The following is a 57,295-nucleotide window of genomic DNA, read 5'->3' as shown; positions in this document are numbered from 1 at the left end:
CGCCGACATTTGATAGTCCGGAATCGAACCGTCCGTATACCCCGCGATCAAAGCGTCGATTTCTTTCTTGCTTAGTTCGCCGCCGTCGCGTTTTTTCGTGATCAAATCGACCGTTCTCATGTCTCTCTATGCCTCCCCGCGTTTCGCTTGCCTCGAATACCGGATTCCATCAATACCCTTGGCCGACGCCGCCCGTCACGATCGCGATGGAAGAACTCGCGCCGAGGCGGGTCGCACCCGCCTGGATGAGCTTGCGAGCGATGTCCAGATCGCGTACGCCGCCGGAAGCTTTAATGCCCATGTCCGGACCGACGACGTGACGGATGAGCGCGATGTCGTCCACCGTCGCTCCGCCCGTCCCGAACCCGGTGGACGTCTTGACGAAGTCCGCTCCGGCTTCTTTGCAGAGCAGCGACGCTTGCCGCTTCTCGTCGTCGGACAAGTAACAAGTCTCTATGATGACTTTCACTTGGGCTTTGCCTTTACAGACGGCGACGACCGCTTCGATGTCCCGCTTGACGGCATCCGCCGACCCGGACCTCAAGGCGCCTACGTTCAGCACCATATCGATTTCCGTCGCGCCCGCTTCGATCGCGTCCGCCGCTTCCGCCGCTTTGATCTCCGTCCGGCTCGCCCCGAGCGGGAATCCGATGACGGTCGTCAAGCCGACGCCGCTGCCCGCGAGTTCGGCCGCCGCCAGCGGCACCCAATATGGATTCACGCATACGGTCGCGAAACCGTACTGCTTCGCTTCCATGCACACTCTCTTGATTTCGGATGCCGTGCTGACGGCCGCGAGCAGCGTGTGATCGATCATCGATGCGATTTGTTCCGGTGTATTCATGATCACTTCTCCTGTTGGTCTAGTTTTTTGACTGGTCTAATTTTTTGAGCAGGGCTTTGGCCGTGATTTGATCGGTGACGAGCGTATTGCCGTATTTTCCTTTCAGCGCGCCGAAGATGGCGTTCACCTTCGACGCGCCTCCCGCGACGAGCACGGAGTGCTCTTTCGTCCGGAGATCGGCGAGCTCGATGCCGACCGTCCGCTCGTCGAGGCTTGGTAGGCAGATGTCCCCGTTCGCGTCGTAATAACGGGAGCAGATGTCGCCGACTGCTTTGTTCTTGATGATCTCCAGTTCGTCTTCGCGGAAATAATTCGAATTGATGAGAACCGAGTCGGGCGTCGGCGATCCCGCGGTGAACACCGCGATGTTCGCCCCTTTGCCGATGTCCATCACGCGCCGGATATGCCGGTCCGTCATCATCGACTGCTTCACGAGAATGTGGTCGACAATGGCGGGCAAGTACATGAAATAAGGAGTCACGTTAAAAGCTTTGCCGAATAAATGAACGATTTCCGACGGGGAGATGCGAACGTCCGCGTCGCTTACGCCGCCGTTCAACTGAACGACGAACGAGTTGGCGAGCGTCTTCGGCTTCAGTTGCAGGGCGACCTGATACATCGTCGACCCCCAGGAAGCGCCGATCGTGTCGCCGTCCTTGGCGATATCCGTCACGTAAGCCGCCGCGGCCTGGCCGATGTATCTTTTGACGATATTCTCTTCGTATGTAGGAGTAAACGCGACGATCACGTTTTTCAGCTGGAACTTATCCTTCAGCAACTTTCTCAGCACTGCGACGTCTTCCGTCGGATCCTTGATCTCGATCGTGACGATGCCTTCGGCTTTCGCCTGCTGCAGCAGCCTCGAGACGGTCGGGCGGGATACGCCGAGCGCGTCGGCGATCTCGTTCTGGCTATAATCGAGCTGGTAATAAAGCTTCGCCGCTTCAATCACTTTTTTAATTTTGTCGTTATCCAACAAAAGTCACACCACTCACGCTCGGGATTTTTGAAATTCTGTTCATTCATGGTGAAATTTTGTTCTCTTATCCGCTATTATAATGGATTATAGCATTCCGCGCTACCGCAAAATGCATGCAAACAAACGTACGGCCGATGCTCCCCGAGAGATCGGCCGTACGTTTGTTCATGCCGGCAGAACCGGCCAAGCCGGTTAAGCCGATACTTTGGAAGATAGGCGAACGAACGTCGCCAAGACGCGCTCCGCCCGATCGGCCGTCGAAGGATCGACCGGCTTCCCGCTGTCGTCGAAGCGGCGTTGGTCTCCCCCGATCGATACCCATTCCGGACAGTTGATGCCATGAAGATTAATCACGATCGAGGACGTAAGCCGCGCCTTTATTGGCGCGCTTTTTCTCGACGAGAACGATTTCCCGCACTTTCGGCGGCACGACGAAATACTTGGACAAATGGGATTCCGCCTCGTTCATGACTTCCTCGTCGGAATCTCCCATGACGATCATGAACACCGTTTTGTCCTCGAGCGCGACTTCCAATTTATATAGGAACATTTGCGTTTTCTCCTTTATGGTGGGGTGGTGCGATATAGAAAAGGCCGACCGGGTTGAACCGCGAAGTTCCTCCCGATCGGCCTTGCTCGTATTCCCTCTTATTCGAAGAAAGCTTATTGAGATAAGCGCATGGCCAAGTTATAGAGATCCAAGTTAAACGACTTCTTGGAAGAGACGACTTTATCGATATCCGTCGCCACGAATTCGCCCTTCTCGATGCCGATCCCTTTGCCGGAATCGCCTTCCATGAGCCGTTGCACCGCGAAATCTGCCAATTGGCTCGCCAAGATCCGGTCGTTGTGCGTCGGGGAGCCGCCGCGCTGAATGTGCCCGAGCACCGTGACGCGCGGCTCGATGCCGCTGTATTCGGTAATTTGCTGGGCGACGACTTCGCCGCTGCATACGCCTTCCGCGACGATGACGATGCCGTGGCGCTTGCCCTTCTGGAAGTTCTCTTTCATACGCAACGATATTTCCTTGATGTCGTGAGGCACTTCGGGAACGAGAATCGCTTCGGCCCCGCTTGCGAGCCCGGCGTACAGCGCGATATCCCCGCAGTGGCGTCCCATGACCTCGACGACGGAAGAACGCTCGTGGGAAGTCATCGTGTCGCGAAGCTTATTGATCGCGTCGACGACGATGCTGACCGCCGTGTCGAAGCCGATCGTGAAGTCCGTGAACGGAATGTCGTTGTCGATCGTTCCCGGCAAGCCCATCGTCTTGATGCCGAGCTTGCTCAATTTGTTCGCTCCTTGGTAGGAGCCGTCCCCGCCGATGACGACAAGACCGTCGATGCCGTTGGCGCGAAGCACTTCCGCTCCGCGTTGCTGGCCTTCCGCGGTCATGAATTCCTTGCAACGCGCGGTCTGCAGAATGGTGCCGCCGCGTTGGATGATATCGCCCACGCTGCGCAAGTCCATCGGACGAATTTCTCCGTTCAGCAACCCTTGATAGCCGCGTTGCACGCCGTACACTTCCAATCCGCGGTACAGCCCGCTTCTTACGACGGCCCGCACGGCCGCGTTCATTCCTTGCGAATCTCCGCCGCTTGTCAGTACGGCTATCTTCTTTACTGCGCTCATATCCGATTCCTCCCGAAATGTCTCTTTAAGTGGTTGTTCAAAAAAACCGATTTTGATCACGAAGTCATTCGAGAAGCTTATTCGGCATCGAATCTTGAATTCAGCCGGTACTTCCGGTTCTCACGTAGGTTCGCCTACGCTCCGATCCTCATTCCCTAGCTTCTTTCAACCTTCTCGGTGCTAAAAACCGATCTTTTTGAACTTACTATTTAAGTGGTCGCCGTTATAGCGAAAATACAAGTACGATTACAATGCTTTTCTTATCCAATGGCTGTTCAACCAGAAGAAGACTCTCGTCCACGGGCTTCCCTTCATAAGAAGCTTCGCCGTTCGGCGCACGTCCTGCTGGCCTTTTACTTTGGGGTCGGACAAGTAAAGCGCCACTAACCCCTCCACGATCATCCGGTGAAAATGCCCGAAAGGCAGCAGGTCGGCAGATCGCCTCGCGGCGTTCACCATGAGCCCCATCCGTTCGTTCAGTTCCCGTTGTTCTCCATAATAGGCGCAGAAGTTCAAATCTCCCCCGACGCGGTCTTCTTCCTGGTCGATTAAATAATCGAGCAAGATGTGCAAGCCGCATATCGAAGGAAAATAGTGATCGCGGATCTCCTTCGCCTGCGCTTCGGTCAGCGAAACGTCGGAAGCCGCGAGGAACAGCATGAACATGCCCAGCGTCGACCCCGTCGCGGCGGCGAACTCGTTCCATCTCAGCTGCGGATAACGGGAAGCGTGCTTCTCCCACCATCGCAACAATTCCTCTTCCCGCTTGGCATGGGCGATATGCTTGTAGACTTGCAAATCGCCGTACAGCCGGACCAATTCGACGACGTGGCTTTGGACGAGCCCATAGGAAGGAAGCAACGCGATCGACTCCCGGCACTTCGCAGCGAGCGCGTTCAGATAGCCGCCGTCGTCCTGCTCTTCGCGCAGCGCGTAATAGTTCGCCGGTTCCGCTCCCGGCGTGACCGCGTCGATCATGCTTTGGTGGAGCAACCTGAAGTCGTCCGGATCGAGCGACGTGCTTCGGTCGCATAGATTGTCCAAATAGTCGCTGATCGTCTGAAGCGCCACGATCAACGGAATCAAGACGTGCCTTTGGCCGAGATTCGCAGCCGCGTACACGCCGCCGCCTTCGCAGTGGAATTGCTTGGCGTCCATGCTGTCGAGCGCTTGCTTCCGAAGCTCCGGATCCGGAATGCCGTTCGCCCGCGAACGCCACAAACCCAGTTCGGCGCGAACTTCCGGCAGTATATATCGGTATACCCTGCCCATGAGAGATACCGCCCCTTTAGGGGGGAGCCCCGGGAGGAGATTGCTGCTTTTCATTTCATCGTTCCTCCGTAATGCGCTATCCGGCATGCGGTTTGCCGCCGTCGTCCAGCTCTTGCTGAACGCGGAACCAGATGTTCAAATCGTTGATTCTGCTGGCCAAGTCGGAAATATCGTCGTTGATCCGGCAGCTTCGCGCGAAATCTTCTTCCTCGAACAGTTGCTGCTGCTTGATCCGAATGCCCGCCTCGAACGCGAATATGCGATCCGGGATCGAGCCCCGTATGATCTCCCAACGCTCCAGCACCGCGATCTGACGCTCGGGTCCGAGCGTCTCCCAGTCCGCAGTCAGCCGCGGGATCCGAATGCCGTGTCTCTCGCTATATTCAAACTGGCCGTCGAGCCAGGCTTCCGCGACTCGCATCGTCGTCACCTACCCAATTCCAATAGCCTATATAAATGCATTATTCTTTAATTTATCACTTCGAAGCGCTGAAATCCAGCACTATTCGTTTCAAATCAATCCCCGAATCGACGCTAATTTCTGCTATAATACAAGCTGTTCCGATCGTTCTCGCCAAGACAACACGATTCGTGATTCGGAGGGTCAGACATGCCGAACGATACAGAGCCGGTCTCCTTGAGTCGGCTTTTCCTGTTTTTTATTCCGATGGGCATATCCGTCCTGCTGATCAACTTATCCCACGTGATCATTAACGGAACGCTAGCGCGCTCGGACAACCCGGAAATGATTCTCGCTGGCTACGCGCTCGCCATGAGCTTGCTGGGCGTCACCGAGAAGCCCGCGGTGCTGTTCCGCCAGACGTGCTCCGCGCTCGTGCGCGACCGGACTTCGTTCCGGCCCGTGCGGTACGTCAGCTTCTACGTCTTCGGCGCGTCACTGGCGTTCGGCGCCCTCGTCGCTTACTCGCCGCTCGGCCACTGGATATTCGGCCTCGCGTACGGCGCCGATCCCGAAGTCGAGCGGGAAGCGATCCAAGCCTACTACTCGCTCATGTTTCTTTCCGTGTTTTCGGGTATCCGTTGCCTCTATCAAGGCGTCATCATCTATAAAATGAGAACCCGTTGGTTGACGATCGCGATGATCTTCCGGCTAGGCGGGATGTTCGCCCTCTCCCAGTATTTCTTGACCGTCGGCGTCGACAGCGCGATGCAGGGAACGACGACCTTCGTCTTCGGCATGATCATCGAAGCTTCCATCAGTTGGTGGGAAGCGTCCCGGTTGCTCAAGCAAATGCCGGAGAAAGACGAAAATTGCGACGTCACGGAGCCGAAGCAGGTCGCGGCCTTCTATAATCCGCTTCTGTACTCATCATTGATCGTGGTGTGGCTGATGCCTATCCTAAACGCGTTGCTCGGAACGACGACGAGAGGGACGTTGGCCGTCGCTTCGTTCGCCGTCGCGGGCAGCCTGATGAATCTCGTGCTCGGATTCTTCACGTATTTCCATCAGATCGCCCTGTTGTTCGTGAAGTCGAACCCGGCTATCGTGCGGAAGTTCGTACTCATGCTCGGTTTCGTTCCGCCGCTATTGATGGTGCTGCTAGCCTTTACGCCGATCGGTCCTTGGATGTTCGCGCACGTCCTCGGCGTGAAGGACGAATTGCTCCAAGCTTGCATCCACGCGTTGCGCGGCTTCCTGCCGTTCGTACTGATCTTCCCGTGGCTCGACACGCTGAACGGCATCGTCATGGCGCACGGGGAAACGAAGCTGATGTTCGGCTCTCAGCTCGCGAACGCCGTCATTACAGCGATCAGCATCGTGCTGCTCGTCTGGCTTCTGCCGGGCTGGAGCGGCGCGCTCGGTTCGCTCGCCCTATCGCTCGGCTTGCTGGCGGAGCTTATCTTCCTCGCCTGGCTGTTCCGCAGAAGGCATATGAACGGCCTTAAAGCCGTATAATTAACGTTTTCCCGCATATTCGCAAGAAAGGCAGGTGCAATCTCCTACATGGCTCAACCGAACGAGATGCGCGGCCAACTGTTCGTGCTGCGCACGATGCAATTCGCCAACTACGCGACGATGGTGTTGCTCGTCACGTTTTTCCCGCTCTATTTCGCCAGCCTTGGCTTCTCGAAGCTTCAGATCGGGGCGATCTATTCCGTCGGTCCGTTCCTCTCGATCGTCTCCAACGTCGCGGTCGGCCTGCTTAGCGACCGGACGAAGAGCTTAAGGCGCATTCTGACCGTACTCTATATCATGCAAATTCTGGCCTTGGCGTTGCTCATGCCGCAGAAGGAATTCGGCATCATGGCCGGCATCATGGCGATGTTCTACTTGTTCCAGACGCCGATGAACTCGATGCTCGACAGCGTGTCCTTGCTCGCCGCCGACCGGATGAACCGGAGTTTCCCGTCCATCCGCATGTTCGGCTCGCTCGGTTACGCGCTATGCGCGGTCGTCTTCGGCTACTTGCTGAAGGCGTACGGCTCCGACTTGACGATCGCGTTGACGCTCGGCACGCTCGGCGTCTCCCTCGTCTTCTCCTTGATCGTCGGGGACTTCCAAGGCTCGCTGCGCAAGTTCGAATTCGGCGGGCTGTGGCAATTGCTCCGCAAGAAGGAGACGGTCGCCTTCTTCGCGCTCATCATGCTCGTCTCCGTCTCCCACCGGATGAACGAAGGCTTCCTCGCGGTGGCGATGAGGGAAATCGGCGCCGACGATTCGGTCATCGGCTACGCTTCGCTCGCGTCCGCCGTCAGCGAAATCCCGATGTTTTTCGTGCTCGCCAAGTTCGGACACCGGTTCCGCGAACTGCCGCTGCTAGCCGTCGCCAGCTTCTTCTACGTCGTGCGCCTCGGCCTTCTCAGCATGGCCGACGAACCGTGGATGATGGTCGCCTTGCAGATGATGCATGCCGTCACGTTCGCCATCTTCTACATCACCGCGATTCGTTGCCTTCAAGCGATCCTTCCCGACGAGTACCGCGCCTCCGGCCAAGCGGTATTCGCCGTCGTCTGGTCCGGCCTCGCCGGATTGATCGCGGGCACGCTCGGCGGCTGGCTATACGACGCATTCGGCTTGTCCTACGTATTCGGAACGGGCTCGATGTTCGCCCTCGTCGGGGCGATCGGGTTCCTGACCGTCCATCTGCGAAGCAACGAAGCGTAACGAAAGAGGTTGGCTAATCGGTCCGCGGTCCGGTATGCCAACCTCTTTTTTCGTTATGCTTACCCCAGCGTCCGTCCGCTCGCGCGCTCCATCGCCTCCGCCGACGAAGTCGACCTTGATCGCGCAGAAAAAAACCGGGAGACCCTCTCGGCCTGCCCGGCGTTGCTCGTTATGATTGCGTTAACCCGTTTCCGCTTGAAGCTCCCACGCCGCGTCGTCCGTTCGCGTCACGGACACCCGGGAGATGCGAAGATGGTCGGTTTCCTCGATCGTGAACCGAAGACCTTCCCTCGAGACGACGAATTGGTTTTTCTTCGGCGGATTCTCGATCTGCGAATAAATCCAGCCGCCGATCGTATCGTAATCATCCGTCGAAATATCCAGTCTGAAGAAACTGTTTACCTCCTCGATCAGCATCATGCCGTTGATCGAATACGTGTTGTCGTCTTTGCGTTCGACGTCCGGACGCTCTTCGTCGAATTCGTCCTGGATTTCGCCTACGATTTCTTCCATGATGTCTTCCAGCGTGACGAGACCCGACGTTCCGCCGTACTCGTCGATTAGAATCGCGATTTGCGATTTTCTCTTCTGCATGAGCTTGAGAAGCGCGCTGATCGGCATGCTTTCCGGTACCGTCGTCATCGGCCTCATCAGCTCGCGGATATCGTGTATCGAATTGTCGGATACTTTAAGCAAGTCTTTAATATGAACGAATCCGATAATGTTGTCTTTGTCTTTCTCGCACACCGGGTAACGCGTGTGCATCTCGCGAAGCGCGATCGCCTTGTTCTCCTCGAACGACAGGTTGCCGTACAGGCAGCTCATTTCCGTCCGCGGAATCATGATCTCGCGCGCGTTCGTTTCCGCGAAATCGAAAATATTATCCACCAGCGTAAGCTCCGTCTTATCGATCAAACCGCTCTCGTGGCTCTCCTTCACCAAAATCCGGATTTCTTCCTCCGTGTGCGCGGAGTGCGAAGCTTCCTTCGTGTCGATGCCGAAAGGCCGGAGAAGCATGCTTGCCGTTCCGTTAAGCAGCCAGATAAACGGGCTCATCACTTTACGGAAGTAGATCAGAGGTCTGGCCGTCCATAAGGTTACCGTCTCGGATTTGCGGATGGCAACGGTTTTCGGCATTAGCTCGCCAAGAACGATGTGCAGCACCGTAATGAAAGTGAAGCCGATGACGAACGAGATCGGGTGTACCAGCGAGTCGCTAATGCCCATCGATTCGAATACCGGTTCCAACATTCTGGCGATCGCGGGCTCGCCGATCCAGCCGAGGCCGAGCGACGCGAGCGTAATCCCTAGCTGGCAGGCGGACAAGAAGGCATCGAGATTCTCCACCAGATGGGAAGCGATCTTCGCTTTCTTATGTCCTTCCTGCGCGAGCGTATCGATTCTCGAGCTGCGCACTTTGACCATGGCGAATTCCGCCGCGACGAAAAATCCGTTCAAAAACACCAAGACTGCAATCAAGACCAGGTCCACGCTTAGTGGAAAGGGGTCACCATCCAAATATATCCCTATTCTCGCCGTTGGAGAGAATAGGTACACCTCCTTTGATCGTACCAAAAATAACGTGCTTATTGCGAATTTGCCTAGCTTTATGACTTTACTGGCTGTTCTATATAGCTTAGACCGTTTACGCCTCCCCGTCAAACCGCGGTTGACGGCGCAATTCGCCGTAGTATCCATCTGTATTCGCTTGAGCCTGCCACCTATGCCGGTTTTTCGATCGATACGGCTGGATATCCCCGAATCGGACCGAATCGGGCCGATTCCTCGGCACCGCGATCATTTTCGCGGATTTCCCCGCCGTCTCGACTGGTTCTGGCGAATCTTGTCCTCCATCCCTTGCTCCGTCGCTTCGTAGAACGTCGGGGAAGAAAGCTTGTCCGGATAATAATTCTGCTCGACGTAGTGGCCGGGAAAATCGTGCGGATATTTATAGCCGACGTGGCCGAGCTTCGCCGCGCCGCTATAGTGTCCGTCCCGCAAGTGAAGCGGCACTTCCGCCGACTTCATCCGTTCGAACGCTGCCTGCATTTTGCCGATCGCGACCGCAATCGCGTTCGACTTGGGGCTTTCGACCGCGAAGAGAATCGCTTGCGCGACGATGTACTTGGATTCGGGCCATCCGATCCTGTGGTACGCCTCCATCGCGCTGACCGCTTGCACCATCGCCTGCGGGTTCGCGAGTCCGATGTCTTCGCTGCAGGCGACCGTCAGGCGGCGGAGGAACACCATCGGATCCATCCCGAGCTTCTCCACCGCGTAGAGAAACCAGAAGAGAGCGGCGTCGCTGGAGCCTCTGACGCTCTTATGGAACGCCGACAGCACGTCGTACTGCGTAGACTCGTCCGCTTGCACGGTCGGTTGGCGGATCGACTCCTCCGCTACTTCCACCGTGACGCGAACCGAGCCGTCCGGTTCGGACGGCGTCGTCACGGCAGCCAGTTCGAGGGCGGTCAGCGCCCTGCGAATGTCTCCGTTCGCCATCGAGGCGATATGTTCGAGCGCTTCATCGTCAACGCTTAGCTTCATGAAGCCTAGCCCTTTGCCCGCGTCGGCCAGCGACCTGCGCATCGCGAGCAGGGAATGAGCTTTCGTCAGCGGCTCCAGCCGGAACAGCGTCGACCGCGAGAGCAATGCCCCGTTTACCGAATGGAACGGATTTTCCGTCGTCGCCCCGATAAAGACGATGATGCCTCGTTCGACGGCGGGCAGCAGCGCGTCTTGACGGGCGCTGTTGAACCGGTGAACCTCGTCAAGGAACAGAATCGTCTTCCGTCCGTACATGTTCTTGTTCCGTTCCGCTTGCTCGATCACTTCCCGGACGTCCTTTACGGAAGCATCCACCGCATTGAGCCGGACGAAGTCCCCTTCCGTCTGCTTGGAAATAATATGCGCCAGCGTCGTCTTCCCGCACCCCGGAGGGCCGAACAGCAAGATCGAAGACACGACGTCCCCTTCGATCGCCCTTCTCAGCAGCTTGCCGGGTCCGACGATATGCTCCTGTCCGATGTATTCCTCGAGCGTCTCCGGCCGCATCCGGTCCGCGAGCAGCCTCGCTCGCGGCTCGGCTTGATCGCCGAAACTGAATAAATCCATGATCGATCCGCCTTTCTGCTCCTCCCATCATACCAGAAACGCCTTCCGACAGGAAGAGAACGGGAACTCACGTTCTCAAATCCAATACGAAGTTCAAAAAGTCCGGTTTTCAGCGCCGAGAAGGTTGAAAGAAGCTAGGGAATGAGGACAATGCCGCCTTCGATAGAGACAAGCGCAGAAGGACCGGCAAAAGCGGGCTCTTCCCTCCTTGCGATTCGCGGATTTTGCAAGATACTCGGACAACCAACCGTATCTCTCTTTCGCTAGGGCACATAAATATAGATTACAAACTTACTTCCCCCACAAGTGCATCAAAACGTTTACCTATGTTCTGCGGACATTCGCGCCAACCGCAGCGGTCCCGACAGCATGCAAGGGGTGCTGGTCGCGACTCCCGACAATTATCTGGTCGTGTTAAGCATGGGTACGATCGTCTATTTGCTTATCGTGAACCGCGAGCTCGTGCGCATTCCGATTTTCAACATCAAGAACGTCAGCCTTTCCGCTTCGTCCAGCGGCAACAAATCCAGCAGAGGCAAATCCGGCAACAACAAACGGAGCGCGCGGGGGCAGACGCGGAGGCAGAAGCTAACCCGACCCAAACCCAGGTTAAACAGTAGCCGCAAAGGAGGTGCTTCCGCTGATCCCATGAAAACGTACCTGAACCAACCCGTTTCACTAACCGTTTCAGGCACCCGACTTCCCGTTAAGGGCAGGCTCATCGATCTTGGACCGGACATACTCGTCCTGCACAACGGCATCCAATTCCTTTACGTCCCTCTCGTACACGTGCAGCAATTGACGCGATGTCCGCCCAACGAATCGAATTTCGGCGAACCGTCCGAACCGCCGCTCGACCCGGCGGTGGATTTGTCCTACCGCAAAGTGCTGCTGAACGCGAAAGGCATCTTTTCCGAGCTGTACATCACCGGCAGCCAGACGGTCCACGGTTACGTGACGAGCATCATGAACGATTTCTTCGTCTTCTATTCGCCGATGTTCAGATCGTTGTACGTCTCCATGCGACATTTGAAAATACTCGTCCCCTACGATCCGCACACGACGCCTTACGCCTTGGAGCAAGAGAAATTCCCGGTTCATCCCGCGACGGCGTCGCTCGCACGGACGTTCGACCAACAGCTCAGGAAGTTCGAGAACGAATTCGTCATCCTCGACTTGGGAGAACATCCCGAGAAAATCGGCCTGCTGAAGTCCGTTCAGAACAACCTGGTCGAAATGGTTACCGCGGACGGCGCCAGCACCTTCATCCATCTCGATCACGTCAAGACGATTCACCGGCCTTAACGCGACGAAGTCGCCGCAATCCGCCTTTGTCCTGCATGACCGGCCCGCTGGTCGTCCGAAACCCTCCCGATCGATATAGGAAAAGGCTACTCCGGGTTCGCGAACCCGGAATAGCCTTCTTTTTTGCCGATGCATGCCCTGCTTCGACTACGTTGCGTCCGTCAGCTTCATCGCCAACGCCTCATTCATAAGGCTTCTCGACTTTGGCGAGCAAGTTTTTGAACACGACGCTGACCATGATCAAGCCGGCCACCGGCGGGACGAACGCGTTGCTGGAAGGCGGCTGCTGCGCCTTGCGGATATCCTTCGGAGCGGTTTCCGGCACGATCTTCTCCGTGACGTCGACGCGCGGCTTGATCGGATCCTCTGTCGAGAAGACGACTTCGACGCCTTTCTTGATGCCCTGGTCTCTCAGCTTCTTGCGGATGACCCGGGCGATCGGATCGACGCTCGTCTTGGAAATGTCCGCGACCTTAAAGCGCGTCGGGTCCATTTTGTTCGCGGCGCCCATGCTGGAGATGATCGGAACGCGGCGTTCGAGGCATTGCTTGATCAAATGGATCTTGTACGAGATCGTATCGGAAGCGTCGACGACATAGTCGAGCGGGAATTTGAACAGCTCCTCGTACGTCTCCTCCGTGTAGAACATCCGCAGCGCGATGACGTCGCAATCCGGGTTGATCAGCTTGATACGCTCTTTCATGAGCTCGGCTTTCGGCTGGCCGACCGTCGTCGTGAGCGCGTGAATCTGCCGGTTGACGTTCGTGATGTCGACGACGTCCTTATCGATGAGGACGATGCGGCCGATTCCGGAGCGCGCGAGCGCCTCCGCCGCGATGCCGCCGACGCCGCCGATGCCGAGCACGGCGACGGTACTGTTCTTCAGCGTCTCCAGTCCTTCGGGACCGATCGCCAGTTCCGTGCGCGAGAATTGATGCAACATCGGATGTCCGCTCCCCTCGCTTAGCCTTGGCTAGGCGCGACGGCCGGTTCCGGCGTCGCGGCTCCGGCGCTCTTCGCTTGCGCCGCGACCGCTTTGGCCGACAGGCGGATGTGCAAGTCGTCTAGCTGGCGCTCCGTAACCTGAGAAGGCGCGTCGCTGAGCAAGTCGGTCGCGCTCGCGGTTTTCGGGAACGCGATCGTTTCGCGCAAGTTCGTGCGGCCCGTCAGCAGCATCACGAGACGGTCCAAGCCGAAGGCGATGCCGCCGTGCGGAGGCGTGCCGTAGTCGAACGCGTCCAAGAAGAATCCGAACTTCTCTTTCGCTTCTTCTTCGGAGAAGCCGAGCGCTTGGAACATTTTCTCTTGCACGTCGCGACGGTAGATCCGCATCGAGCCTCCGCCCACTTCGTATCCGTTCAGCACGATATCGTACGCTTGCGCCCGGATCGCGCCCGGATCGGAATCGAACAGCGGCAGGTCGGCGTCGCTCGGACGGGTGAACGGATGGTGCTCGGCGACGAACCGCTTGCCTTCTTCGTCCCAGCCGAGCAACGGGAAGTCGACGACCCACAGGAATTTGTAAGCTTTGTGGTCGATCAGGCCCAAGTCGCGACCGACTTTCTGGCGCAGGTTGCCCATGACGTCGGCGGCCGTCTTCAGCTTGTCGGCGGAGAACGTCAGCAAGTCGCCTTCCTCTACGTTCAAACGCTTGGTCAATGCCTCGATTTCTTCCGGCTTGAAGAACTTGACGATCGGTCCGTTCCATTTGCCTTCCTTCACCGTGATCCAAGCGATGCCTTTGCCGCCGTAACGCGCGGCGAACGGCTGCAGGTCGTCGAGCTCCTTGCGGCTCCAGCTCGCGCAGCCTTTGGCGTTCAGCGCTTTAACGACGCCGCCGGATGCCGCGACGGAGGCGAATACTTTCACGTCGCTTCCTTTGACGATATCGGTCACGTCTTCGATCTCGAGGCCGAAGCGGAGATCCGGCTTGTCGGAGCCGTATTTATGGATGGCGTCGTGATACGTCAATCGTTGGAACGGCGTCGGGATTTCGACGCCGATCGTCTCGCGGAACAGGCGCGCCATCAGTTCTTCCATCATCGACAGCAATTGTTCTTGCGACAGGAACGAAGTCTCGATGTCCACTTGCGTGAACTCCGGCTGGCGATCCGCGCGAAGGTCTTCGTCGCGGAAGCAGCGGGCGACTTGATAGTAACGTTCCAAGCCGCCGATCATCAGCAATTGCTTGAACAATTGCGGCGATTGCGGAAGGGCGAAGAATTCGCCGGGATGCACGCGGCTAGGCACGAGGTAATCGCGCGCGCCTTCCGGCGTGCTTAGCGTCAGAATCGGCGTCTCGACGTCGATGAAGCCGTTCTCGTCGAGGAAGTCGCGGAACACCTTCGTCGCCTTCGAGCGGAGAAGCAACGTCTTCTGCATCTCCGGACGGCGAAGATCAAGGTAACGGTATTTCAGGCGTAGCGACTCGTCGACTTCGACGCCGTCCTCGATCGGGAACGGAGGCGTCTTGGCGGCGTTGATCACTTCGACTTCCAGCGCCTGGATCTCGATTTCCCCGGTTTCGAGGTTCGCGTTATACGTGTCCGGATCGCGTTCGACGACGTTGCCTTTAACGGACAGCACGTATTCGTTGCGCGCGCGGCTGGCGATGTCGAGCGCCTGGCCGGAGAAAGCCGGGTTGAAGACGACTTGCACGATGCCCGTGCGGTCGCGAAGATCGATGAACAGAATGCCTCCGAAGTCGCGCCAACCTTGCACCCATCCGTTCAGGACGACCGATTGGCCGACGTTCGCTTTCGTGATCGTGCCGCAGTTCGTGTTTTTGAGCAACATGATTTGGTGTATCCCCTTTTCGATGATCGAGTTTGTTTAGCTGTTGGCAATGAATGTCCGAACGGCTTCCGCCAGATCGTCCAGCTTAACCGCTTGCTGCGAGCCGCCCGTTACCGGCCGAAGCGAGATTTCGCCCCGTTCCAGCTCGTCGTCGCCCAGCACGGCCACGCAACGTGCCCCGCTGCGCTCGGCCGCCTTGAACTGCGCTTTCGTCTTGCGGCCGAGGTAATCCCTCTCCGCGGATACGCCCGCGCTACGCAGCCGGTGCACGATACCCGGCGCCGCTTTCTCCGCGCGTTCTCCGAGCGGCACGACGTAGACGTCGGGGGCGTTGTTCAGCACGGGCTTGACATTCTGGCTGTCGAGCAGCAGAAGCGTCCGCTCGAGCCCGATGCCGAAGCCGACGCCCGGCTTGTCTTCTCCTCCGATCGCGGAGACGAGCCCGTTATAGCGGCCCCCTCCCCCGATCGTGTCGATCGCGCCGATGCCTTGCGCTTTGTACTCGAACGCGGTGTGCGTGTAGTAATCCAAACCGCGTACGAGTCGGGGATTGATATTATACGGAATGTCCATCTCGTCCAAGCATTCTCGAACGCGGGCGAAGTGCGTCTCGCACTCTTCGTCCAGGCTATCCAGAATGGAAGGCGCGCCGTCGAATTTAACTTGGTCGACTTTGCAGTCGAGCACGCGCAGCGGATTGCGGTCCATCCGGCTGCGGCAATCCTCGCACAGCGTATGCTTGATCGGCTGGAGGAAGCCAAGCAGCTTCTCGCGGAACGCCGCTCTTACCGCCGGCGTTCCGACCGAGTTCAAGTCGATCGTGATGCCGGTCAGACCGAGATCCCGGTAGAACGCGTAACCTAGCGCGATGACTTCGGCATCCAGCGCCGGATCCGCGGAGCCGATCGCTTCGACCCCGAACTGGTGGAATTGGCGATAACGCCCCGCTTGTGCCCTCTCGTAACGGAACATCGGCCCCATGTAATACAGCTTGGCGGTATCCGGCTCCCCGTAGAGCTTGTTCTCGACGTAAGCCCGAACGACGCCGGCCGTTCCTTCCGGCCGAAGCGTTAAGCTGTTAGGCGGCGTGTGCCGGTCGAAGAACGTGTACATTTCCTTCTCGACGATGTCCGTCGTCTCCCCGACGCCCCGCTTGAACAGCTCGGTGCCTTCGAAGATCGGCGTGCGGATTTCCTGATAGCGGTAAGTCCGGCACAATTCTCTCGCCTTGTTCTCGACGAATTGCCACATGGCCGTTTTCGCCGGCAACATATCCTGCGTGCCCGAAGGCTTCTGATAACCCATGGTCGCCTCTCTCCTTCGCGTCAAATAAAAAGCTCCCGTCCCGCGACGATCCTAGGATCGTCGGGGACGAGAGCGATATTCGTATGCTCCCGCGGTGCCACCCGTCGTTTCAAGCCGTCTTGCCGCGTGAACGCTCCCTTGGGGAACGCTTCGCTTCGGCTTGCTCTCGTCCGCGTAACGCCCGGCCGCGCCGCAATGCTACTGAACGCCGCGACATAACGTCCGCGACCCGTTCGCATCGGGTTCTCGAGGGTGTCTTTCGTCCGTTCGTCGCCGGAAAGCTTGCAGCCAAAGGCTTTCCTCTCTGGGGGGCGCGGGCGCGGATTACTTCTCCCTGTCGTCGAATCTTAAGGCAATGTAACAATTGTTATTTATTGTAGTCATTCGGCCGACCGCTGTCAAGGCGGCCGGAAAAAGAAAATAACCTGCCGAAATCGGCAGGCTCAATGATTATATTGAAAAAGGGGGTCGCTAATAGATTAGTCTATTTACTTTAAGCCAGTATGAAGATCAGATTACAGTTTGTTTACAAAAAAGAAAGCGCTAACGTCGGAATGATGATCTTTCGCCAATCGTCCGCCCACAATTTGGTAACGGGGATTACACAAAAACAAGCTAAAGAAAATCACGGAAAATGACGAAATATAAAACATTATGTCTTTCCGATCAAAATGAAAGAAGGCTCATCCATGAAAATCCGTATGAAACTGTTATTATCCTTCACGTTATTGATCGCACTGCTTTTCTCTCTCGGCTTCTACTCGTTCGATCAATCGAAGAACACCCATTCCGCCTACGAAAAAATGCTTCAAAAAGACGAGCTCCGGTTCATGCTCAAGTCGGTCCAAAACGCGCTCTCTGGAATGTCCAACGACGAACGCGCTTTTCTGATGACCGGGGATTCCGAGTACTCCTCCGGTTTGAATGCTAAAAAAAACCTAGTTCCCGGACTCGTCGCGGCAATGAAGAAGAGCCCGTCTTCGGATGAATCCGACCTTCCGGCGATCGGCAAGATCGAGAGCCTCTACGCGGCTTACGCCGGATTCAGCGAACAAACGGTAGGTTTCATGGAAGCCGGCAAGGCCGATCAAGCCAAAGCCGTTCACTTCGAAAAGGAACGAATACCGCTTAAGCAACTTACCCCCCAAGTCGAAACCCTTCTCGGCAAGCTCAACGCCGAATTGAAGCAGGACGTCGCCGACCGTAAAAAAGAAAACGATCGCCAAAACGTCGTTATGCTTCTTATTTTCTCGTCGAGCGTTATCGCGGCCGTCGCGATCGGCTTCGTCTTGATCCGGTCGATCACGAAACCGCTGAAGCAGATGGATAAGCAAATGAAAGGAATCGCCGACGGGGACGGAGACCTGAGCCAAGAAATCGTTCTCCGGTCGAAGGACGAGATCGCGGGGCTGGCCGATACGTTCAACCGGATGGTCCGCAATCTGCGAAACATCTTATCCCGGGCCCAGGAAACCGCCATCATGGTCGCCGCTTCCTCGGAACAACTGACGGCAAGCGCGGAACAGACGACGCTGGCGACCGAACAGATCGTCGAAGCGACGAACTCGATCACCTCTTCCGCGGAGAAAGAACAACAGTTCGTCTCCGAGACGGTGGAGGCCATGCAACAGATGTCGAGCGGCATCCAAGAAGTGGCGGTCTCGAACGAAGAGATTTCCCGTCTTGCCCGAGCCGCGTCCGGCGCCTCCGCCGACGGCAAGAATGCCGCCGCGGATGTGTTATCGGAAATGAAGGAGCTGGACGATTCCGTGAGCGCGGCCGAACGAGCCATTCGGTCGCTGGGCGGCCGGTCCAAGCAAATTAACGGTATTTCCGGCGTCATCACCGACCTGGCGAACCGGACGAACCTGCTTTCCTTGAACGCGGGAATCGAAGCGGCCCGGGCCGGGGAACACGGTAGAGGCTTCGCCGTCGTCGCCGTCGAAATCCGCAAGCTGGCCGAACAGTCCAAGACGTCCGCGGAGCAAATAACCGAATTAATCGGGGAAATCGTCTCCGATACCGCTCGCGCGGTGGAAGCGATGACCTACGGCGCGGAGAAGGTCGCTCTCGGACTCGCGAAAGCCGAATCCGTCAACCAAGTGTTCACGGAAATCGAGTCCAACGTATCCGCCGTCGGCATGCAAGTCGAACAGACGTCCGAAACGTCGCTCCGGTTGGCCGATTCCGGCCGCCAGATCGTGACGATGGTCGAAGGCGTATCCGACGCTAGCCACGAAGTCGTCTCCTCTTGCAAGAACAATTCCGCTTCGACGGAAGAACAGCTCGCCACCATGGAGGAAATCTCATCGTCCTCCCAAGCGCTGTCCAAGCTGGCCGAGGATTTGCACGGCATGCTGTCCCGCTTCAAGCTCGGCTGACGGCGACGTCCTTCTCTCCCCTATCGCGAAGAAGCTCCCGAACGCTGCGTAACCGCCGTCTTCGGGAGCTTCTTTCGTTATCGCTTAAGCTTCTCTATCCGCGTCCGCCCGGAGGATGTTTCCTTCCGTGCGCCCCGCCGGACGGCGTACCGCCCGATCCCAGATCGCCGCCGAATTCCTCGCGCGCCTGCGCCGAGTATGCCATCGCTTCCCTGCGCTCGGGCATAAGCCCTTCGCGCATCATCCATTGCAGGTTTGCTTCCTTGCGCGATTGCCTCATGCCGTCGTCCTCCGTGAATAGAAGAGATTGACATGTAGTGTTGCCGATTCGCGCCGGGATTAACCGTTCTTGCTATCGACGATCAGCGTGACCGGTCCGTCACCCACGAGAGAGACGTCCATCATCGCGCCGAATTTGCCCGTTTCCACCTTCATGCCACGTGCGCGCAGTAGCTCATTGAACTTGTCGTAGAGGTCCTCCGCGACTTCCGGCCTGGCCGCTCCCATGAAGTTCGGCCGTTTGCCTTTGCGGCAATCGCCGAACAACGTGAATTGGGACACCGACAAGATCGATCCTTGCGACTGCTCCACCGACAGGTTCATTTTGCCCGCGTCGTCTTCGAAGATTCGCAAGCCCGCCAGCTTGTCCGCCATCCAGACCGCGTCCTGCTCGCCGTCCTCTTGTCCGACGCCTACGAGGAGCAGAAGTCCATGCCCGATCTCGCCTACGACTTCGCCGCCGACTTCGACCTTCGCTTGTTTGACGCGTTGCAATACGACTTTCATATGCGTTTCCTCCGAATGTTCCTATGATGTCCGCGATCGCAGGCGTGCTTGTATATCCGTTATTGCATCATTCGTTGCACGGAAAAAATATCTTTGACTCTCTTGATTTTGTCGACGACCGATTGCAGATGATCCTTGTTGCGGATCAGAATCGTCATATGCATGATCGCCATCTTGTTTTTATCGGAGCGGCCGGACACGGCCGAAATGTTCGTCTTGCTCTCGGACACCGCTTGAAGCACCTCGTTAAGCAGTCCGCGGCGGTCGTGGCCGAGAATCTCGATCTCGACGCTATAGTTCGATTCCACCGCGTCTTCCCAGTCGACTTCGATGACGCGCGCCGCTTCTTCCCCGTCTTCGCCGGCGGGAATGTTAGGGCAATCCGTCCGGTGAACGGACACGCCCCGCCCTCTCGTAATATAGCCGATGATCCCGTCTCCCGGAACAGGATTGCAGCAACGCGCGAACCGGACGAGCAAATTGTCGACGCCCTTGACGCTGACGCCCTGGTTCGCCCTCTTCTTCTCGGATCCGGATCCGGACGAAGGCGCCTTCATCTCCTTCACTTCCGAGGTGAGCTGGATCTGCTGCGCCTCTTCCGCTACTTTGCGCATTTTCTCCGTCAGCTTCGTGCATACTTGCGGCGCCGTGATGCCGCCGAAGCCGATCGCGGACATCATGTCCTCGACGTCGTTGAACGTGAACTTCTTGGCCGCTTCCTGGAGCTTCTCTTCGGTCATGAATTCCTGCGGATCGAGGCCCAATCTCCTCAGCTCGCGGTCGAGCAACTCGCGTCCTTTGTCGACGCTTTCCTCGCGTTGCTCTTTCTTGAACCACTGACGGATTTTGCTTCTGGCATGGGAGGATTGCGCGATCTTCAGCCAATCCTGGCTCGGACCGTACGAATGCTTGGACGTCAGAATCTCGACGATGTCGCCCGTCTTCAGCTTATGGTCAAGCGGCACGATGCGGCCGTTCACTTTCGCGCCGATCGTCCTGTTGCCGACTTCCGTATGAACGCGATAAGCGAAGTCGAGCGGAACGGCGCCGGCCGGCAGCTCGAACACTTCCCCCTTCGGCGTGAACACGAACACGAGATCGGTGAAGAAGTCCATCTTCAGCGATTCCATGAACTCCGCCGCGTCCCGCGTCTCGTGCTGGAGCTCGATGATCTCGCGGAACCAGTTCATTTTCTCGCCGAAGCTGTTCGGAGCGACGCCCGTCGTATTGCCGTCCTTGTAAGCCCAGTGGGCCGCGATGCCGATCTCGCTCGTACGATGCATATCCCAGGTGCGGATCTGGACTTCCGTCGGCTCGCCGGTCGAACCGACGATCGTCGTATGAAGCGACTGGTACATGTTCGCTTTCGGCATGGCAATGTAATCTTTGAATCTCCCAGGCATCGGCTTCCATAGCGTATGGATGATACCAAGCGTAGCGTAACAGTCCTTCACGTTCTCGACGAGAATGCGAATCGCCAGCAAATCGTAAATCTCGTTGAATTGCTTGTTGCGGCTCGACATTTTCTTGTAGACGCTGTAAATATGTTTCGGGCGGCCGGAGATGTCGCCTTGAATGCCCATTTCTTCGAGTTTCTCGCGAATTCGCTCGATCAGCTCGGTAATGTGCTGCTCCCGTTCCGTCCGTTTCATTTTCATCAGATGGGCGATCCGGTAGTATTGCTGGGGATTCAGGAAACGAAGGGCGATGTCCTCCATCTCCCACTTGATGGCGCTGATCCCGAGCCGGTGGGCGATCGGACAGAAAATATCGAGCGTCTCCTGCGCGATTCTCCGCTGGCTTTCCTCCGACTGGAACTTGAGCGTTCTCATGTTATGGAGGCGGTCGGCCAGCTTGATCAGAATAACCCGGATGTCGTTGGCCATCGCCACGAACATTTTGCGGTAATTCTCGTTCTGCTGCTCTTCCTTCGACTGGAACTGAATGCGCTCCAGCTTCGTTAGCCCGTCCACGAGGCCCGCGATGACGTCGCCGAAGCGTTCGCGAATGTCGTCGACGGATACCGTCGTATCCTCGACGACGTCGTGAAGCAAAGCCGCCATGACCGTCGTGACGTCCATCTGCATGTTCATGCAAATTTCGGCGACGGCGATCGGATGCAAAATGTAAGGTTCCCCGGATTTGCGGACTTGTCCCCGATGCGCTTCTTCGGCGAAATCGTAGGCTTCGCGGATTTTGCGCAAGTCCTGATCTTTCATATATGTGGCCGCTCTCTCGAGAAGCGTGTCCATGCTTGTGCCCATGCCCATGCCGCGTTCCTTTCCGCCGGCGCCCGGCGCCGAAAGTATCCCCTGAAAGTTATTGCTACCATTATGCCTCTTCGCCGCGTAAAACGTCAACCTCGGCGCCTATTCCGCGATTTGCTTTCAAAATATGACCGCATAGGCGCCCGTGCGACATCCGCAAGGCGGCGAAGACGAAAAAAGACATCCGGACGCCGTCGCCGGCGTGGATGTCTTCGATTGGCTTCTATTCATAAGTGATCAGCGAGGACACGTCGATGCCTTGCAGCTTCTCGCGTCCGTCCAAGTAGCCGAGTTCGATCAGGAACGTCGCGCCGACGACTTCTCCTCCAAGCTGCTCGATCAGCTTGATCGAAGTAGCGATCGTGCCGCCCGTCGCGAGCAAATCGTCCGCGATCAGCACTTTCTGTCCGGGCGTGATCGAATCGCTGTGAATGGCCAGCTTGTCTTTGCCGTATTCCAGGTCGTAGCTCTCTTCGACCGTGTTGCCCGGCAGCTTGCCGCTCTTGCGGATCGGCACGAAGCCGACGCCCAGCGCGAGCGCGAGCGGCGCGCCGACGACGAAGCCGCGCGCCTCCGGTCCCGCGATCAGATCGATTTGCTTCTCCTTGACGAGTTCCTTGAGCGCGTCGATAGCCGCGCGATAGGCCGCGCCGTCTTTCAGAAGCGTCGTGATATCCTTAAACCGAATGCCCGGTTGGGGAAAATCCGGGATGACCCGGATGTAGTCTTTGAAATTCACCAATATCAAACTCCTTTATAGGGGTAGTTCAAAAAGTCCGGCTATGATCACGAAGCGATTTCAAGATGCTTATTCGACGTCGAATCTTGAATGCTGCACGGGACTTCCGGTTCTCACGTAGGTTCGCCTACGCTCCGATCCTCATTCCCTAGCTTCTTTCAACCTTCTCGGTGCTGATAACCGAACTTTTTGAACTTCATTTTATATTTAACTTCCGTCCGCATGTCGCCGGTCGGCTTCTGCGGTACGCACGAACTGCATTATACACTTTTTCACCCGGGCTTGGCTAGAGAAGGAAGAAGGTAGCCGGATTACCGGTTCGCCGAGGCGTGGCACACCTCCAACCAACCCTTAAGCGCCTCCGGCGACAGGGCGGACAACCCCCGCGCCGCGGGCTCGACCGCGGCCCCGTCGCGGGCTTTGCGGTACCGGGCCGATTGGTCGAGGTCGCGCTTGGGCGCGTTCGCGACGAACTTGCGAGAAGCCCCGTTCGCGGCGATAAACCCGAGCTCGATGAACACGTCGTGCATCATCCGCACCGTCGCAAGCGGCCAGCCCGTATTCAGCGCGGACTCCCGCAGGAAGCCGTCCGGGCTGTCGAGCCAAGAAACCTTGGTCCGGCATAGCGAGTAGATTTCCGCGAAATGCTTGCGCTCCGGGAATTCTCCGGGCTCCGAGGAGGAAGCCGGTGCAGATGAGACCGACGACTCTCCGAAAGCAAGCACCGTCGCGCTTTCCAGATCGGGGGACGACATCAGCCAACGCCGCAAGACGGCCTTGCCCCGTTCATCGTCCGGCAAGCCGACCAGCGCGACGTGACGGCATTTCCGGACACTCCCTTGCCGCTCCTCTCCCGTCGCCGCGATCTCGCCCGCCATGCCTTCGATCGGTTCGCTTACGTCGGCGCATAGACCGATCGGTACGCCATGGGCGCCATACCTCTCCTGCGCTTCCCTGTAAGCCTCATCCGTCGCGCATAGAAGGGCAAAGCTCGCTTCGCCTCCGGCCGTACGGGAGTCGTCCGCCGCGTTCGATCCGACCGCGATGCCTTCGCGCGCCAACAGCTGATCGACGGCCGACGTCCAACTTTGCCCGCTAGCCCTCCGATCGTGAACAAACAAATGGTCGGACCGGTAGTCCTTCAACATCATCTGGACTTTGCGATTGCCGTTCCATTCGTTCACGTTCAACTCGCCGAGCAGGTCATACCGAACGCCCTCGGCTAATCGTACCCTCTCCTCGCCCATGCCGAACGCGACGGCTTCGATCGTGCGACCGTCTTGCTCGAACGTCACGCGGAGATGCTTGCCTTCCTTGCCCATCGTCCGGCTTTCCTTCGCGACCGCGCCAAGGATCGCGACGCGCGGCGTCGGATTGCCGTTGCCGAACGGCTCCAGCTTCGACAATCCGTCGATGGCGGCTAGCGTCGCCTCCCTGATCGATGCCTTTAGGTCGACCCTCCGCTTCGGTTGCCAGTCCTCCTCGCTGATCCGTTCCTCCGCCAAGCCGTGAAGCCGTTCCCCCAACGCCTCGACCTTCGCCGCTTCCAGCGTCATGCCGGCCGCCGCCTGATGGCCTCCGAAATGGTCCATCAAGTCCACGCATGCCGTTAACGCGGCGAATAGATCGAAACCTTCGATCGAACGCGCCGAGCCTTTGCACATGCCCGTCGTTTCGTCCCATGCCAGCACGATCGCCGGCATATAATAGCGCTCGACGAGCTTCGAGGCGACGAGGCCGGCGATGCCCGCGTTCCAGCCTTCCTTCGCCAAGACGATCGCCTTTCTCGGCCTGCCGTCCGGGAACGCCGATGCCGCTCGCCACATGGCATCCGCCTCGGCGGTCGTCCGTTCTACCAACTCTTGCCGTTCGACGTTCAGCCGATCGAGCTCCGCGGCGATCTCTTCCGCTTCTTCGGCCTCTTCCGCGAGCAGCAGCTTCACGGCGATGCCGGCATGCTCCAGCCGTCCTCCCGCGTTCAGCCGGGGGGCGAGGGAGAAGGCGATCCGTCCGCTCGACAGCTCTTCCGCCTTCGCGCCGGACACTTTCGCAAGAGCGGCGATGCCCGGCACCGGTTCGCGCCGCATGAGCTCGAGCCCCAACTTCGCGATAATCCGGTTCTCCCCTTCGAGAGGCATCAAATCCGCGATCGTGCCGATCGCCGCCAAGTCGGCGAATTCCGGAACGGGTCCGCCGAACATCGCGTGCGCCAGCTTGAAGACGACGCCCGCGCCGCATAGCCCTTTGAACGGATACGGACAATCCTTCTGCTTCGGATTGACGAGGGCGACCGCTTCCGGCAACGTCTCAGGCGGTTCATGGTGATCCGTCACGACGACGTCGATGCCGAGGGATGCCGCGTGCGCGATTTGCTGAACGGCGCTGATCCCGTTATCGACCGTTACGATCAGCTTCACCCCGGCTTCGGCCGCCGAATCGATCGCGCCGACGTTAAGACCGTAACCTTCCCGGCTCCTGTGGGGAATATAGTAATCGTAACGGGCGCCGAGCTTCGCCAGCAGTCGCGTCATCAGCGCCGTCGACGTCACTCCGTCCGCGTCGTAGTCCCCGTATACCCGAATGAATTCTCCGTCCGCGACCGCCCGGCTGATTCTATCGGCGGCCGCCTTCATATCTTTCATCGCGAAAGGATCCAACAGTCCGCTCTCGTCGGCGACGAGAAAAGCTTCCGCCAGTTCCCGGCTCGCCCGGCCTCTCTCGGCCAGCACGGCGGCCGTCAGCCGGTCGATGCCGAGCTTCTCGGCCAGCTTCGCCGATTCGCTCTCGTCCGCCTTCGGCATATCCCATCTATATTTGGATTTGATCAATTCGGCCGCTCCTCTCCAAGCTCCGTAAAAAAACAAATCCGCCGTCATCCGAGGCGGCGGATTCGCGAAGGAAGCAGACCGGCTATGCCGCGCTCTCCCCGATTATTGCAATAACGTCGATAACTCTTCGTCTTGATGATTCGTTTTGTAAGGAAAACCCGGATCGTACGGCTGTACGTTCACGATCACGTCCATGACGTGCAGGAACCTCTTCGTCAGCTGCCTGCGCACCCTTATCGCGACGTCTTGCCCTTCGAATACGCTCATACGCGGATTCACCCGGACGATCACGTCGACGACCAAGTAGTGACCTTGTTCCCTCGCCTTGACTTCGTCCACCGCCACGACGCCGTCGACGCGTTGCACCGCTTCGAGAATCGTCTGCGCGTCGGATTCTTCGAGCACGCTTCGTTCGGTCGCGCGCAAGGCGCCCGCCGTGAGCCGGTAGCCCATTCGGACGACGAACGCCGAGATAACGACGCCGGCCGCCGGATCGAGCGCGTAAAGGAAAGGCTTGTCGTACATTTCTCCCACGACCGCCCCCGAAGTACCGACGAGGGCGGTCAAAGAAGCGAAAATGTCCGATCGGTTGTCCGCGAGAGGATCGCCTCTCATGCCGCAACGGGAATCCCGGCTGCGCTTGTAGCGCACGAGACCTTCCCGGATGCCTATGCCGGCGGCAATGACGACGACCGCGCCGACGCCGGGCGCCTTATCGGGACCGTTAGCCAACGATCTGACCGACGACACGCCGATTTCGATGCCCGCGACGAGCAGCACGGCGGATAACAGCATCGCCGCGACCGCTTCCGGGTGTTGCTTCGCCCGATTGGATGCGTTCGGGTTCATTCTTGCGCGGCGAATGCCGAGGTAGGAGGTCATCGTGCCCGCGCAATCCGCGGCGGACTGGCAGGCGTCGGCGAGAAGCGCCTTGCTTCCCGTTACCCAGCCTGCGGCGCCTTTCAGCACGCATAATCCGAGCAACCCCCACAACGAGACCAGAGACCCTCGTTCCGCCGAAACGGAACGTTGTTCCATCGCCATTAGAGCTCCCCCTTTCCGGTTGCGACTGCGCCGCTCTCTTCCTTATCCGACTATCCGGCGATTATGGCGTGCTTTGGGGTTTCACGGCGACCGCTTTCTTGATCGGTTGCTTTTTCTTCAAGTACAACCAGAGTTGACTTGCGATGAAGATGGAAGAATAAGCGCCGCTGACAAGACCGAAGATCATCGCGAGAGAGAACAACTTGATCGATTCTCCGCCGAACACGAACAAGCAAACGGCGGCGATCAATACCGTAATGACCGTGTTGATCGACCGCGCCATCGTTTGCCAGATGCTGTCGTTCACGAGCCGGTCGAGATCTTCGCGGGATTTGATTTTCGCGAAGCGCAGGTTCTCCCGGATGCGGTCGAAAATAACGATCGTATCGTTGATGGAATAACCTATGATCGTAAGTACCGCCAATATGAAAGGCAAGTTGACTTCGAGCCTGAAAATCGAGAACAAGCAAATGACGAATAGAGCGTCGTACAAGAGCGCCGCGACCGCGGAAATCGCGAACCGCCATTCGAATCGGATGCTGACGTAAACGATGATGCCGAGACTCGCCACCAGAAGTCCGATAATCGCGTTGCGCTGTTGTTCCTTCGCGATCTCCACGTCGACGATAAACACTTCGAACGAGGCGTCAGGATCGAGTTGCGCTTGGAAGTCGGTTTTGAGCTTCTTCTCTTCCACGTCGGTGAGCGCGTTCTTGAAGCGGATCGATTCTCGCGATTCCGCGGAAGTCAACGTATAATCGCCGAGCTTCTGTTCGTCGAGGAACGATTTGACTTTACTTTCCTCGAGCTTTTTGGATATCGTGACATCGACGGAAGTGCCCGAACTGAAATCGATGCCGTAATTAAGGCCCTTGATTCCGAGCATGACCAACCCGATCAGCAAGATCAAGGCGGAAACGGTCAGAAAACGACGGCTGGTATGGACGAAGTCGAATGTTCTTTTAGAGCGCACTGATCTCACTCTCCTTCACGCTATAATGCGACGGCTTGTTGAAATATCCGCTCTTGACCAGCAAGGAGAGCAAGTAGCGAGGGAGGAACACGTTCGTCGCGATGTTGACGACGATGCTGGCGATCATGACGATAGCGAAGCTTTTGACGATACCGTGGCCCATGAAGTAGAGCACGGTCATGGCGATAATCGTCGTAATATGCGCGTCAATGATCGTCCGGAAGCTGTTTTTCGCTCCCGCCCGCAGCGAGGAGGCGATCGTCTTGCCATTGCGCAGCTCGTCCTTGATGCGTTCCGCCGTAATGATGTTCGAGTCGACCGCGATGCCGATGCCGAGCACGAACGCAGCGATGCCCGGAAGCGTGAGCGTGGCGCCCATCAAATAGAAGACGCCGAGCAATAGCCAGGTAAATGTAATGAGGCAAAGGCTTGCGACGATGCCCGGAAGGCGATACAACGCGAGCATGAATGCAAGAATCAGCACGGAGGCAAGACCGCCGGCGAACAGCGTATCGTGCAGCGATTGCTTGCCGAGCGTCGCTCCGACGCTTTGCGTATACTTCTCGGTCAACTTGAGCGGCAACGCGCCCAGGTTGATGACGTCCGCCAAGTTTTGCGCTTCTTCGCGCGAGTCTTGGCCGGTAATGACCGCCGTGCCTTGGTCCAGCACGGACTGTACGACCGGGGCGGAAATTTCTTTATCGTCCAAGTAGATCGCGAGGTTCTTACCGACGAGCCGGGTGGATACTTCCGTCAGCTTGCTTTTTTCTTTGACTTCGATCCGTACGATCGGTTCGTTCAAGCTATCGTATTCGACTTTGGCCGCGCCTTCTTTGAATTCGTTGCCGTACATTTCGACTTTGCAATAGGATCCGTCCGCGCAACCGTCCGCGCTGCGGAACTGCAGTTCCGCCGGACGCTTCATCAGGTCGCGGATCTTCTGTACCGCTTCGTCGCGTTCCTTGTCGGTTTCTCCCGTCGAAACGGCGATTTTCAGACGAATGCGGTTTTTGCCTTCCGTCGTCACTTCGGGTTCCGCGACTTTGCTTTTGTTCGCGCGATCTTCGAGGCTCATCGCCGTCTTGTTCAGCGACTCTTTCGTGACCTCGCCGTCTTCCGTGATCGGATGCGCCTCGTAAAGAATTTCCACTCCGCCCTTGAGGTCCAGGCCGAGCTTCGTGCCGTCGAGCAGCTTCGGCGTGAAAATGCCCATGACGCCGAAGCCGACTAGGACGACGAGCACGAAAGCCAATAGTCGTTTCATCTCTGTATGCGGTCCCCTTTCGAATCTCAATGTTCCTATTATACCTACGCCGCCAAAAAGAAGTCAAAAAGAAAGCCTTCTCGCGAGGAGAAGGCTTCATTGGCGAATTTAACGTTTGCTCATGTCGCCCCTATACATGTTGAGCGTGATGTAATTCATGAACTGAGTCACTTTCAGCGATAAAATGTCGTTGACGATCTCGTGCAGCGGCGGCATTCCCATCTTGTGGTACTTATCGCTTACGCATTCCCACACGTCCGCCCCGCTTACCTGATCGTAACCGATCAAATGGAATTCTTCCGCTTTGCTGCGGCATAATTGCTCGATCGTTTCGTTCAGTTCGGCTTCGTTCAGCTTTTCGGCCGGTTGCCGTTCCTCGTTGTCCACTGCTGCGATCCCTCCCGGACTGATAGTTGACCTTGGGCCCGATAACGTTCATATAGAGGTTGTTCAAAAAGCCCGATTTTGATCACGAAGTGAATCAAGAAGCTTATTCGACATCGAATCTTGAATTCAGCCGGGACTTCCGGTTCTCACGTAGGTTTGCCTACGCTCCGATCCTCATTCCCTAGCTTCTTTCAACCTTCTCGGTGCTGAAAACCGGGCTTTTTGAACACTTTCATATAGAAGCTATTCGATGCGAGCTCCGAAAATCCTGCCTCAGGCATGAAGTCGGACAACCGTCGCATACATATGGACTAACCCCGGACGGGGCAGGCACGATAGAGGAAAGAGGGATTCCATGTCTTTGCGCAAACAATCGTTCATCCAAGGGGCGATGATCTTGCTGGCCGCCGGGCTGCTCAACCGCATTCTCGGCTTCGTCCCGCGAATCGCGCTGCCGCGCATGATCGGCGCCGAAGGCGTAGGCTTGATTCAACTCGTATTCCCTTTCACGGTCGTGCTGCTCACGCTCATCGCCGGAGGCATTCCTCTCGCGGTGGCCAAGCTCGTCGCGGAAGCGGACGCGCGCGGCGACGCGCGGGAAGCCGGCGGCATTCTTCGGACGGCCTTGATGATTTCATTGAGCTTCAGCCTCGTCTTGGCGGGAATTTGCTTCTTAGTATCGGATTTCATCGCGACACGGATCATGACCGATCCGCGCGTCCATACCGCTTTCCTGACGATGATCCCCGTGCTGCCCCTCGTCGCCGCTTCTTCCGTCTGGCGCGGCTATTTCCAAGGCAAGCAGAATATGATCCCTTCCGCCTTGTCGTCGACTGCCGAAACGGTTTTCCGAGTCGTGCTGACGATCGCGTTCGCTTGGGCCTTCCTTCCTTACGGACTCGAATACGCCGCCGCCGGTGCCGTACTCGGCATGGTCGTCGGCGAATTGGCGGGTCTTGCCGTGTTGGGCGCGCAATTGATCGGCGACCGAAAGAACGCCCGTGCGGGTACGGCGACGATCGCCGAGCCCGTCTCTTCCCTGTCCGTCAAGAGGGCCCGACCCTATCCGCGTCCCCCGAGCCGAACGAGAGCGGTTCTGCAAACCGCGATCCCCGTTACCGGAAGCAAAATGATCGGTTCCCTCTCCTACTTGCTCGAGTCGATATTGACCGTCCGCTGCTTGACGATCGCCGGCGTTACGGCGGCGGGAGCGACCGCGCAATACGGCGCGTTGCAAGGGATGGTGATCCCGCTTCTGTTATTGCCCGGCGCTCTCACTTACTCGCTTGCCGTTTCACTCGTTCCTTCTTTGTCGGAAGCCGCTTCTCGGGGAGATTGGGCGACCATTCACGCTCGTCTGCATCAGTCGATGAGACTCGCCGTCGTGACAGGCGCTCCGTTCGTCGTGCTCATGGGGTTATTGGCCGGTCCTCTCTGTTCGCTGCTATACGGCGACGATTCGATGGCGGACATGCTCCGATGGCTTGCCCCCTTGGCGATCTTCCTTTATATGCAAGCGCCGCTTCAAGCCGCCTTGCAAGCGCTCGACCGGCCGGGCACCGCTCTGTTCAACACGTTCGCGGGAGCCGCGGTGAAGCTGCTGCTCATCGTGCAATTAGCCGCCAAGCCCGAATTCGGCATCGGCGGCGCGGTTATCGCCATCGGCGTCAATATGATGCTCGTTACTTTGCTCCACTGGATCAGCGTCGCCCGGCTCACCGGATTCCGGATGCATCCATTCGACTTCCTGAAGGTAACGTCGGCGATGATCGTCATGAGCGCCGTCGCGTTGTGGTGTTGGAACGAAAGTCCGCTAACGGCGGATATCGCCAACTTGTTCGTAACAGGTACGCTTGCCACGTTGTCTTATCTGTCGTTGCTCGTCGTCTTGAGAATCATCGACCGCCGAGATGCGGAACGATTGCCTTTGCTCGGCCGCTTTTTCCGCCCGCGTAAGCCGACTTAAAGTCTGCGTGCCTTGTCGAATTCAACGCTTTATTTTCTGTCGACGTATAGCTTGCCCCGATGATCGATGCTGCAGAAAAAGACGGTTTTGAAGTTCTCCACGTCGTAGCGACCCAACTCGCTCTTCAGCCAAAATCGGGTTTTGCCTATCTTCTCCAGGTTATCGTCCTGTACTTGACCGTCCAGGATCAGAGGCAAAGGAAGCAACTCGTAGCGGTATTTCGGCGAATTAGACGTTTTTGCGTATTCCTCCTCGTTGCTTTCTCTTTCGGCGCCCGGCGACGATTGCAGATGGGTCGTGCTTTCCGTTCGGTTGCCGTGCTGCTCTCTCACGATGACGGACAGCTTGCCCGTGGATTCCAGCACGGCCAACTCCACTTCGTCAATATTCGTTACTTGATTTTCGCGAAGCTGCAGCATCAGATCGTCAAGGTTGTACCGCTGCTTCAGCATTTCCTTTCGGTTCAATCGACCGTCACGGATGATGACGCTCGGTTTGCCGTCCACCAGCAGCCTGATCTTCCGGCTCTTCAAGGAGGCGAAAGCGATTCCCATCTGAACGACCATCAGCAACACGATCGGCGCCACGGCCAAATAAAGCGATTTATCCGTCGTTTCGATGACGATGACGGCGATTTCCGCGATCATGATCGAGATGACCAAATCGAACACGGAGAGCTTGCCGATTTCGCGTTTACCCATCATCCGCATGATCAGGAATATGAAGAAATACATGAACAACGTTCGAAGCAAAATGCCCGCCAGCTCCATGTTCTTCCCTCCGCCAAATCGCGATTTTGTAGCAGGATTTATATTGTCACCGTCGGCCCCCGGCGTCATTCCCTATCGTTTCGCAGAAAAAATGGGAATCGCCCGCGTTCCCGCTCCCGAGCCTGTACTATGCCGGGGACAATCGCCATAAGCTTTAACAAAAGAGTACGATTTTTTTAAAGGAGTGATTTCCATGGATACGTTGACGCGCGTCTTAAGCTTGCGCAACGCTTCTCCCGTCGTTTCCGGCTTGTATTGGTCCGGCATTTGGCTTGCGGTAGGCGCGCTTCTGCTCTCTGCCCTTCTGACCGGCTCGTCGTTCAGCGAATCGGGCATGCTGCCTTGGGTGTTCGGCGTGCACGGCTGCGCCACTCTCGCGGGCGGATTCGCGTCGGCCAAACGTTCGGGCAGACGCGGCTGGTATTTCGGCATGACGAACGGATTTCTGTACACGTTGTTGCTCATGACGATCAGCTTCCTCGCGACGGACGCGAGCTGGACGACCGCCGTGCCGCTGCTGCTGCTCGTCACGTGTTTGTCCGGCGCATTCGGCGGCATGCTCGGCGTCAACGCCGGCTCGAACTCCCGGTGAAGCGATTAGCTTCCCGATATTGTGCTATAATAGACCGAACGATTACTCGGAGCAAGGTTCGGGAGGCGCATCATGGTTTTGTTCGACAGCATGTCGACGATATCGGTTTGCACGGCCGTCGCGGTCGCCGCTCTGATTTACTTCGGAACGGGAAAACAGCCTTTCGCGACCGCGTGGATGTTTTTGAAATCGCTCGTGCTCTCCCGCAAGTATTTGTTTTTCTTCGCCGCCGTGCTCGCGATCATCGCCTTGAACAAAAACGAGCTGAAGCTCGAGCATTGGATTAACGTCGATTACGACCTGACTCCTTATTTGAGCGGTTGGGAGGGCGACTGGCCCGCATGGCTGCAGTCCAAGGTACAATCCGATTGGCTGACGGCCGTTTGTTCCGTCTTCTATCTCGTCATGTTCCAGGCCGTCATGATCGCTTCCGTCGGCATTTATACCCAGAATAAGAATTTAAAGCTTTATTATTCCTTCTGCGTCGCGTTGCTACTGAATTACTTTCTGGCCGTTCCGTTCTACTTGTTCGTTCCGGTGAACGAAGTGTGGTACGTCCATCCGCAAGTGCAATTCCTGATTCTCGACGCTTTCCCGCGATTCGAACAGGAATACCGCGCTTTATCGGGACTCAACAACTGTTTCCCGAGCCTGCATACGTCGATTTCGCTCACTCTCGCGATCGTCGCGAGCAAATCCGGCATCCGCCGCTGGGCCGTTTTCACGTGGGTGAACGCCGCCGTCATTTTGTTCTCGATATACTATCTCGGCATCCACTGGTTTACCGACATGCTCGCTGGCATCGCGCTTGCCGTCGGCGCCTCGGCGATCGGCCTGAAGTTCGGCGCCTGGGCCGTCAGCGATTCTCCCGGCAAGCTGGCGGAGCGCGTCAAGACGAAGTTCAAGCCGTCCCGGGCGCTCGGCTCGTCCTTCAACAAGTAAAGCGTGAAGCCGCCTCGCGTCGAATCCTCGCAAAAAAACCTTTCCCGCCGTTGACCGAAGTCAACGTGCGGGAAAGGTTTTTTAAGTTGCCGCCAAGCTTATTCTTTGCTGCCGGATTCTTTCTCCGTGGAGCGTGCCGTTACGTTATTGATGGACGAACGTTCGAAAGTCAGCTTCGTGACGTCGTTCACTTTCAGGACGATCGTGTCGTCGGTAATCTCGGAGATCGTGCCGTGAAGGCCGCCGGCGGTTATGACTTTGTCGCCTTTCTTCAAGGCGTTCAGCATCGAACCGCGTTGCTTTTGTTTCTTTTGCTGCGGACGAATCAGCAGGAAATAGAAAATAGCGAACATCAGAATGAACGGCGCGATCGTAATCCAGATACTGCCTTCGGAAGACTTTTCCGCTAACCACATGTGTAAATAACTCCCCTCTCGTTTAGAAGCCGCTTTCGTTGGCGGCCATGCCGTACTTCTCGAAAAACTCGTCCCGGAACGTGCCCAAACGATCTTCCCGGATCGCGTCCCGAACTTGCGCCATCAGTTGCACGAGGAAGTGCAGGTTGTGAATCGTCGTCAACCTCAAGCCGAACATCTCGTCCGCTTTGATCAGATGCCTGACGTACGCGCGCGAATAATTCCGGCAAGCGTAGCACGAGCATTCCGGATCCATCGGACCGAAATCGTTCGCGTATTTGGCGTTTTTGACGACCATGCGCCCTTGGCTCGTCATGAGCGTGCCGTTGCGCGCGATTCGCGTCGGCAGCACGCAGTCGAACATGTCGATGCCGCGGATGCTTCCGTCCAGCAAGGCATCCGGAGAGCCGACCCCCATCAAATACCGGGGCTTATGGGAAGGCAAGAACTGCACCGTCTCTTCGAGCATCTCGTACATGAGATGCTTAGGCTCGCCGACGCTCAGTCCACCCATAGCATACCCCGGAAAATCCAGGGAAGTCAAATCCAACGCGCTTTGCTTGCGAAGGTCCTTGTGCATGCCTCCCTGCACGATGCCGAACAACGCTTGGTCGTCCGGACGCCCGTGCGCCTTCAGGCACCGCTCCGCCCAGCGGCTCGTCCGTTCCGTCGATTCCTTGACGTATTTGTATTCCGCGGGATAGGGAGGGCACTCGTCGAACGCCATGATGATGTCCGCGCCGAGAGCGTTCTGGACGTGCGTAGCGCTCTCCGGCGTCAGGCTCAGCTTGTCCCCGTTAATATGGGAACGGAACACGACGCCTTCTTCGGTGATTTTGCGCATTTCGCTGAGGGAAAACACTTGGAAGCCGCCGCTGTCGGTCAGAATCGGCCGGTCCCAGTTCATGAACTTGTGCAGGCCGCCCGCTTCCTTGACGAGCTCGTGTCCGGGACGGAGGAACAAATGGTACGTGTTGCTGAGAATGATTTCAGCGCCCAGCGCCTTCAATTCTTCGGGGCTCATGCCCTTCACGGAAGCCTGCGTGCCTACCGGCATGAAGGTCGGGGTGTCGATGACGCCATGCGGCGTATGGACTCTTCCCAGACGGGCGCCGGTTTGGGCGCAAGTTTTGATCAATTCGTATCGGACTGCCATGTTCTGATTCCTCTCTGTCGGTGAGTCGGTCATAAGATGAGCATCGCGTCTCCGAAGCTGAAGAAGCGGTATTCGCGGTCGATCGCTTCCCGATAGGCGTTCATCACGTTGTCTTTGCCGGCTAGGGCGCTGATCAGCATGACGAGCGTCGACTTGGGCAAGTGGAAGTTCGTAATCAGGGCGTCGACCTTCTTGAACCGATACCCCGGGTAGATGAAAATGTCGGTCCAACCATCGCATGCGCGGACGGGCTCTTCCCCGAATCGGCCGCCTATCGTCTCCAGCGTGCGTGCCGACGTCGTGCCGACCGCGACGATCCGGCCGCCGCGGTCTTTCGCTTCGTTCAGGAGATTCGCGCTTTGCTCGCTAACGGAATACCATTCCGCATGCATCTCATGCTCCTCGATCGTCTCCGCGCTCACGGGCCGGAACGTGCCGAGCCCGACGTGAAGCGTGATCGGGCATAACTTCACGCCCATTGCCTTCAGCCGTTCCAAGTATTGTTCCGTGAAATGCAAGCCCGCCGTCGGCGCCGCCGCCGATCCTTCGTGGCGGGAGTAGACCGTCTGATAACGCTCCCGGTCGGACAACCTCATCTTGATGTAAGGAGGCAGCGGCATTTGGCCGAGTCGGTCGAGCAGCTCGTTGAAGATACCCTCGTACTCGAATCGGATGACGCGCGCGCCCATATCTCCTTCTTCTTCTACGAGGGCGGTCATCAATGGTTTCGAGGCATCGGCCGTTTCTTCGCCCGCCGCCGCTCCGAACGATAATTTCGCGCCGACGTGTATTTTTTTCCCGGGCTTCACGAGCGTCTCCCACCGGTCGCCTTCTATTCTACGGAGAAGCAGCAGCTCGACCTTGGCGCCCGTATCCGCTTTAACGCCGAACAGACGGGCCGGGAGCACTCTCGTATCGTTCAATACGAGCGTGTCTCCCGGCTTCAGGTATTCGGCCAAATCGGCGAAGGCGCGGTGTTCGGTGCTCCCGTCTTCCCGATGAAGCACGAGAAGGCGGGAGGAGGTTCTATCTAGCAGGGGAGTCTGGGCGATCAACTCCTCCGGTAATTCGAAATCGTAATCGCTGACGTTCATCATTAGGCACCTTTTTCGATCGATACGTTCTTGTAATAGTATAGCAGGATGGATTGATAGTCATACCCTTGCTCAGCGAGTCCTCTCGCTCCCCATTGGGACATGCCGAGCCCGTGGCCGAAGCCTTTGCCGGAGAAGACGAATCGGGGAGTCGTCGTCGCCGCGCGCAACAAGCCGCTGCCGTCCATGATGAACAGGTTGGGCCCTTGCAGCTGTTGGACGGAGCCGTCGGCGCCGATCGCTTGAACCGGACCTTGCTGGCGCGGCAGTTCTCTCGTGCCGCCGTCTTTGCCCATGATCGCGTAGCGTCCCGTCTCCTCGAGCTGGAACAGCGTGCTCTTCAAGCCGCCGAGCGCGCCGCGCAAGTTATCCCCTGCGCCGACGTTGACCGCGACGCCGTTCGCCGCGACTTCGACCGCCCGGCCGGAAGGACCGCGCTTCGTCACTTCAAGCGTAAGGAGAGGACCGGCGATCGGCGTTTTCGCTCTCTTGTTCAAGGCGGCGAGCAATTGATCCGGCGTCATCGGCGCCTCTACCCAACTGTAATCGGTATATTCGGGCACGACGCCGAGCTGCACGACGGGCGTTCCGGCGTCGACCCTGGCGATCGGCTCCGCCGTCGACGCCTGCGGCTTATTGCGAACGGCGACGCCGTCTCCTTTGACGTTCAGCAGATTCGCGCCGCTGACGTGCTTCTGTCCGCTTGCCGAGGCCAAGTCGGAACGGATAAACCCGGTCTGCCCCGAAGGCAGGGCAACGTAATACCAATCAAGGAGCCCTTTCTGAGGGCCGTCGTCCGGACTGAGAACGGCGGAAGCGAAGTTCGAGCCGTCCCCGCCCCAGATTTCCGTCGGGTTGTCCGCCGTGATGCCCCCCGAGTTCGCGGAAAATACGGCGCTTATCGCCTTGCCGCCCGACGTCAATATTTCGCCCTTCGTCTGATCGACGCCGGCGGTCGAGTTCGCGTTCTCGTAGCCGATGCCGTAATAGGCTTGGCTAAGCGTCGTATCGACGACGTTCGCGATTTGGAAGCCGACCCCGGACGACTGCGCGTACGTGCGGGCCGCGACCGCTTGGGCCTTCTGCGCCTCGATCGGCCATCTCGAGCCGACTTCCGCCCCGACGACGGAATACAAGTATTGCTCGAAAGGAACGTCGTTCACGACGGCGAGCGATTGGTTCAGCACGCTCATCTCCATGCTTCCCCTGTACATTCTTTTGCTCCGTTCCGCGAGCTGGATGCCTCCCGCTCCGGCGGGATCCGCCCGAAGCACGGCTCCGGCGCCCGAGGGGATCGCGTACAGCACGGCTGCTTTGTTCGCGCTGCCGTAATAGGTCATGTCCGTGCGGAGAGAGACGTAAGGCTCGCCGGCGGCCGGGACTCTCACGCCTGCCGCGCCGGCGGCGGAGACGGCTTGCTGCAGCGCCTGAAGATTGGCCGGGTCGGCTTCCTGGCCGACTCTGACGACGTAAGCCATCGCCCCGTTCTGCGGCTTGATCGCTGCGAAAGCATCCAATCCGGCCGTACCGATCGCTTCGGCGGAGGCTTTCGCTTCGGCCAAGCTGGCGTAAGGTCCCGCTTCGACGGCCCAAGGCCCCGCGATGCGGGCGCTGAGCAGCGTCTGCACGCCCGCGGCCACGCCGGCGTTCGTCCATTTCGTCAGCGCCGACGAAGCCGCCGCGGCCGTCGAGTAGGCGCCTTCCTGAACTTGGTACACCGTCTTGCCCGATTTCGACAGCTGCGTCACGAATGCGGCCGAAGAACCGGCTTGCGCTTTCTTCAGGACGACCAACGCCGCGTTCAAGTCCGTCGTCTCGAGCAAGAGCGCCCGGTAGCCGTCCATCGCGAAGCGCACCGCTTGTCCTGCCGGAACGGCGTCTATGGCGAGGGAGTATTTCGGGTCTCTCCAGACGATGTTTAAGCCGCCGGCGGCTTGAAGCGTCGCGACTGGCGTCAGCGATTGATATTTCGTTCCCAGGTTCAGAAACAACGCGACCCGGATCGTATCCGGCACCTTCACGGCAGCATGCACGACCGCGCGGGTAGAGCCGGACGCGACCGCCGCGACCAGTATGAGCAATAGAGCCAAGCGGGCGTAGCGGCGTTTGTCGTGAACGATCAATGAGTTCCCCTCCAAGCTTGTTTTCTGTCGGATGCCGTTCGGCAGGGCTCGGGCGCGATCAGTTCGTCCCGTCCGCCGGCAACGGCAATCCGAGATGCTTGTACGCCGCGGCCATCGCGATGCGTCCGCGCGGCGTCCGTTGCAAGAAGCCGATCTGCATGAGATAAGGCTCGTACACGTCCTCGATCGTCTGGCTTTCCTCGCCGATGGACGCCGCGAGCGTGTCCAACCCTACCGGTCTGCCGCCATAGTTGACGATCATCGCCCGCAGCATCTTATGGTCGATGCTGTCAAGGCCCATCGGATCGACTTGGATGCGCTCCAGCGCGTCGTTCGCAATGCTTTCGGTAATAATGCCGTCCCCGCGCACTTGGGCATGGTCGCGTACGCGCTTCAGCAACCGGTTGGCGATACGCGGCGTTCCGCGGGAACGCCGGGCGATTTCCCGCGACGCTTCCCCGACGATGCCGACGCCGAAAATATCGGACGTGCGGCTGACGATGTAAGACAACTCGTCTTCCGTGTAATATTCCAAGCGGCTGACGACGCCGAACCGGTCGCGAAGCGGCGCGGAGAGCAGCCCCGCTCTCGTCGTCGCGCCGATCAACGTGAATTTCGGCAAGTCGAGCCGTACCGAACGGGCGCTAGGTCCCTTCCCGATGATGAAGTCCAGCGCGAAGTCTTCCATCGCCGGATACAGTACTTCCTCTACGGTTCTGTGCAGCCGATGGATCTCGTCGATGAACAGCACGTCGTTCTCCTGCAAGTTCGTCAAGATCGCCGCGAGATCGCCCGGCCTCTCGATCGCGGGTCCGCTCGTCGTGCGGATGTGCACGCCGAGCTCGTTGGCGATAATGTTCGACAGCGTCGTCTTGCCAAGACCCGGAGGCCCGTACAGGAGCACGTGGTCCAGCGGTTCCTTCCGCATCTTGGCGGCTTCTATGTAGACTTTCAAATTTTCCTTCGCTTGCGCCTGGCCGATGTATTCGGCCAAGTAACGGGGACGCAGACTGTATTCGACCGCTTGGTCCTCCATCATGAGATGGGCGGCGACGATCCGATCTTCTTCTTCCACCGCGATTCCTCCTTTCCGCTTGCGCGCGCCTGATCAGCCTTGGAACAGCTTCTGAAGCGCCTTCTTGATCAATACGTCGGCGGATTCCGCCCCCGACACCTCGTCCTTCATCGCCAGCCAAGCCCGATCGAGCTCGGCATCCCGGTAACCGAGTCCGCCAAGCGCCTCGCGCGCTTCCGACCAAGCCGATCCGCCGGTTTTCGGCGCTTTCGGCGCCTCCGGCTCGAACAGCGTCCCGATCGCCGAGACGCCGTCGAAGCCCCCCAGCTTGTCCTTCAGATCCAAGATCATCCGCTGCGCCGTCTTCCGTCCGATGCCGGGCAGCTTCGTGAGAAAATTGACGTCCTCCTGCTGGATGGCCGCGACGACCCTCTCCGGCTTGCCGCCCGCGAGCACGCCGAGCGCGACCTTCGGCCCGATGCCCGACACTTCCAGCAGCTTGCGGAACAGCGCCTGCTCGTCGCGCGTCGCGAATCCGAACAGGAGAATCGCGTCCTCGCGGACGTGATGGTAAATATAAAGCTCCACGGCGGCATCCGATTTCGCCAGCGCGTAAGGATTCGGCGTGAATACGCGGTAGCCGACGTCCCGGACGTCCAGAACGACGTACTCGCTTTCCAGGTGCGCCACCTTGCCTCGCAGAAAATCGATCATATTTTTTTCGCTCCGTTCATTCGTTCGTTAAGGACGAGGGAGTGCGCGTGGCAGATCGCGACCGCGAGGGCGTCCGCGACGTCGTCCGGCTTCGGTATCGTCGCCAGCTTCAGCAGCATTTTGACCATTTCCTGCACTTGTTTTTTCTCCGCGCCGCCGTAACCGACGACCGCTTGCTTCACCTGCATCGGCGTGTATTCCGATATCGGCAGTCCGCGCTGGGCGGCCGCGAGCATGAACACGCCCCGGGCTTGTCCGACGCTGAACGCGTTCGTTACGTTTTTGTTGAAAAACAGCTTCTCGACCGCGACCGTATCCGGTTGATAGCGGTCCAGCAGCTCGCAGGAAGATTCATAGATTTGCTTCAGTCGGACTTCCTGCGGGGTTCCCGCCTCCGTCTGGATGCATCCGTATTGCACGGGCGTCAGCTTATGCCCGGATTTGTCGATGAACCCGAAACCCATAATGGCGATGCCGGGGTCGATTCCCAATACTCTCACGGTTCGTCCCCTCTCAAACTCGTCATGCGCATTCGTTTAATTATATCAAATGTTCGCCTCTATGAGAACGGAAGGAGAACAAAGTGTTGTTCCGAGAGGAAAAATAGGGCGAAGGGCGCAACAAAAAAGACGCTCGCGAGGGCGTCTTTTCGTTCGCGATCGTCTTCCATTCCGTTCACTGCGACGGCTGAGGAGCCGCCTGCGACCGTAGCGCGGCGTATTCTCCCAGCGACGATAGCACGCTGTCGTACTCGTACTTGTCCGATACGCGGATGCCCCGGGACAGCTCGCGGACCCGTTCCTCGCTCATGCGCGACTCCATCATGTCCACGTCGAGCTGGAAAAACGTCCGGACGACTTTTTCCTGCCACGGCGGTCCGTCGAACAAAGAAAGGTTGCCGTCCTTATCGATTCCCATGTAGGAGGTCTGACGGCACGCCGGAGACAAGTCGTCGACGGCTTCCTCCACCGTCAGCTTACCCTCTTCGTTCAAGGACGCCTCCCAATTCCGGTGGGCCTTCAGCAGCCCCGCCGCTTCGGAAGCCGTCATTCGTCCAAGCTGCCTCGTTTCGTCTCCGCACAAGTAAGTGCGGTGCAGCACGAGTTTGACGTCCCCCGGCCGCTTGCTTAATTCGCCGAGCACCGTCGCCCTCGGAGAGCCCGCCGGATCCGCGATCGTCTGTTCGTCCGGCTCGGCGATCATGACGGCCGGACCGACCGGGGCCGACGGCCGTCCCAAGGCATGTCCGACGAAAGCGCGGGCCATCCAAGCGCCCGCCAATACGGCCAACAGGAAAACCGCCGCGCCCGCCCCGAGGGACCAGACGTGACGGCGTTTCCTTTTCAGCGATTTCTTCAGTTCCTTCCATATTCGAAAACGAGACACCGGAATCCCCTTCTCTGCTGTTTTCCCTAGTGTTTCCTGGGAGTTCCGGCGCTATTCGCAACGATTACCAATTGATCCATGGAAGACTTTCCTTCCGCTTCGGCTTGCTCTGGCGCGGCGCGACTTTCGCTTTTGGCTTATGCTGCCGTTTCCTCGCCGGCGCGGCTTGCGTTTGGGCGTCTTGCGGGAAATCGTCGCCCGCGGCGAATCTCATGTCCTCTCCCTCGTCCCGAAGCGGGGGTAGCCCGGGAAGGGGAGGAAGCGGACCCATCGGAGGCATCGGAGGGATCGGCGGAATGAGGCCGTCATAACCGTAAGGGACCGGTTGGCCGTAACCGTATTGAGGGCCATAACCTTGGCCGTAACCGTAGCCCGCTTTAGGCAATCCTTCCGCGATCGGGGCGTGGCCTACCGGAACGTCGCCCATCGGGGACACGAACGTCGGCGCCTGCTGCATGACCGGATATCCGCCGTACGGGGCCGCCGCATAAGGCATCTGGGCTCCTGGCGCGGAAGCGTAAGGACTGACGGCGGCGGGAGAGACGAACGGAACGCCGTATGGCATGCGGCCGTCACCATAGTAGCCTTCGCCGGAGTATGGATCCGCGGAGCTCTGGCCTTCCGGATTGGCAACGTAATAGTACGGCAATACCGACTGGCTTCCGCAGTTGGCGCATCCGGCGGTCTGGCCGTTGGGGATCTCGTCTTGCTGCGGGCTTGGCGGGCTATAGGAGATATCGTGATACGTGTACAATCCGCCCATGTGAGGCTGCGCAGCTTTCGCGACCGGCATGACGCCTTGAGGATGACCGTACCCGTGGGCATGCCCGTATCCGTAACCCGGATGCATCGTCGTTTCCCCGCCCAAGCCGGGAAGCGGCTCCGGAATGCCATATCCGTAATGCGGCTGTTCATGCGGCCAGGTTTGCTGAGCCGCTTGAACCGGTGCCTGCATCGGAGGCATCTGATAGGTATGGATCATCTCGACCTGTTCGACGTGGAGGCCGTATATCGGCGCCTCGGCGATCGGCTGCACGACGGCCGGAGCCGGCGCAGGCGCGGGCATCGGCATCGGCATCGGCATCGGCATCGGCACCGGAGCCTCCGCTGCGGGCTGAACGGCCGTGTTCGCTTTCCCTCCGGTCGCCGGCATGACGGCCGTGTTCGCTTTTCCGCCCATACCCATACCCTTACCCATTCCCATTCCACCGGTGGTCATGCCGCCGCCCGGCGCGTTCCCCGACGGATCGCCCGTTTGCGGAATGTTGACGACTTCGCCCGTCAACAGCGCGTTCGGGTTTTTCAATTGCGGATTCGCTTTGACCAGATCGCCGAGCTGCACGCCCCAAGCCTTTGAGAGCTTCCAAAGCGTGTCTCCTTGCTGGACGACGTGTTGATGGATGACGCCGAGCATCGTCTTCGGATGCGTCGGGATTTTCACCTTCATCCCGATGTCCACGGCATCCGGATTGCTGATATCCGGATTCGCTTTAATCAATTCCTCCAAGGGCACGTTGTATTTTTTGGCGATCAAATACAGCGTATCCCCTTGCTTCACCATATGGATTTTCACGCCGTTCCCTCCTGATAGGCGGGCTTCGCCCCGGCCCGGGCGAAAGCCCTGATGCAATCCTTACATCCTATGCAGTAGCTGGGCGTTTGACATCCTTTAAACGCAGAAAATCCGGCAGCCGTCTGGCTTACCGGATTCGGGCGAATTATTCTTTCTCGTAAGGCAAGCTCGGATACGAGCCGAGCAGGCGCACTTGGCAGCCGATCGCTTCGATCTCGGCGATCGCCGCCGGCATCAGCACCGTGTCCAGAGCCAGCTCCACGTCGATATAGAAATAATAACTGCCGAGTTTTTTCTTCGTCGGACGGGATTCGATCTTCGACAAGTTGACGCGGCGCCACGCGAACGCGGACAGCACTTGGTGCAGCGCGCCCGGGTAATCTTCCGGCAGCGTGACGAGAATGCTCGTCTTGTGCGTCGTCGCGGACGCGTTCTCGTACGGAGCGTTGCCGACGAGAAGGAATCTCGTGAAGTTGTTGTCGTGATCGGTCACGCCTTCTTCTAGCACGTCCAGTTCCATATCCGCGGCCGCCAGCTTCGTGCCGAACGCCGCCCAGCCTTTGCCCGGGTTATTCTTGACCGTCCGGACCGCTTCGGCCGTGCTGCTCAGCGTTTCCAGCTCCGCGTGCGGCAGCCGGGAACGGACGAATTGCAGGCATTGCGCCATCGCGACGGGGTGGCTCATCACCTTCGTGATCTTCTCCGCTTCCCATTGCGCCGGATTGCCGTCCGCCGACAACTCGCCGGCGTCTCCGATCAAGTTCTGGATAGAAGGGAATACCCATTCCGCCCGGATCGGCAAGTCTACCTCGTGGACCAGCCAGTCGATATGCAGATTCACCGAACCGTCGATCGTATTCTCGATCGGAATCACGCTCCAATCGGTCAGGCCGTTCGCCGTCGATTGGAACACGTCCGCGATCATTTTGCAATAAACGAATTCCACGTCCTCGTTGCGGAACATATAACGTACCGCTTCGTCGGACACGGTGCCTTGGGGCAACAAGGCTACCTTCTTGCGGCCGCTCATGCGCCCACCTCCGCTTCCGCCGTCTTCAATACCTGTTGGGGCGCCAGATCGTAGGCCGGATCGTCGAACCCGACGACCCGCACCTGCGGACCGTGCAAGCAAGGCTCCAGCCATCTCGTCGTTACTTCGATGCCTTCTCCCGCCATCGTCTCGCGAACGAAGGAGACGAGTCCATCGTTGGCCGCGTCGCCGCTCCTCGCGAGCAGCAGCAGCGTCGGCCCCGCTCCCGACAGCACAGCGCCGAGAGCCCCGTGCTCCGTCGCTTCCCTAAGAATCGTTTCCATGCCCGGGATGAGCGCCGCGCGGTACGGTTGATGCAACCGGTCCCGCATCGCCCTGCCGAGCAAATCCAATCTGCCGGAAGACAGCGCCGCCGTCAGTAGCGAGCTATGCGTGACGTTAAATACGGCGTCTTGCATCGGGATGCTCTGCGGCAACACGTTGCGCGCTTTCTTGGTCGACAGCTCGAACGCCGGAATCGCGACGAGCACGTCCATGCCCGCGGGAGGCTCGATGCGGACGTAGTCCGCCCGTTCTCCGTCCCATGCCGCGGCGACGATACCGCCGAACAGGGATGCCCCGACGTTGTCGGGATGGTTCTCGATCGCCGTCGCCATCTGGAACAGCTCGTCCTCTCCCAGAGGATCGCCGATGAGGGCGTTGGCCGCGACGAGCGCGCCGACGATCGCCGAGGCGCTGCTTCCGAGTCCTCTCGTGAGCGGAATGTCGCTGCGAATGCCGATGTCGAGCTCGGGCAATGCGACTCCCGCTCTCGCGAACACCGATTGCGCGACCTCGTATACCAGATTCGTCTTGTCCAGCGGAACGCCGTCTAAGTTATCTCCGACGAGCGTGATTCGCGTCTCTTCGGCCGGCGCCATGCTGACCCACGCGTACAGCGACAACGCCATGCCCAACGAATCGAACCCCGGTCCCATGTTCGCGGTGCTGGCCGGCACTTTGACGACGACCCGGCCTTGAACGGATGTTGCTTTCATCTCGGCTTCCTTCTGCATAACAAAGCTCCTTTTGATCCCGTAGTGCCGTCCAACGTCCGCCAGCGGCCTTCGTTAGCCTTCTACCCGGTACACGCTCTTGATTTCGCGTACGGCGGACAAGCCGTTGAACGCTTGCATCACTTGGTTCATCGCAGCCTTGCTCGCCTGGTGCGTAATGATGATGATTTCCGTGCTCGACTTGTGGGGGGCCGACGGCTGCATGACCGATTCGATGCTCACGTCGCAATTGGAGAACACTTGCGCGATTTGCGCGAGAACGCCGGCGCGATCCTCGACGTGGAGCAGCAGGAAAAACTTCGAAGCGATCTGCTCGTCTGTCTTCAGCTTAACGACGTTATAAGGCAATTGCGCTTGCCGTCCGTTCACGCCGAGCTTCATGTTCTTGATGACCGCGACCAAGTCCGCCACGACGGACGTCGCCGTCGGCAGCTCTCCGGCGCCCGCGCCGTAGAACATTGTCTCGCCGACCGCTTCCCCGTGCACGTATACGGCGTTGAACACGCCGTTGACGGACGCGATCGGATGGCCCGTCTTGATCATCGTCGGCTGGACGCTGACGCTGATCATATCGTCCTGCCGTTCGGCGATGCCGAGCAGCTTCACTTCGTAGCCGAGCCGTTTCGCGTAGCGGATGTCCTCTTGCGAGACGCCGCTGATGCCTCTGGCGCTGACGTCGTCCAAGGACACGTTCGCGCGGAAGCCGAGCGACGATAAGATCGTCATTTTGCGGGCGGCGTCGAGCCCTTCCACGTCGGACGTCGGATCCGACTCCGCGTAACCGAGATCTTGCGCTTCCTTCAGCACGTCGGCGTAGGCCGCGCCTTCTTGGCTCATTTTCGTCAAAATATAATTCGTCGTTCCGTTCACGATGCCCATAATCTTCGTGATCCGGTCGGAAGAGAAGCCTTCGACGAGCGTCCGGATGATCGGAATGCCGCCGGCCACGCTTGCCTCGTACAAGACGTCGCAACCTTTCTCTCGGGCTTTCGCCAGTATTTCCTGGCCGTGCAACGCCATCAGGTCTTTGTTCGCCGTGACGACGTGCTTGCCGCGCTCGAGCGCCTCCAGAATGTAATCCTTCGTCGTCGTAATGCCGCCCATGACTTCGACGATCACATCGATATCCGGATTGCGGACGATTTCCCACGGATCTTCCGTCAACTTCGCCGCGTCGATCGGGACGCCGCGCGCCTTGGAGCGGTCCTTGACGAGAATTTGCGAGATGGAGATCGGACTCCCGACCTGGTTGGACAAGTCCTCTTGATGGCCTTCCACGATTTTCACGACGCCGGTGCCTACCGTACCGAGCCCCAGCAATCCTACTTGAATAGCTTTCATCACTTTTCCTCCGCTTCGACTGCCGCGCCTGCGCGCATCGGTAATTAAAGTTAGCTGCGTCCGATGACGGTTGCCCGTTTGACGCCGTCCAGTGAACGAAGCTTCGCGAGAAGCTCGGGAAGCGCCCCGTTCACGATCGTCGTGTCCATCGACACGACGACGTTGGCCATTCCTTGCAACGGAATGGATTGCGATATCGTCAGCACGTTGCCCTCGCTCGCCGCGAGCGTGCCGAGCACTTTCGACAGAACGCCGGAACGGTGCTCCAAATCCATCGACAGCGTCGCGATCGATTCTCTGGAAGCCTGCTCGAGCGCGTAGACGCCGTCTTTATATTTGTAAAAAGCGCTCCGGCTTAAACCGACGCGTTCCGCGGCTTCGTGAATCGTCGCCGCTTCCCCCCGCCTTAACAGCTCTTTGGCTTGCTCTGCTTTCAGCATGCCTTCCGGAAGCAAATCCTCGCGGACGGCATAATAACGTTCCGCCATTTTCCGTCCTCCCAGGAAAGACGAATGTTTGTATATAGAGGACATTATATCGAATCGGAGAAACGTCGGCAATAGGCAATACAAGATGTCGAGAAATTTGTAAGTTATTGGTGTTATACTGAGGATGTTGACGTTCGATGGGAGGGGTTCGCGATCGACAAGCACTTCAATCATGCGGAATCCCGCTGGGTCGGGAGAATCGTCGGCCGCGACCTGTTCAATTCGAGGGGCGTCCTCGTCCTCCATGCGTCTCGCGCGCTGAATGAGGAAGACATCGGCAAGCTTCGCGCGCACGGGATCGAGCTCAAGGAACAAGACTTCGCGCCCCTATCGCGGCAGCAGCAAGCGCTCCGCGCGCTAGAGGAATCCGTCGGCACGGTCCAGTCCATATTCGCCGACATCCGCCGTACCGGCCGCATTCCGATGCCCGACATCCGGGCAGAAGTATTGCCCGCGATCCTGCAATCCACCGAGAAAGTACAAGTGTTCCCTCTTCTCGTCTCTCTGCAGGCGAAAGACGATTATACGTATCGCCACACGATCGCCGTAGGCGCGATCTCTTCCATGATCGGCAAGTGGATCGGCCTTCCGGAAAGCGAGCAGGCCCTTCTGACGCTCGGCGCCGTCCTGCACGACATCGGCAAGGCGAAGGTGCCGGAGGAAATCTTGAATAAGCGGAGCCGGTTGACGGCGGAAGAATACGAACTGATGCAGAAGCATACGGTGTACGGCTACGAAATGATCAAAAGCAGTCCGGGATTGCCTCACCGCAGCGCGCTAATTGCTTTGCAGCACCACGAACGCGAGGACGGTTCGGGTTATCCGTTCGGCGCGAATAGCGATCGGGTCGATTTTCTAAGCAAAATCGTCGCGATATCGGACGTGTTCCACGCGCTGACGAGCGACCGGGTCTACCGAAAGGCGTCTCCTTTCTACGAAATCGTCAGGCAAATGTACACGGGCACTTTGGGCTCGTTCGACAAAGGCATTCTGCTGACGTTCACGAGGCGAATGATGAACTCGCTCATCGGAAGCGAAGTCTCCCTTACCGACGGCCGTACGGGCAAAGTCGTGCTCATCAACCCGACCGACCCCGCGCGTCCGCTTATTCAGTCGGCCGAACTCTTCATCGACCTCAGCAAGGAACCGGAAATCCGCATGGAAAAAATCATCGGGTAAAGAGCGAGTCTCTCATTCCCCTATAGACAGCGTCGCCCGTCCCGTGGCATAATTCACTTAATCGATTAAGTTGATTTTGTGCGTTACTTAATCGTATAAGTCAAGTGAGGCGATAACCCTTGATCGGTCCGTCTACCGATTCCGCGATCGAAAGTCCTTATGCCGGAACGGCGGCCGCGCGGGCGCCGGCGCTCTGGCGCAACCGTCCGTTCTTATTCGTGTTCGCGAGCTTTTGCCTGTCGTTGCTCGGAAATACCTTTCACGGAATGGCGCTTAACTTATGGGTCATCCAGACGACGGGCAGCGCCAAGCACATGTCAGCCCTCTTGGTTACTCACCTGGCGGTCGGCACCCTGCTCGGCTCGTTCGCCGGGACGGTCGCCGACAGGATGAACAGAAGACAGCTCATGATCGCGGCCGACATCGTCCGCGTATTGCTGGTCGCAGGCGTTGTCGTCTCGATATCCGTGCCCGGAACGCCGTTTATCGTCCTCATCGTCCTCACCGCGCTGATCGCCTTCGCGAGTTTGTTCCACTCGCCGTCCCTGCAAGCTTCCCTCGGCGGCATCGTCGGGCAAGGCCGCATCCATCAGGCGGTAGGCGCGATGAATATCGCGGACAATCTCGTCCGCATTTCCGGTTTCGCGCTCGGGGGCGTATTCGTCGCCGCTTTCGGAGGCGCCATGGCCATCGCGGTCGACGGCTTGACCTTCCTGCTGTCCGCCTGTTTCGTGTTCGCTGCGGGGAAATTCCCCGCCTCCGTCATGCCCGCGACCGCTACCGCGAACGATTCCGTCGCGCCCCCGCGCATGCCGACGTTCACGGAAGACTTCGCCGGAGGATTCAAGTACTTATGGCGCGACCCGTTCGCTCTCCCGGTACTCGCCCTTCTCCCCGTCGTTACGTTGTTTTTCCTGTCCATGCTCATGCTCGTACAAGTATCCGCCGTCGGCGACTGGCACGCGAGCCCTTTTCATTTCGGCTTAATCGAAGCCTGCATTCCGCTCGGATACGTTGCGGGTTCAAGCCTCATCCTCTTTCTCGGGGGCAGGCTCAGGGGCAGGGGAAAATGGATCTTGGGCAGCGTGTCCGCGATGGGGCCGGCTTACTGGCTTATTTCGCGATCCGATTCCGCGCTCGGGGCGATTCCTTACATTCTGCTTAGCGGTTGCTTGCTGTCATTCGTCACGCTCATTTTGAACGTCGGTCTGCGCGCGAGAATCGAGCCTTCCATGCAAGGACGTGCGTTCGGCACGCTCGCCTCGCTGACGAGCGTCGCCCCTCCGATCGGGTTGGCCGCGGCCTCGTTCCTGTCCGACGCCTACGGTCCGTCGCCCGTCATCGCCGCCGGTGGCATCGCGATCGCCGTCCTAAGCGTCGCGGGATGGACGCTTCTGAAGGAGATTCGCTCATACGACTAGCTGCTTAAAAGTTCGCCAAAAGTCGGTTGTCTTCTACAATTTGTTGTGCTCAGCGCAATAAGGGGGAAGTGTTTGGTTGTTGGCGGTTGGCGGTTGGCGGTTGGCGGTTGGCGGTTGGCGGTTGGCGGTTGGCGGTTGGCGGTTGGCGGTTGGCGGTTGGCGGTTGGCGGTTGGCGGTTGGCGGATGCGGTGTCCTCTGGGAGCTTTCGAATTACCACATTCCAGCACTCTCGCTAACGCAATGCCCCCCTTCCTCCCCCTAAGCACCAACCTGCATGGACTACAGTTTGTTTTCTCCATTTACCTCATCATCGCCCAACAACCTGCACCTACTACAGTTTATAATCCGTAAATAGCTCATTTTCGCGATTTCCTTGGAATCAAACTGCATCCATGCAGTTTGATCCACTCGATGCAGCCGATTACTGGAAACAAACTGAACTTTTGCAGCTCTATGGAAGAACGTTAGACCTGCGCGAACAACGCCCCCCCCCTACTCGCATAGCCGACTCGTAACCCCTACTCGCCCATCGAACCACTCCCATACAACCAAATACGCCTTTTGTGATAAGCGTGAAACTTATCAATTCCGAATCGTTCAAAAAAAGGATTCCGGGGCCCGTGACAGGCCATGGAATCCTTTTTGCCGATCGCGATTAGGCGTCGTCGAAAATATAGTCGTCCGAACCGCCTTCGAAAAATTCGAACTCGAATTTCCCGATGCGGATCGTATCCCCGTTCTTCGCGCCGCGCTTGCGCAGCGCGTCGTCGATACCGGCGCCGCGAAGGATTCGCCCGAACCGCATGATCGCCTCGTGCGAGTTGAACTGCGTCCGCCGCATGAGCCTGGCGATCGCTTCGCTCTCGATGACGTAAACTTCGTTGTCCCGCTTGATCTCGAAGTCCAAATCGCCCGTCGCCTCGTAACGATAGACGACGCCTTCTTCGGCTTTCGCCTGCTTCTCGATCTCCTCGATCTCCGACTGCTGCGGCAAGGAATCGAGCAAGTCTGCGACCCGGAACAGCAATTCCTTGATGCCTTGCTTCGTCAGCGACGAGATCGGCATGACGACGATATCCGGACGCGCCTCGGCGACTTGCTTGCGGAACGCTTCCAGATTTTCTTCCGATTCCGGCATATCCATCTTATTGGACGCGACGATCTGCGGACGTTCCGCGAGCTTCGGATTGTACAGCTTGAGCTCGTCGTTGATTTTCACCCAATCGTCGTACGGGTCGCGGCCTTCCATGCCGGACATGTCGACGACGTGCACGATGATTCTCGTGCGCTCGACGTGCCGCAGGAATTCATGGCCGAGTCCGACGCCCGTATGGGCGCCTTCGATCAAACCCGGCAAGTCCGCCATGACGAAGCTGCGCTCGTCGCCGAGATCGACGACGCCGAGATTCGGCGTGATCGTCGTGAAATGGTAGGCGCCGATCTTCGGCTGCGCCCCCGACACGACGGACAGCAGCGTCGACTTGCCTACGCTCGGGAAGCCGACGAGGCCGACGTCCGCCATGACCTTCAGCTCCAGCGTAACCCAGCGCTCTTGTCCTTCTTCCCCGTTCTCCGCGATCGCCGGCGCCGTGTTGGCGGCGCTCTTGAAGCGGATGTTGCCTCGGCCTCCGCGGCCGCCCTTGGCGACGATGACTTCTTGACCGTGGCGCGTCATGTCCGCGACGGTCTCTCCCGTGTCGTCGTCGACGACGGTCGTGCCGGGCGGAACGCGAACGACCATATGCTCCGCGTTCGCGCCGTGCTGCGACTTGTTGCGGCCTTTCTCGCCTTTGGTCGCCTTGAAATGCTTCTGATAACGGAAGTCCATCAGCGTGCGCAAACCTTCGTCCACGCGGAAAATGACGTGCCCTCCGTTACCGCCGTCCCCGCCGGCCGGCCCGCCTTCCGGCACGTATAACTCCCTGCGGAACGCGACGAGGCCATCCCCGCCGTCTCCGCCTTTCACGAATACTTTCGCTTTGTCCACGAACATCGATTAAGTTCACTCCAGGTTGCAACCGGTCCGGGCTTGCGAACGCCCGCTCCCGGTAATCGCGTTATTATGCCGGCAGAGGGAAGCGGACCACCATCGTCCGGGCTTGTCCCGCTGACCCCGCCGGGCTTTCGTCAAACCGTATCGTTCCGATGCCTTCGACGCACCTCTCCATCTCCGGGACGACGCTGTCCGACGCGGCCAGCTCGCCTTCGTAAACAAGGGACACCGACACTTCGCCGCCGTCGCGCGAGAAGCCGAGCTTCAGCACGTTGTCCACGCCGTTCGCGGGACTCGAAGCGCGGTAGCGGATGATCCCGACGAGGCCGATGATCGCCTTCGCGAGTCGATCGGACCGATCCGCCTTCCCGTCGAGATGGAAGCCGTTCTGAACGTCCACCTCGAGGCGGACCGTATCGCACATCGCGCGAAAAGACAGCAGGAACGTCGCGAGCTCGGGTTCGCCGATCTGGGAGACCCGGCTGTCCTGCTCCATTCTCTCCCTTATTCTGTCCACGACGGCGATCGCTTTATCGGGCTTGTTCAATCTTAAATATCCGTATAGGATTTGCAGCTCGTTCATCCAATCGTGCCGGTGATGGCTTAACGTTCGGATGGACGACAGCTGCGCCTGCGTGACGATGCGGTCGCTTTGCCGGCGATGCCAGCGCTTCGCGACGAGAACGACGCCGACCGCGATTCCGAGCGTCCACAGCGTCAGAACGGCGTAAGGCCACCATGCCCGCGGCCATGCCGCCACGGCCATGACGGGCAGGACGAGAGAGGCCCATGCCGCGAGCGCCCAAGGCGTCCGATTCCGTATACTCATCCGTCTTCCCCGTTTCGTAGATCCTGTCTTCCCTTGCCCGGAAACGAAGTTCACGCGTCTAGTATACCATGGCGCGTTCGGGTTCACCATGAATACCTGACGGCGGGGCTCCGTCCCGCATAACGCAAGAAACCCCGGCCAACGTCATTGGCCGGGGTCTCGGATGATTAATTAAACTTCAAGCGCGGCAGCTACCGGAGCTTGCTCGGCAGGGTATACGCTGACTTTCTTGCGATCGCGTCCCAGACGTTCGAATTTCACGACGCCGTGAACGAGCGCGAAAAGCGTATCGTCTTTGCCGATGCCTACGTTAGTGCCCGGATGGATTTTCGTTCCGCGTTGGCGGTACAGGATGCTTCCCGCCGTCACCGCTTGACCGTCCGCTCTCTTCGCGCCGAGGCGCTTGGAGTGGGAGTCCCGTCCGTTTCTCGTCGATCCGACCCCTTTTTTCGAGGCGAATAACTGAAGGTCCAACTTCAACATGGTGTCAACCTCCTTCTTGTTCAAAGATTTCTTTTATTTTCACGTGCTTCCCGTAATAGTCCTCGATGGTTTCGAGCGCTGCGACCATACCCTCCAACAGCAGTTGGACTTGGTCGTCTCTTGCGGGTTCTTCGCTTCGAGGCGCCGTCGCTTCGAGCAGTCCGCTCTCGGTATAAGCGTTGGGTTCGAGACCCGTCAGCTTCTCGATCGCGTTGATCGCTCCGACCGTGACGGCCGTTACGCCGGCGCAGACGATGTCCTTGCCGGGATCATTGTAAAAAGCGTGCCCCGAAACGGTAAAACGTATAATGGCCTTCCTGTCGTCGCGCACGATCGTGACCTTGATCATCTCGGCAAGCCTCGCTTACGCCTTAATGTTCTCGATCGTCACTTTCGTGTACGGTTGACGATGGCCTTGTTTGCGCTTGTAGTTTTTCTTAGGCTTGTACTTGAAGACGATGATTTTCTCGCCTTTCACTTGTTGCTCGACTTTGCCCGTAACCGAAGCTCCGGACAAGAGCGGGGAACCCGTCGTCAAGCCGCCGTCTTTGGAAACCGCCAAAACCCGGTCGAACGTTACGCTGTCGCCTGCGCTTGCGTTGAGCTTCTCGACGAAGATCACGTCGCCCGCTTGGACTTTGAATTGTTTGCCGCCTGTTTCGATAATCGCGTACATCTGGTGCACCTCCTCGTGTCTAAGACTCGCCTCGGGGGGTGTCGGTTGCCGCAGCGGAATTCAGCCAGGGCAGCGCCGATCTTGTCGACCCTGTGGAGAGCGGTTGTAGCCTGCAAAATCTTCAGATTGCACGCACTATGGGATTGTATCACATAGTCGTCCCGAACACAATCTATTCTTATCGAATATATATTTTGCCTTTCCCTTTACAAGAAGCGCACGTTTCGTAAAAGTAGTTCATGACGTTGTCGCGGGCTTTCTTACGCGTCATTTCCATCAGTCCGAGCTTCGTCCAGCCGACCACCTGGCACTTCGTTCTGTCCCGCTTGATCTTCGCTTCGAGCTGTTGCGCGATCCGATGCCTGTGCTCTTCCGTCTCCATGTCGATGAAATCGACGATGATGATGCCGCCGACGTCCCGAAGCCGAAGCAGCCGGGCGACTTCGTCCGCCGCCTCGAGATTCGTCTGGAACACCGTCTCCTCGAGGTCGATCGACCCCGTATACTTGCCCGTGTTGACGTCGATGACCGTGAGCGCTTCCGTCTGCTCCCAGACGAGATAACCGCCGCTCGGAAGCCAGATGCGCGATTGGAACGCCTTGTCCAGCTGCTCCTTGATGCCGTATTGGTCGAACAGCGGCTTATTTTCCTCGTAGAGCCTTACTTTACCTTCTAGCGCCGGGGCCGCTTGGCGCAAATACGCTTTGGCCGCGAGCATGTTGTCCCCGTCGTCGAAAATGAGTTCTTCGGTGTCCGGCGTGACGACGTCTCGTACGAGCCTGCCGACGAGAGCCGTATCGCGATGAAGCTCTGCGGGCGCCGAAGACGTCTTCCCTCTCGCGAGTATGTCGTGCCAGAGGCGCCGCAGCTGATTCAAATCCTCGTCGAGCGCTTCGAGGCTTTCCCCGCCGGCGTTCGTCCGCAGGATGACGCCTTCGCCCTCCTTCCGGATCGACTCCGCCAGTCCCCGCAATCGCGCGCGCTCCGCGTCCAACTCTATTTTCTTCGAGATGCCGATATAATCCGCTTCGGGCATGTACACGAGCCATCTGCCGGGGATCGAGAAATGCGTCGTCACGCGCGCGCCCTTGCCTCCGAGCGGCTCCTTCATCATCTGGACGATCAACTGGTCGCCGGGCTTAAGCAAGTCCGCGATCGGGGGCTTCTCCTTCGGTTGCTTGTCCAAGTGCGGATGGAGAACGTCGTCGACGTACAGGAACGCGTTTTTCGGCAAGCCGATATCGACGAACGCCGCCTGCATGCCCGGCAATACGTTCACGACGCGGCCTTTGTAAAGGTTGCCGATGAGGGACGAATGCTCGGTCCGCTCGACCCCGAACTCCGTCAGCACCCCGTCTTCCAGCAAAGCCGATTGGGTCAAGTTTTGCGAACTATGGATGAACAGCTGCTTCATGCGTACCTCCCGCGTTCGACTCTTTCCTCCATTTTACCTGAAAAGTTTCAATTCCGCATTCCCCGGCGCCAATCCGCCGAGAAATCCGTCGATAATCGTCTTTTCGGGCACGACGTTGGCGATTTTCCCGCGTTTCATCACGTAAACCAAATGATACTGTTCCTTCATGAACAATCTCAGGATGGAAGACAGCGGACGGTTGTCCGAGATGACGATCGGCCGGGACAGCTTGCCCTCATCGATATAGCGCAAGCCGGATTCGCTTCTGTGCACGAGAAAACGCAGGAACACGAAAGGCACGTTCCGCCAATACGTCCAATTGGACGCGAACAGGAAGATGCCGACCGCCAGCAAGTTCAATTGCAGCAGGCCTCCCCGGAGTAATGGCGCGAGCGAAGCCGCGACGACGACCGCGCTGAACAGAAGGCTGATCTTCGCGCTCCATAGAAGCGTCCGATGGAACGGCGCGCGTAAGCTGAGCAGCGATTGCAGGATTTTACCGCCGTCCAGGGGAAGAACGGGCATGAAATTAAAAAGGCCGATCAGCGCGTTCGTTCGCACGAATTCGTCCGACCACGCCAGATCGACCCAGCCGGCAAGCCCGAGCGCGTAGGCGATGCCGGCGAGCAACGCGTTCTGCGCGGGACCGGCCAGCGCGACCATGATTTCCTCTTTTACCGGCAGCGAGCCCGCTTCCTCGACTTCGAGCACGCCGCCGAAAGGAAGCAGCTTGACTTCCTTGATCCTCCAACCGTATCGAAGCGCGGCGGCAAGGTGGCCGAGCTCGTGCCAGAACACGATGGCGAACAGCGTCAGCAACTCCGCGAACCGTCCCGTGACGACCGACGCGAGCATGACGAGCATGAACAGCGGATGAAGACGGAACGCGATTCCTCGCCACTTAATCAAAATCGATCACTTCCGCGGGATCAAGAGATTTGCCGTACTGCTGCACGGCGAAATAGAGCGCCCTGTCCGCCAGCTTGCCGCCGGAAGTGCCGAGCGAGCCGAGCTTCTGCCCTTTTTCCACCCAATCGTTCGTTTTCACCGCAGTATCCGCCAAGTTGCCGTACACGGTGACGACGTGGTTCTCGTGCTGCACGATGACCGTTATGCCGCCGTTTTTGTTCGTGTTCACCTGCTGGATGCGGCCCGTATAGACGGACAGTACTTCGCTGCCTGAAGGCGCGGACACTTTCACGCCGGTTCCGTTCTGGGCGAACGTCTGAAGCAGCTTGCCGGTCACCGGGGCGACCGTGTCGTCCGCGTTAAACAGCGCCGCCACTTCTTGCGTATCCGGCTCGTCACGGTTGAACGGGAAGAACGTCGGCGAACCGCCGAACGTCGAGCCGTACCACGCTTCGATCGCTTGAAAGTCCATATCTTTCGTCACGGAGGACACGAGCCAATCTTTCGCTTCCCCGCTACCCGGCAATTCCAGCTTGAGCCATCCCCAAGCCCCCCCGAACGCGAGAAGCGCCGCCGCGAGCTGCAGCGCGAAGCCCCTCTTCAGCTTGTTCCAGCCCGAGCCGGTTGGCGGTCCCACACCATGAGAGGACGGCGCGTTCGACGTCGGCGGAAGCCCCTTGATGCCTTGCCAGCCGTTCGGGCGTCCGACTTGAATTTGCTTCTCCCGTTCTTTCCACCATAGCTCCGGGTCCCGCGTAACGGCGAATCGCGAGACGTCGGCTCGAACAACGCCGCTCGTCTCGGCGGGCTGCCCCGGCGGGATTCTCCCCCCCTCGTCCGACGAGGGAATGGAAGGAGCGTCGGGAGATCGCAAAGATCCGTTCCTCGCTTCGCGCTCTCCCGAAGACGCGCCGCGTTCGCGAACCCGGATCGTACCGGGCGAAGACGGAACTTCTGACGTACCCTGTTGCCGTTCGGCCGGCGGCGCCGAATCGGTGACACTGGCCTTCCGCAGCGTTGCCGATTCCGGTTGCTGCTCGTCATCCGAAGCCGTCGGTACCTTCTTGTCCGGACCGGCGAAAGATTGTTCACTCATGATCAGCTGTTGAATCCTTTCCCGCCTGCGTTCTCGAACGTTGTCCCGAACCGTCATCGCAAGCCCTCCTTGTCCGCGTATCGCTCTTAACAATTTATGGCGGACAAGCGGGGAATAGACCTCTGGCGCCCATCTCCGGCGAGCGTGTATAATCGGATAAAACAAGCAAACGAAGCGGAGGTAACCAGCAGCATGACTTTTCTCCTTGTCATCATCGTCGTCGTTCTCGTCGCCTTTTTTATCCTCAACGATTTGAACGGCTCCAAGCGCAAATCCGATAGAAAAAACGGATCCCAAACGTACAATAGCGGATTCTACGATGCCGGGCATTCCGACCGAGGCAATCACAACGGCGGTCACCATGGTCATGGACATCATCATGACCACCATTCAGACAGCGGTTCCGGCGGAAGCGGGGGCGGCGATTCAGCGGGCGGCGGAGATAGTGGCGGTGGGGGCGGCAGCGATTAAGCGCAGCGCGTGGCGGTTGGCGGTTGTGAAATCATAAAAAAAAGCACGGGAGCTCGCTTCAATGTCATTAAGTTAAGCTCAAAGACAAGACCGGGAATAAAAATGGAGTCCGAAACGGCATGGGAAAAAGCCCTGTGCCGTTTGTTTTTTTTGGTGCA

The 57,295-nt window shown here is 58.4% G+C and carries 55 protein-coding genes (1 of these 55 cut by a window edge); 10 read left to right on the top strand and 45 right to left on the bottom strand.

The genetic code is table 11. The annotated features are described in order from the left end of the window. The 8 genes from ACFPPD_RS12250 to ACFPPD_RS12215 form a co-directional block, all read right to left on the bottom strand. Positions 1-120: the start of a pyrimidine-nucleoside phosphorylase gene (locus tag ACFPPD_RS12250; RefSeq protein WP_209750343.1), read on the bottom strand. 1,182 nt of this gene lie to the left of the window's left edge; 120 of the gene's 1,302 nt are visible here — the first part of the coding sequence; the start codon lies at positions 118-120; the stop codon falls past the left edge of the window. Positions 121-169: 49 nt separating this feature from the next. Further along, the gene (gene deoC, locus ACFPPD_RS12245) at positions 170-844 is read right to left on the bottom strand and encodes a deoxyribose-phosphate aldolase (RefSeq protein ID WP_209750344.1); all 675 of its coding nucleotides are present in this window, start codon (positions 842-844) and stop codon (positions 170-172) included. Positions 845-863: 19 nt separating this feature from the next. Next, a complete protein-coding gene (locus ACFPPD_RS12240; protein WP_209750345.1) occupies positions 864-1,820 on the bottom strand; it encodes a sugar-binding transcriptional regulator in 957 nt (318 codons plus the stop codon). 195 nt (positions 1,821-2,015) lie between these two features. Then, positions 2,016-2,177, bottom strand: a complete 162-nt coding sequence (locus tag ACFPPD_RS12235) for a hypothetical protein (protein ID WP_378082370.1) — start codon at positions 2,175-2,177, stop codon at positions 2,016-2,018. Further along, positions 2,170-2,373 carry a DUF3906 family protein gene (locus ACFPPD_RS12230; protein ID WP_209750347.1) on the bottom strand — a complete coding sequence of 68 codons (204 nt, stop codon included), beginning with the start codon at positions 2,371-2,373 and terminating at the stop codon, positions 2,170-2,172. Before ACFPPD_RS12230 ends, ACFPPD_RS12235 begins: the two co-directional genes overlap by 8 nt. A gap of 113 nt (positions 2,374-2,486) precedes the next feature. Continuing rightward, positions 2,487-3,455, bottom strand: a complete 969-nt coding sequence (gene pfkA, locus ACFPPD_RS12225) for a 6-phosphofructokinase (RefSeq protein ID WP_209750349.1) — start codon at positions 3,453-3,455, stop codon at positions 2,487-2,489. A gap of 246 nt (positions 3,456-3,701) precedes the next feature. Further along, positions 3,702-4,781, bottom strand: coding sequence for a tetraprenyl-beta-curcumene synthase family protein (locus ACFPPD_RS12220; RefSeq protein ID WP_209750351.1), 1,080 nt, complete (start codon positions 4,779-4,781; stop codon positions 3,702-3,704). A gap of 22 nt (positions 4,782-4,803) precedes the next feature. Continuing rightward, positions 4,804-5,148, bottom strand: coding sequence for a hypothetical protein (locus ACFPPD_RS12215; protein WP_209750428.1), 345 nt, complete (start codon positions 5,146-5,148; stop codon positions 4,804-4,806). A gap of 189 nt (positions 5,149-5,337) precedes the next feature. Here ACFPPD_RS12215 and ACFPPD_RS12210 point away from each other — a divergent pair, with 189 nt between their 5' ends. After that, positions 5,338-6,645 (top strand): multi antimicrobial extrusion protein MatE, encoded by a 1,308-nt coding sequence (locus ACFPPD_RS12210; RefSeq protein WP_209750353.1) that lies wholly within the window; start codon positions 5,338-5,340, stop codon positions 6,643-6,645. 48 nt (positions 6,646-6,693) lie between these two features. Continuing rightward, positions 6,694-7,854, top strand: coding sequence for an MFS transporter (locus tag ACFPPD_RS12205; RefSeq protein ID WP_209750355.1), 1,161 nt, complete (start codon positions 6,694-6,696; stop codon positions 7,852-7,854). Between the two features lie 180 nt (positions 7,855-8,034). On the opposite strand, the gene ACFPPD_RS12200 is transcribed toward ACFPPD_RS12205, so the two are convergent. Both ACFPPD_RS12200 and ACFPPD_RS12195 read right to left on the bottom strand, forming a co-directional pair. Then, positions 8,035-9,333 (bottom strand): hemolysin family protein, encoded by a 1,299-nt coding sequence (locus tag ACFPPD_RS12200; protein ID WP_378082367.1) that lies wholly within the window; start codon positions 9,331-9,333, stop codon positions 8,035-8,037. A 318-nt stretch (positions 9,334-9,651) separates the two neighbouring features. Next, positions 9,652-10,968, bottom strand: coding sequence for a replication-associated recombination protein A (locus tag ACFPPD_RS12195; RefSeq protein WP_209750369.1), 1,317 nt, complete (start codon positions 10,966-10,968; stop codon positions 9,652-9,654). Between the two features lie 369 nt (positions 10,969-11,337). Between ACFPPD_RS12195 and ACFPPD_RS12190 the strand changes: the two genes are divergently transcribed. Then, positions 11,338-12,273 carry a DUF2642 domain-containing protein gene (locus tag ACFPPD_RS12190; protein WP_378082366.1) on the top strand — a complete coding sequence of 312 codons (936 nt, stop codon included), beginning with the start codon at positions 11,338-11,340 and terminating at the stop codon, positions 12,271-12,273. Positions 12,274-12,454: 181 nt separating this feature from the next. Here ACFPPD_RS12190 and ACFPPD_RS12185 read toward each other — a convergent pair whose 3' ends face one another. Genes ACFPPD_RS12185 through ACFPPD_RS12170 form a run of 4 tightly spaced genes read right to left on the bottom strand, consistent with a single transcriptional unit; the run spans position 12,455 to position 16,613 of the window. Next, on the bottom strand, positions 12,455-13,216 hold the full coding sequence (locus tag ACFPPD_RS12185) for a tRNA threonylcarbamoyladenosine dehydratase (protein ID WP_209750372.1): 762 nt from the start codon (positions 13,214-13,216) through the stop codon (positions 12,455-12,457). A 20-nt stretch (positions 13,217-13,236) separates the two neighbouring features. Further along, complete coding sequence (gene aspS / locus ACFPPD_RS12180; RefSeq protein ID WP_209750374.1) at positions 13,237-15,069, bottom strand: aspartate--tRNA ligase; 1,833 nt, start codon at positions 15,067-15,069, stop codon at positions 13,237-13,239. A gap of 36 nt (positions 15,070-15,105) precedes the next feature. Further along, the gene (gene hisS, locus ACFPPD_RS12175; RefSeq protein WP_209750376.1) at positions 15,106-16,374 is read right to left on the bottom strand and encodes a histidine--tRNA ligase; all 1,269 of its coding nucleotides are present in this window, start codon (positions 16,372-16,374) and stop codon (positions 15,106-15,108) included. 20 nt (positions 16,375-16,394) lie between these two features. Continuing rightward, entirely contained in the window at positions 16,395-16,613 is a 219-nt protein-coding gene (locus ACFPPD_RS12170) for a hypothetical protein (RefSeq protein ID WP_209750378.1), read from the bottom strand. 450 nt (positions 16,614-17,063) lie between these two features. On the opposite strand from ACFPPD_RS12170, the gene ACFPPD_RS12165 reads away from it, so the two are divergent. Next, positions 17,064-18,755, top strand: a complete 1,692-nt coding sequence (locus tag ACFPPD_RS12165) for a methyl-accepting chemotaxis protein (protein ID WP_209750380.1) — start codon at positions 17,064-17,066, stop codon at positions 18,753-18,755. A 94-nt stretch (positions 18,756-18,849) separates the two neighbouring features. Here ACFPPD_RS12165 and ACFPPD_RS12160 read toward each other — a convergent pair whose 3' ends face one another. From ACFPPD_RS12160 to ACFPPD_RS12120, 9 genes are all read right to left on the bottom strand, one after another. Next, positions 18,850-19,035, bottom strand: coding sequence for a hypothetical protein (locus ACFPPD_RS12160; protein WP_209750382.1), 186 nt, complete (start codon positions 19,033-19,035; stop codon positions 18,850-18,852). A 59-nt stretch (positions 19,036-19,094) separates the two neighbouring features. After that, on the bottom strand, positions 19,095-19,541 hold the full coding sequence (dtd, locus tag ACFPPD_RS12155; protein WP_209750384.1) for a D-aminoacyl-tRNA deacylase: 447 nt from the start codon (positions 19,539-19,541) through the stop codon (positions 19,095-19,097). Between the two features lie 59 nt (positions 19,542-19,600). After that, positions 19,601-21,811, bottom strand: a complete 2,211-nt coding sequence (locus ACFPPD_RS12150; RefSeq protein ID WP_209750386.1) for a RelA/SpoT family protein — start codon at positions 21,809-21,811, stop codon at positions 19,601-19,603. A 220-nt stretch (positions 21,812-22,031) separates the two neighbouring features. Beyond that, the gene (locus tag ACFPPD_RS12145; RefSeq protein ID WP_209750388.1) at positions 22,032-22,547 is read right to left on the bottom strand and encodes an adenine phosphoribosyltransferase; all 516 of its coding nucleotides are present in this window, start codon (positions 22,545-22,547) and stop codon (positions 22,032-22,034) included. A 311-nt stretch (positions 22,548-22,858) separates the two neighbouring features. Continuing rightward, the gene (gene recJ, locus ACFPPD_RS12140; protein WP_209750390.1) at positions 22,859-25,375 is read right to left on the bottom strand and encodes a single-stranded-DNA-specific exonuclease RecJ; all 2,517 of its coding nucleotides are present in this window, start codon (positions 25,373-25,375) and stop codon (positions 22,859-22,861) included. 102 nt (positions 25,376-25,477) lie between these two features. After that, positions 25,478-26,419, bottom strand: a complete 942-nt coding sequence (locus ACFPPD_RS12135) for a cation diffusion facilitator family transporter (protein ID WP_209750392.1) — start codon at positions 26,417-26,419, stop codon at positions 25,478-25,480. Positions 26,420-26,480: 61 nt separating this feature from the next. Then, complete coding sequence (gene secF, locus ACFPPD_RS12130; RefSeq protein WP_378082361.1) at positions 26,481-27,392, bottom strand: protein translocase subunit SecF; 912 nt, start codon at positions 27,390-27,392, stop codon at positions 26,481-26,483. After that, complete coding sequence (secD, locus tag ACFPPD_RS12125; RefSeq protein ID WP_378082359.1) at positions 27,382-28,656, bottom strand: protein translocase subunit SecD; 1,275 nt, start codon at positions 28,654-28,656, stop codon at positions 27,382-27,384. The genes secF and secD overlap by 11 nt, the downstream gene beginning before the upstream one ends. A 108-nt stretch (positions 28,657-28,764) precedes the next feature. Next, complete coding sequence (locus tag ACFPPD_RS12120; protein WP_378082356.1) at positions 28,765-29,043, bottom strand: post-transcriptional regulator; 279 nt, start codon at positions 29,041-29,043, stop codon at positions 28,765-28,767. Between the two features lie 355 nt (positions 29,044-29,398). Between ACFPPD_RS12120 and spoVB the strand changes: the two genes are divergently transcribed. After that, complete coding sequence (spoVB, locus tag ACFPPD_RS12115; RefSeq protein WP_209750394.1) at positions 29,399-31,009, top strand: stage V sporulation protein B; 1,611 nt, start codon at positions 29,399-29,401, stop codon at positions 31,007-31,009. Positions 31,010-31,038: 29 nt separating this feature from the next. On the opposite strand, the gene ACFPPD_RS12110 is transcribed toward spoVB, so the two are convergent. Beyond that, positions 31,039-31,779 carry a YetF domain-containing protein gene (locus ACFPPD_RS12110; protein ID WP_209750396.1) on the bottom strand — a complete coding sequence of 247 codons (741 nt, stop codon included), beginning with the start codon at positions 31,777-31,779 and terminating at the stop codon, positions 31,039-31,041. Between the two features lie 193 nt (positions 31,780-31,972). Here ACFPPD_RS12110 and ACFPPD_RS12105 point away from each other — a divergent pair, with 193 nt between their 5' ends. Beyond that, positions 31,973-32,371, top strand: a complete 399-nt coding sequence (locus tag ACFPPD_RS12105) for a TIGR04086 family membrane protein (RefSeq protein ID WP_209750398.1) — start codon at positions 31,973-31,975, stop codon at positions 32,369-32,371. 72 nt (positions 32,372-32,443) lie between these two features. After that, complete coding sequence (locus ACFPPD_RS12100) at positions 32,444-33,313, top strand: phosphatase PAP2 family protein (protein WP_209750400.1); 870 nt, start codon at positions 32,444-32,446, stop codon at positions 33,311-33,313. A gap of 98 nt (positions 33,314-33,411) precedes the next feature. On the opposite strand, the gene yajC is transcribed toward ACFPPD_RS12100, so the two are convergent. From yajC to ACFPPD_RS12035, 13 genes are all read right to left on the bottom strand, one after another. Next, the gene (gene yajC / locus ACFPPD_RS12095; RefSeq protein ID WP_209750402.1) at positions 33,412-33,729 is read right to left on the bottom strand and encodes a preprotein translocase subunit YajC; all 318 of its coding nucleotides are present in this window, start codon (positions 33,727-33,729) and stop codon (positions 33,412-33,414) included. Between the two features lie 22 nt (positions 33,730-33,751). Next, a complete protein-coding gene (gene tgt / locus ACFPPD_RS12090) occupies positions 33,752-34,885 on the bottom strand; it encodes a tRNA guanosine(34) transglycosylase Tgt (protein ID WP_209750404.1) in 1,134 nt (377 codons plus the stop codon). A 29-nt stretch (positions 34,886-34,914) separates the two neighbouring features. After that, positions 34,915-35,979, bottom strand: a complete 1,065-nt coding sequence (queA, locus tag ACFPPD_RS12085; RefSeq protein WP_209750434.1) for a tRNA preQ1(34) S-adenosylmethionine ribosyltransferase-isomerase QueA — start codon at positions 35,977-35,979, stop codon at positions 34,915-34,917. Between the two features lie 2 nt (positions 35,980-35,981). Then, complete coding sequence (locus tag ACFPPD_RS12080; RefSeq protein WP_209750406.1) at positions 35,982-38,102, bottom strand: SpoIID/LytB domain-containing protein; 2,121 nt, start codon at positions 38,100-38,102, stop codon at positions 35,982-35,984. Positions 38,103-38,160: 58 nt separating this feature from the next. Further along, complete coding sequence (gene ruvB, locus ACFPPD_RS12075) at positions 38,161-39,141, bottom strand: Holliday junction branch migration DNA helicase RuvB (protein ID WP_209750436.1); 981 nt, start codon at positions 39,139-39,141, stop codon at positions 38,161-38,163. Positions 39,142-39,210: 69 nt separating this feature from the next. Next, on the bottom strand, positions 39,211-39,831 hold the full coding sequence (gene ruvA / locus ACFPPD_RS12070) for a Holliday junction branch migration protein RuvA (RefSeq protein ID WP_209750408.1): 621 nt from the start codon (positions 39,829-39,831) through the stop codon (positions 39,211-39,213). Further along, positions 39,828-40,331, bottom strand: a complete 504-nt coding sequence (gene ruvC / locus ACFPPD_RS12065; protein ID WP_209750410.1) for a crossover junction endodeoxyribonuclease RuvC — start codon at positions 40,329-40,331, stop codon at positions 39,828-39,830. The genes ruvA and ruvC overlap by 4 nt, the downstream gene beginning before the upstream one ends. 175 nt (positions 40,332-40,506) lie before the next feature. Further along, positions 40,507-41,217, bottom strand: coding sequence for a BofC C-terminal domain-containing protein (locus ACFPPD_RS12060; RefSeq protein ID WP_209750412.1), 711 nt, complete (start codon positions 41,215-41,217; stop codon positions 40,507-40,509). 64 nt (positions 41,218-41,281) lie between these two features. Next, on the bottom strand, positions 41,282-42,790 hold the full coding sequence (locus ACFPPD_RS12055; protein ID WP_209750414.1) for a LysM peptidoglycan-binding domain-containing protein: 1,509 nt from the start codon (positions 42,788-42,790) through the stop codon (positions 41,282-41,284). A gap of 145 nt (positions 42,791-42,935) precedes the next feature. Then, on the bottom strand, positions 42,936-43,820 hold the full coding sequence (pheA, locus tag ACFPPD_RS12050) for a prephenate dehydratase (RefSeq protein WP_209750416.1): 885 nt from the start codon (positions 43,818-43,820) through the stop codon (positions 42,936-42,938). After that, positions 43,817-44,818, bottom strand: a complete 1,002-nt coding sequence (gene thrB, locus ACFPPD_RS12045) for a homoserine kinase (RefSeq protein WP_209750418.1) — start codon at positions 44,816-44,818, stop codon at positions 43,817-43,819. Before thrB ends, pheA begins: the two co-directional genes overlap by 4 nt. Positions 44,819-44,890: 72 nt before the next feature. Next, on the bottom strand, positions 44,891-46,177 hold the full coding sequence (locus tag ACFPPD_RS12040) for a homoserine dehydrogenase (RefSeq protein ID WP_209750420.1): 1,287 nt from the start codon (positions 46,175-46,177) through the stop codon (positions 44,891-44,893). Between the two features lie 50 nt (positions 46,178-46,227). Then, positions 46,228-46,665, bottom strand: a complete 438-nt coding sequence (locus ACFPPD_RS12035) for an ACT domain-containing protein (RefSeq protein ID WP_209750422.1) — start codon at positions 46,663-46,665, stop codon at positions 46,228-46,230. 423 nt (positions 46,666-47,088) lie between these two features. On the opposite strand from ACFPPD_RS12035, the gene ACFPPD_RS12030 reads away from it, so the two are divergent. Continuing rightward, positions 47,089-47,844: an HD-GYP domain-containing protein gene (locus ACFPPD_RS12030; RefSeq protein ID WP_209750424.1), complete on the top strand. Its 756-nt coding sequence runs from the start codon at positions 47,089-47,091 to the stop codon at positions 47,842-47,844. Between the two features lie 119 nt (positions 47,845-47,963). Then, complete coding sequence (locus ACFPPD_RS12025) at positions 47,964-49,265, top strand: MFS transporter (protein WP_209750426.1); 1,302 nt, start codon at positions 47,964-47,966, stop codon at positions 49,263-49,265. A 656-nt stretch (positions 49,266-49,921) separates the two neighbouring features. Here ACFPPD_RS12025 and obgE read toward each other — a convergent pair. The 8 genes from obgE to ACFPPD_RS11985 form a co-directional block, all read right to left on the bottom strand. Beyond that, positions 49,922-51,259, bottom strand: coding sequence for a GTPase ObgE (obgE, locus tag ACFPPD_RS12020; RefSeq protein ID WP_209751999.1), 1,338 nt, complete (start codon positions 51,257-51,259; stop codon positions 49,922-49,924). A gap of 67 nt (positions 51,260-51,326) precedes the next feature. Beyond that, positions 51,327-52,088, bottom strand: a complete 762-nt coding sequence (locus ACFPPD_RS12015; protein WP_209752001.1) for a Spo0B domain-containing protein — start codon at positions 52,086-52,088, stop codon at positions 51,327-51,329. A gap of 171 nt (positions 52,089-52,259) precedes the next feature. Beyond that, positions 52,260-52,571: a 50S ribosomal protein L27 gene (gene rpmA, locus ACFPPD_RS12010; protein ID WP_209752004.1), complete on the bottom strand. Its 312-nt coding sequence runs from the start codon at positions 52,569-52,571 to the stop codon at positions 52,260-52,262. 4 nt (positions 52,572-52,575) lie between these two features. Further along, positions 52,576-52,920, bottom strand: a complete 345-nt coding sequence (locus ACFPPD_RS12005; protein ID WP_209752006.1) for a ribosomal-processing cysteine protease Prp — start codon at positions 52,918-52,920, stop codon at positions 52,576-52,578. A gap of 15 nt (positions 52,921-52,935) precedes the next feature. Then, complete coding sequence (gene rplU, locus ACFPPD_RS12000; RefSeq protein WP_209752008.1) at positions 52,936-53,247, bottom strand: 50S ribosomal protein L21; 312 nt, start codon at positions 53,245-53,247, stop codon at positions 52,936-52,938. Positions 53,248-53,425: 178 nt separating this feature from the next. Further along, the gene (locus ACFPPD_RS11995) at positions 53,426-54,661 is read right to left on the bottom strand and encodes an Rne/Rng family ribonuclease (protein ID WP_209752010.1); all 1,236 of its coding nucleotides are present in this window, start codon (positions 54,659-54,661) and stop codon (positions 53,426-53,428) included. A gap of 33 nt (positions 54,662-54,694) precedes the next feature. After that, positions 54,695-55,570 carry a M50 family metallopeptidase gene (locus ACFPPD_RS11990; protein ID WP_209752012.1) on the bottom strand — a complete coding sequence of 292 codons (876 nt, stop codon included), beginning with the start codon at positions 55,568-55,570 and terminating at the stop codon, positions 54,695-54,697. Continuing rightward, positions 55,563-56,723: a peptidoglycan DD-metalloendopeptidase family protein gene (locus tag ACFPPD_RS11985; RefSeq protein ID WP_209752015.1), complete on the bottom strand. Its 1,161-nt coding sequence runs from the start codon at positions 56,721-56,723 to the stop codon at positions 55,563-55,565. The genes ACFPPD_RS11990 and ACFPPD_RS11985 overlap by 8 nt, the downstream gene beginning before the upstream one ends. A 135-nt stretch (positions 56,724-56,858) precedes the next feature. On the opposite strand from ACFPPD_RS11985, the gene ACFPPD_RS11980 reads away from it, so the two are divergent. Further along, positions 56,859-57,137 (top strand): hypothetical protein, encoded by a 279-nt coding sequence (locus ACFPPD_RS11980; protein WP_209752017.1) that lies wholly within the window; start codon positions 56,859-56,861, stop codon positions 57,135-57,137. Positions 57,138-57,295: the final 158 nt, after the last annotated feature.

It is taken from the genome of Cohnella suwonensis (genome assembly GCF_042655365.1).
In the GTDB taxonomy this organism is placed as follows: Bacteria; Bacillota; Bacilli; order Paenibacillales; family Paenibacillaceae; genus Cohnella; species Cohnella suwonensis.
This window is presented reverse-complemented; position numbering and strand designations above follow the sequence as displayed.

Coding starts and splice junctions, on each gene's coding strand:
- ACFPPD_RS12005 (WP_209752006.1), bottom strand. CDS start 52,920: ATGATCAAGGTCACGATCGTGCGCGACGACAGGAAGGCCATTATACGT.
- tgt (WP_209750404.1), bottom strand. CDS start 34,885: ATGGCAGTCCGATACGAATTGATCAAAACTTGCGCCCAAACCGGCGCC.
- ACFPPD_RS12170 (WP_209750378.1), bottom strand. CDS start 16,613: ATGCGAACGGGTCGCGGACGTTATGTCGCGGCGTTCAGTAGCATTGCG.
- rpmA (WP_209752004.1), bottom strand. CDS start 52,571: ATGTTGAAGTTGGACCTTCAGTTATTCGCCTCGAAAAAAGGGGTCGGA.
- pfkA (WP_209750349.1), bottom strand. CDS start 3,455: ATGAGCGCAGTAAAGAAGATAGCCGTACTGACAAGCGGCGGAGATTCG.
- thrB (WP_209750418.1), bottom strand. CDS start 44,818: ATGAAAGCAACATCCGTTCAAGGCCGGGTCGTCGTCAAAGTGCCGGCC.
- ACFPPD_RS12110 (WP_209750396.1), bottom strand. CDS start 31,779: ATGGAGCTGGCGGGCATTTTGCTTCGAACGTTGTTCATGTATTTCTTC.
- ruvB (WP_209750436.1), bottom strand. CDS start 39,141: ATGATGGAGGACCAAGCGGTCGAATACAGTCTGCGTCCCCGTTACTTG.
- hisS (WP_209750376.1), bottom strand. CDS start 16,374: ATGGGTTATCAGAAGCCTTCGGGCACGCAGGATATGTTGCCGGCGAAA.
- queA (WP_209750434.1), bottom strand. CDS start 35,979: ATGAACGTCAGCGATTACGATTTCGAATTACCGGAGGAGTTGATCGCC.
- ACFPPD_RS11995 (WP_209752010.1), bottom strand. CDS start 54,661: ATGAAGCAGCTGTTCATCCATAGTTCGCAAAACTTGACCCAATCGGCT.
- ACFPPD_RS12185 (WP_209750372.1), bottom strand. CDS start 13,216: ATGTTGCATCAATTCTCGCGCACGGAACTGGCGATCGGTCCCGAAGGA.
- ACFPPD_RS12195 (WP_209750369.1), bottom strand. CDS start 10,968: ATGGATTTATTCAGTTTCGGCGATCAAGCCGAGCCGCGAGCGAGGCTG.
- obgE (WP_209751999.1), bottom strand. CDS start 51,259: ATGTTCGTGGACAAAGCGAAAGTATTCGTGAAAGGCGGAGACGGCGGG.
- ACFPPD_RS11980 (WP_209752017.1), top strand. CDS start 56,859: ATGACTTTTCTCCTTGTCATCATCGTCGTCGTTCTCGTCGCCTTTTTT.
- ACFPPD_RS12040 (WP_209750420.1), bottom strand. CDS start 46,177: ATGAAAGCTATTCAAGTAGGATTGCTGGGGCTCGGTACGGTAGGCACC.
- aspS (WP_209750374.1), bottom strand. CDS start 15,069: ATGTTGCTCAAAAACACGAACTGCGGCACGATCACGAAAGCGAACGTC.
- ACFPPD_RS12160 (WP_209750382.1), bottom strand. CDS start 19,035: ATGAGGCAATCGCGCAAGGAAGCAAACCTGCAATGGATGATGCGCGAA.
- ACFPPD_RS11985 (WP_209752015.1), bottom strand. CDS start 56,723: ATGACGGTTCGGGACAACGTTCGAGAACGCAGGCGGGAAAGGATTCAA.
- pheA (WP_209750416.1), bottom strand. CDS start 43,820: ATGAGCGGCCGCAAGAAGGTAGCCTTGTTGCCCCAAGGCACCGTGTCC.
- ruvA (WP_209750408.1), bottom strand. CDS start 39,831: ATGATCGATTTTCTGCGAGGCAAGGTGGCGCACCTGGAAAGCGAGTAC.
- ACFPPD_RS12035 (WP_209750422.1), bottom strand. CDS start 46,665: ATGGCGGAACGTTATTATGCCGTCCGCGAGGATTTGCTTCCGGAAGGC.
- ACFPPD_RS12215 (WP_209750428.1), bottom strand. CDS start 5,148: ATGCGAGTCGCGGAAGCCTGGCTCGACGGCCAGTTTGAATATAGCGAG.
- spoVB (WP_209750394.1), top strand. CDS start 29,399: ATGTCTTTGCGCAAACAATCGTTCATCCAAGGGGCGATGATCTTGCTG.
- ACFPPD_RS12135 (WP_209750392.1), bottom strand. CDS start 26,419: ATGGCGATGGAACAACGTTCCGTTTCGGCGGAACGAGGGTCTCTGGTC.
- deoC (WP_209750344.1), bottom strand. CDS start 844: ATGAATACACCGGAACAAATCGCATCGATGATCGATCACACGCTGCTC.
- ACFPPD_RS12015 (WP_209752001.1), bottom strand. CDS start 52,088: ATGAGTATACGGAATCGGACGCCTTGGGCGCTCGCGGCATGGGCCTCT.
- ACFPPD_RS12210 (WP_209750353.1), top strand. CDS start 5,338: ATGCCGAACGATACAGAGCCGGTCTCCTTGAGTCGGCTTTTCCTGTTT.
- ACFPPD_RS12190 (WP_378082366.1), top strand. CDS start 11,338: ATGCAAGGGGTGCTGGTCGCGACTCCCGACAATTATCTGGTCGTGTTA.
- ACFPPD_RS12105 (WP_209750398.1), top strand. CDS start 31,973: ATGGATACGTTGACGCGCGTCTTAAGCTTGCGCAACGCTTCTCCCGTC.
- rplU (WP_209752008.1), bottom strand. CDS start 53,247: ATGTACGCGATTATCGAAACAGGCGGCAAACAATTCAAAGTCCAAGCG.
- ACFPPD_RS12165 (WP_209750380.1), top strand. CDS start 17,064: ATGAAAATCCGTATGAAACTGTTATTATCCTTCACGTTATTGATCGCA.
- ACFPPD_RS12150 (WP_209750386.1), bottom strand. CDS start 21,811: ATGGGCATGGGCACAAGCATGGACACGCTTCTCGAGAGAGCGGCCACA.
- ACFPPD_RS12100 (WP_209750400.1), top strand. CDS start 32,444: ATGGTTTTGTTCGACAGCATGTCGACGATATCGGTTTGCACGGCCGTC.
- dtd (WP_209750384.1), bottom strand. CDS start 19,541: ATGAAAGTCGTATTGCAACGCGTCAAACAAGCGAAGGTCGAAGTCGGC.
- ACFPPD_RS12220 (WP_209750351.1), bottom strand. CDS start 4,781: ATGAAAAGCAGCAATCTCCTCCCGGGGCTCCCCCCTAAAGGGGCGGTA.
- yajC (WP_209750402.1), bottom strand. CDS start 33,729: ATGTGGTTAGCGGAAAAGTCTTCCGAAGGCAGTATCTGGATTACGATC.
- ACFPPD_RS12030 (WP_209750424.1), top strand. CDS start 47,089: ATGCCCGACATCCGGGCAGAAGTATTGCCCGCGATCCTGCAATCCACC.
- ACFPPD_RS12230 (WP_209750347.1), bottom strand. CDS start 2,373: ATGTTCCTATATAAATTGGAAGTCGCGCTCGAGGACAAAACGGTGTTC.
- secD (WP_378082359.1), bottom strand. CDS start 28,656: ATGAAACGACTATTGGCTTTCGTGCTCGTCGTCCTAGTCGGCTTCGGC.
- ACFPPD_RS12205 (WP_209750355.1), top strand. CDS start 6,694: ATGGCTCAACCGAACGAGATGCGCGGCCAACTGTTCGTGCTGCGCACG.